At 73.1% G+C, this 56,776-nt stretch carries 45 protein-coding genes (2 of these 45 cut by a window edge); 25 read left to right on the top strand and 20 right to left on the bottom strand.

Features of this window, described 5'->3' with window-relative positions:
• Together ACBJ32_RS43565 and ACBJ32_RS43560 are read left to right on the top strand one after the other, a co-directional pair.
• Positions 1-288: the end of a polysaccharide lyase 8 family protein gene (locus tag ACBJ32_RS43565; protein ID WP_375131809.1), read on the top strand. Its footprint begins 2,106 nt before the window's first position; 288 of the gene's 2,394 nt are visible here — the last part of the coding sequence; the start codon falls outside the window, past its left edge; it ends in the stop codon at positions 286-288.
• Between the two features lie 2 nt (positions 289-290).
• Entirely contained in the window at positions 291-2,129 is a 1,839-nt protein-coding gene (locus tag ACBJ32_RS43560; protein ID WP_375131808.1) for a DUF2264 domain-containing protein, read from the top strand.
• 90 nt (positions 2,130-2,219) lie between these two features.
• Here ACBJ32_RS43560 and lexA read toward each other — a convergent pair whose 3' ends face one another.
• Entirely contained in the window at positions 2,220-2,879 is a 660-nt protein-coding gene (gene lexA / locus ACBJ32_RS43555; RefSeq protein WP_375131807.1) for a transcriptional repressor LexA, read from the bottom strand.
• Positions 2,880-3,031: 152 nt separating this feature from the next.
• On the opposite strand from lexA, the gene ACBJ32_RS43550 reads away from it, so the two are divergent.
• Complete coding sequence (locus ACBJ32_RS43550) at positions 3,032-4,678, top strand: flavin-containing monooxygenase (protein WP_375131806.1); 1,647 nt, start codon at positions 3,032-3,034, stop codon at positions 4,676-4,678.
• 154 nt (positions 4,679-4,832) lie between these two features.
• Positions 4,833-7,166, top strand: a complete 2,334-nt coding sequence (locus ACBJ32_RS43545) for an ExeM/NucH family extracellular endonuclease (protein ID WP_375131805.1) — start codon at positions 4,833-4,835, stop codon at positions 7,164-7,166.
• A gap of 52 nt (positions 7,167-7,218) precedes the next feature.
• Here the strand turns inward: ACBJ32_RS43545 and ACBJ32_RS43540 are convergent, their stop codons facing one another.
• On the bottom strand, positions 7,219-7,644 hold the full coding sequence (locus ACBJ32_RS43540) for an organic hydroperoxide resistance protein (protein ID WP_375131804.1): 426 nt from the start codon (positions 7,642-7,644) through the stop codon (positions 7,219-7,221).
• A 92-nt stretch (positions 7,645-7,736) separates the two neighbouring features.
• Positions 7,737-9,359: an ABC-F family ATP-binding cassette domain-containing protein gene (locus tag ACBJ32_RS43535; RefSeq protein ID WP_375131803.1), complete on the bottom strand. Its 1,623-nt coding sequence runs from the start codon at positions 9,357-9,359 to the stop codon at positions 7,737-7,739.
• 282 nt (positions 9,360-9,641) lie between these two features.
• On the opposite strand from ACBJ32_RS43535, the gene ACBJ32_RS43530 reads away from it, so the two are divergent.
• On the top strand, positions 9,642-10,367 hold the full coding sequence (locus tag ACBJ32_RS43530; RefSeq protein WP_375131802.1) for a GMC oxidoreductase: 726 nt from the start codon (positions 9,642-9,644) through the stop codon (positions 10,365-10,367).
• Here the strand turns inward: ACBJ32_RS43530 and ACBJ32_RS43525 are convergent.
• From ACBJ32_RS43525 to ACBJ32_RS43515, 3 genes are all read right to left on the bottom strand, one after another.
• Positions 10,357-11,034, bottom strand: coding sequence for a cytochrome b/b6 domain-containing protein (locus ACBJ32_RS43525; protein WP_375131801.1), 678 nt, complete (start codon positions 11,032-11,034; stop codon positions 10,357-10,359). The genes ACBJ32_RS43530 and ACBJ32_RS43525 overlap by 11 nt on opposite strands.
• Positions 11,000-11,683 carry a molybdopterin-dependent oxidoreductase gene (locus tag ACBJ32_RS43520; RefSeq protein ID WP_357878071.1) on the bottom strand — a complete coding sequence of 228 codons (684 nt, stop codon included), beginning with the start codon at positions 11,681-11,683 and terminating at the stop codon, positions 11,000-11,002. Before ACBJ32_RS43520 ends, ACBJ32_RS43525 begins: the two co-directional genes overlap by 35 nt.
• Positions 11,684-11,747: 64 nt before the next feature.
• Positions 11,748-14,330, bottom strand: coding sequence for a BTAD domain-containing putative transcriptional regulator (locus ACBJ32_RS43515; protein WP_375131800.1), 2,583 nt, complete (start codon positions 14,328-14,330; stop codon positions 11,748-11,750).
• Positions 14,331-14,558: 228 nt separating this feature from the next.
• Between ACBJ32_RS43515 and ACBJ32_RS43510 the strand changes: the two genes are divergently transcribed.
• Positions 14,559-15,335, top strand: coding sequence for a BTAD domain-containing putative transcriptional regulator (locus tag ACBJ32_RS43510; protein ID WP_375131799.1), 777 nt, complete (start codon positions 14,559-14,561; stop codon positions 15,333-15,335).
• 36 nt (positions 15,336-15,371) lie between these two features.
• Here ACBJ32_RS43510 and ACBJ32_RS43505 read toward each other — a convergent pair whose 3' ends face one another.
• A complete protein-coding gene (locus tag ACBJ32_RS43505; protein ID WP_375131798.1) occupies positions 15,372-18,524 on the bottom strand; it encodes a LuxR C-terminal-related transcriptional regulator in 3,153 nt (1,050 codons plus the stop codon).
• A 163-nt stretch (positions 18,525-18,687) separates the two neighbouring features.
• Here ACBJ32_RS43505 and ACBJ32_RS43500 point away from each other — a divergent pair, with 163 nt between their 5' ends.
• From ACBJ32_RS43500 to ACBJ32_RS43490, 3 genes are all read left to right on the top strand, one after another.
• Positions 18,688-19,359, top strand: coding sequence for a hemerythrin domain-containing protein (locus ACBJ32_RS43500; RefSeq protein WP_375131797.1), 672 nt, complete (start codon positions 18,688-18,690; stop codon positions 19,357-19,359).
• Positions 19,360-19,366: 7 nt separating this feature from the next.
• Positions 19,367-20,218, top strand: coding sequence for an LLM class flavin-dependent oxidoreductase (locus ACBJ32_RS43495; protein WP_375131796.1), 852 nt, complete (start codon positions 19,367-19,369; stop codon positions 20,216-20,218).
• A gap of 79 nt (positions 20,219-20,297) precedes the next feature.
• A complete protein-coding gene (locus tag ACBJ32_RS43490) occupies positions 20,298-23,039 on the top strand; it encodes an AAA family ATPase (protein WP_375131795.1) in 2,742 nt (913 codons plus the stop codon).
• Between the two features lie 7 nt (positions 23,040-23,046).
• Here the strand turns inward: ACBJ32_RS43490 and ACBJ32_RS43485 are convergent, their stop codons facing one another.
• Complete coding sequence (locus ACBJ32_RS43485) at positions 23,047-23,787, bottom strand: alpha/beta hydrolase (RefSeq protein WP_375131794.1); 741 nt, start codon at positions 23,785-23,787, stop codon at positions 23,047-23,049.
• Between the two features lie 144 nt (positions 23,788-23,931).
• Entirely contained in the window at positions 23,932-25,551 is a 1,620-nt protein-coding gene (locus tag ACBJ32_RS43480; protein ID WP_375131793.1) for a DUF6351 family protein, read from the bottom strand.
• A gap of 294 nt (positions 25,552-25,845) precedes the next feature.
• On the opposite strand from ACBJ32_RS43480, the gene ACBJ32_RS43475 reads away from it, so the two are divergent.
• Both ACBJ32_RS43475 and ACBJ32_RS43470 read left to right on the top strand, forming a co-directional pair.
• Entirely contained in the window at positions 25,846-26,664 is an 819-nt protein-coding gene (locus ACBJ32_RS43475) for an alpha/beta fold hydrolase (protein ID WP_375131792.1), read from the top strand.
• Positions 26,665-26,756: 92 nt separating this feature from the next.
• Positions 26,757-27,329, top strand: a complete 573-nt coding sequence (locus ACBJ32_RS43470; protein WP_375131791.1) for a dihydrofolate reductase family protein — start codon at positions 26,757-26,759, stop codon at positions 27,327-27,329.
• On the opposite strand, the gene ACBJ32_RS43465 is transcribed toward ACBJ32_RS43470, so the two are convergent.
• The 4 genes from ACBJ32_RS43465 to ACBJ32_RS43450 are packed head-to-tail and all read right to left on the bottom strand — an operon-like array spanning position 27,326 to position 32,931.
• Positions 27,326-29,344 (bottom strand): dipeptide ABC transporter ATP-binding protein, encoded by a 2,019-nt coding sequence (locus ACBJ32_RS43465; protein ID WP_375131790.1) that lies wholly within the window; start codon positions 29,342-29,344, stop codon positions 27,326-27,328. The two genes, ACBJ32_RS43470 and ACBJ32_RS43465, sit on opposite strands and share 4 nt — an antisense overlap.
• Positions 29,345-29,359: 15 nt before the next feature.
• On the bottom strand, positions 29,360-30,238 hold the full coding sequence (locus ACBJ32_RS43460) for an ABC transporter permease (RefSeq protein WP_357878107.1): 879 nt from the start codon (positions 30,236-30,238) through the stop codon (positions 29,360-29,362).
• Complete coding sequence (locus tag ACBJ32_RS43455; protein WP_375131789.1) at positions 30,235-31,194, bottom strand: ABC transporter permease; 960 nt, start codon at positions 31,192-31,194, stop codon at positions 30,235-30,237. Before ACBJ32_RS43455 ends, ACBJ32_RS43460 begins: the two co-directional genes overlap by 4 nt.
• 3 nt (positions 31,195-31,197) lie before the next feature.
• The gene (locus tag ACBJ32_RS43450) at positions 31,198-32,931 is read right to left on the bottom strand and encodes a peptide ABC transporter substrate-binding protein (RefSeq protein ID WP_375131788.1); all 1,734 of its coding nucleotides are present in this window, start codon (positions 32,929-32,931) and stop codon (positions 31,198-31,200) included.
• A gap of 199 nt (positions 32,932-33,130) precedes the next feature.
• On the opposite strand from ACBJ32_RS43450, the gene ACBJ32_RS43445 reads away from it, so the two are divergent.
• Together ACBJ32_RS43445 and ACBJ32_RS43440 are read left to right on the top strand one after the other, a co-directional pair.
• Positions 33,131-34,270 carry an ROK family protein gene (locus tag ACBJ32_RS43445; RefSeq protein WP_375131787.1) on the top strand — a complete coding sequence of 380 codons (1,140 nt, stop codon included), beginning with the start codon at positions 33,131-33,133 and terminating at the stop codon, positions 34,268-34,270.
• Positions 34,271-34,287: 17 nt separating this feature from the next.
• Positions 34,288-35,712, top strand: coding sequence for a M81 family metallopeptidase (locus tag ACBJ32_RS43440; RefSeq protein ID WP_375131786.1), 1,425 nt, complete (start codon positions 34,288-34,290; stop codon positions 35,710-35,712).
• Positions 35,713-35,804: 92 nt separating this feature from the next.
• On the opposite strand, the gene ACBJ32_RS43435 is transcribed toward ACBJ32_RS43440, so the two are convergent.
• Together ACBJ32_RS43435 and ACBJ32_RS43430 are read right to left on the bottom strand one after the other, a co-directional pair.
• The gene (locus ACBJ32_RS43435; protein ID WP_375131785.1) at positions 35,805-37,049 is read right to left on the bottom strand and encodes a DUF3500 domain-containing protein; all 1,245 of its coding nucleotides are present in this window, start codon (positions 37,047-37,049) and stop codon (positions 35,805-35,807) included.
• A gap of 13 nt (positions 37,050-37,062) precedes the next feature.
• On the bottom strand, positions 37,063-37,776 hold the full coding sequence (locus ACBJ32_RS43430) for a FadR/GntR family transcriptional regulator (protein ID WP_375131784.1): 714 nt from the start codon (positions 37,774-37,776) through the stop codon (positions 37,063-37,065).
• A 72-nt stretch (positions 37,777-37,848) separates the two neighbouring features.
• Here ACBJ32_RS43430 and ACBJ32_RS43425 point away from each other — a divergent pair, with 72 nt between their 5' ends.
• Positions 37,849-38,703, top strand: coding sequence for a fumarylacetoacetate hydrolase family protein (locus ACBJ32_RS43425; protein WP_375131783.1), 855 nt, complete (start codon positions 37,849-37,851; stop codon positions 38,701-38,703).
• Entirely contained in the window at positions 38,700-40,184 is a 1,485-nt protein-coding gene (locus ACBJ32_RS43420) for a carboxyl transferase domain-containing protein (RefSeq protein ID WP_375131782.1), read from the top strand. The genes ACBJ32_RS43425 and ACBJ32_RS43420 overlap by 4 nt, the downstream gene beginning before the upstream one ends.
• A 67-nt stretch (positions 40,185-40,251) precedes the next feature.
• Here the strand turns inward: ACBJ32_RS43420 and ACBJ32_RS43415 are convergent, their stop codons facing one another.
• Positions 40,252-41,235: an aldo/keto reductase gene (locus tag ACBJ32_RS43415; protein ID WP_375131781.1), complete on the bottom strand. Its 984-nt coding sequence runs from the start codon at positions 41,233-41,235 to the stop codon at positions 40,252-40,254.
• 112 nt (positions 41,236-41,347) lie between these two features.
• Here ACBJ32_RS43415 and ACBJ32_RS43410 point away from each other — a divergent pair, with 112 nt between their 5' ends.
• A complete protein-coding gene (locus ACBJ32_RS43410; protein WP_375131780.1) occupies positions 41,348-42,601 on the top strand; it encodes a cytochrome P450 in 1,254 nt (417 codons plus the stop codon).
• Positions 42,602-42,693: 92 nt separating this feature from the next.
• Complete coding sequence (locus ACBJ32_RS43405; protein ID WP_375131779.1) at positions 42,694-43,467, top strand: serine hydrolase; 774 nt, start codon at positions 42,694-42,696, stop codon at positions 43,465-43,467.
• A gap of 143 nt (positions 43,468-43,610) precedes the next feature.
• On the opposite strand, the gene ACBJ32_RS43400 is transcribed toward ACBJ32_RS43405, so the two are convergent.
• A complete protein-coding gene (locus tag ACBJ32_RS43400; RefSeq protein WP_375131778.1) occupies positions 43,611-44,564 on the bottom strand; it encodes an ABC transporter substrate-binding protein in 954 nt (317 codons plus the stop codon).
• A 209-nt stretch (positions 44,565-44,773) separates the two neighbouring features.
• On the opposite strand from ACBJ32_RS43400, the gene ACBJ32_RS43395 reads away from it, so the two are divergent.
• Complete coding sequence (locus ACBJ32_RS43395) at positions 44,774-45,169, top strand: hypothetical protein (RefSeq protein WP_375131777.1); 396 nt, start codon at positions 44,774-44,776, stop codon at positions 45,167-45,169.
• 75 nt (positions 45,170-45,244) lie between these two features.
• Here the strand turns inward: ACBJ32_RS43395 and ACBJ32_RS43390 are convergent, their stop codons facing one another.
• The gene (locus ACBJ32_RS43390; protein WP_375131776.1) at positions 45,245-46,225 is read right to left on the bottom strand and encodes a LacI family DNA-binding transcriptional regulator; all 981 of its coding nucleotides are present in this window, start codon (positions 46,223-46,225) and stop codon (positions 45,245-45,247) included.
• Between the two features lie 72 nt (positions 46,226-46,297).
• On the opposite strand from ACBJ32_RS43390, the gene ACBJ32_RS43385 reads away from it, so the two are divergent.
• Both ACBJ32_RS43385 and add read left to right on the top strand, forming a co-directional pair.
• On the top strand, positions 46,298-47,302 hold the full coding sequence (locus ACBJ32_RS43385) for a nucleoside hydrolase (RefSeq protein WP_375131774.1): 1,005 nt from the start codon (positions 46,298-46,300) through the stop codon (positions 47,300-47,302).
• Complete coding sequence (gene add, locus ACBJ32_RS43380) at positions 47,299-48,228, top strand: adenosine deaminase (protein WP_375131773.1); 930 nt, start codon at positions 47,299-47,301, stop codon at positions 48,226-48,228. The genes ACBJ32_RS43385 and add overlap by 4 nt, the downstream gene beginning before the upstream one ends.
• 72 nt (positions 48,229-48,300) lie before the next feature.
• On the opposite strand, the gene ACBJ32_RS43375 is transcribed toward add, so the two are convergent.
• Positions 48,301-48,669: a hypothetical protein gene (locus ACBJ32_RS43375; RefSeq protein WP_375131772.1), complete on the bottom strand. Its 369-nt coding sequence runs from the start codon at positions 48,667-48,669 to the stop codon at positions 48,301-48,303.
• A gap of 84 nt (positions 48,670-48,753) precedes the next feature.
• Entirely contained in the window at positions 48,754-51,090 is a 2,337-nt protein-coding gene (locus tag ACBJ32_RS43370; protein WP_375131771.1) for a fibronectin type III domain-containing protein, read from the bottom strand.
• A gap of 216 nt (positions 51,091-51,306) precedes the next feature.
• Here ACBJ32_RS43370 and ACBJ32_RS43365 point away from each other — a divergent pair, with 216 nt between their 5' ends.
• The 5 genes in view from ACBJ32_RS43365 to ACBJ32_RS43345 are tightly spaced (at most 58 nt apart) and all read left to right on the top strand, a layout consistent with a single transcriptional unit that may run on beyond the window.
• Positions 51,307-52,251, top strand: coding sequence for a carbohydrate ABC transporter permease (locus tag ACBJ32_RS43365; protein WP_375131770.1), 945 nt, complete (start codon positions 51,307-51,309; stop codon positions 52,249-52,251).
• Between the two features lie 12 nt (positions 52,252-52,263).
• On the top strand, positions 52,264-53,145 hold the full coding sequence (locus ACBJ32_RS43360; protein WP_357878182.1) for a carbohydrate ABC transporter permease: 882 nt from the start codon (positions 52,264-52,266) through the stop codon (positions 53,143-53,145).
• Positions 53,146-53,163: 18 nt separating this feature from the next.
• On the top strand, positions 53,164-54,531 hold the full coding sequence (locus ACBJ32_RS43355; protein ID WP_375131769.1) for an ABC transporter substrate-binding protein: 1,368 nt from the start codon (positions 53,164-53,166) through the stop codon (positions 54,529-54,531).
• Between the two features lie 32 nt (positions 54,532-54,563).
• Complete coding sequence (locus ACBJ32_RS43350) at positions 54,564-56,060, top strand: glycoside hydrolase family 36 protein (protein ID WP_375131768.1); 1,497 nt, start codon at positions 54,564-54,566, stop codon at positions 56,058-56,060.
• A 58-nt stretch (positions 56,061-56,118) separates the two neighbouring features.
• Positions 56,119-56,776, top strand: the 5' portion of a protein-coding gene (locus ACBJ32_RS43345) for an ROK family transcriptional regulator (RefSeq protein WP_375131767.1). Its footprint extends 509 nt past the window's final position; the window shows 658 of its 1,167 coding nt (coding positions 1-658); the start codon lies at positions 56,119-56,121; the stop codon falls past the right edge of the window.

Genomic DNA, 56,776 nt, shown 5'->3' with positions numbered 1-56,776 from the left:
TTTTCGGCTGAGGCGGGCGGCGTGCCGGAGGCGGGCGGTGTTTCGGCGTCGGCGCCCTGCGCGGTCCTGATCCGGCGTGCGGCCGGGCGGATCACGGTGGCGGTCTCCGACCCGAGCCGCACGGTCGCCACCACCACGATCACGCTCCCGCACCCGGCGCACCGCCTGATCGAGGCCGACGATACGGTCTCCGTGACGACGGGCGACCGGCCCCAGGTCACGGTGAACCTGGCCGGCTCGGCCGGCCGCACGCACACCGCCGTACTCTCGACGGGCCGGAAAGGCTGAACATGATCCCTCCTTACCTTCCGCTCCCGCCGTCCGACCGCGTGCTCTCCCCGCGCACCGGCTGGACCCGCGCCCACTGGGAGGCCCTGGCCGACCACCTGCTGGAGGCCGTCACGCCGTACGCCTCGCCGGGGCAGGCGCAGTTCCGGCTGCCCGGCAGGGCGAGCTGGTCGGGCGTGGTGCTGGACGGTCTGGAGGGGTTCGCGCGCACGTTCCTGGCGGCGGCGTTCCGGATCGCGGGCGCGGGAGGGGACGTGCCGCACCTGGTCGAGCGGTACGCCAGAGGGCTCGCCGCCGGCACCGACCCGTCGAGCGGCGAGTCCTGGCCGGTGCTGACCGACTGCTCGCAGCAGATGGTGGAGGCCGCCTCGATCGCGATCGGCCTCCACGAGACCCGGCCGTGGTTGTGGGACCGGCTCGACGACGGCGTGCGGGAGCGGGTGGTCGAGTGGCTCGGCGGCTTCGTCGGCAAGCGGACCTGGGACAACAACTGGATGTTGTTCCAGACCGTGACGGAGGAGTTCCTGAAGTCCGTCGGCGGGCCGTACGAGCAGGGGGAGATCGAGCGAGGGCTGGAGCGGATCGAGGACTGGTACGTCGGCGACGGCTGGTACACCGACGGCGGGTCCAGGAACTTCGACTACTACTGCGGGTGGGCGCTGCACCTGTACCCGCTGCTGTGGACCCGCATGTCGGGGGACGCCGAGCGGGCCGCGCTGTACGCGGGGCGGCTGCGCGAGTTCCTGGGAACGTACCAGCACTTCTTCGGCTCCGACGGCGCGCCGGTCCACCAGGGCCGCTCGCTCACCTACCGCTTCGCCGCCGTCGCGCCCGTCTGGCTGGGCGCGCTCACCGGCGCCACCCCGCTCACCCCCGGCCAGACCCGCAAGCTGGCCTCCTCCGTCGTGCGTCACTTCGCCGAGCGCGGCGTGCCCTCGCCCGACGGGCTGCTCTCCCTCGGCTGGTACGAGCCGTTCCTGCCCACGACGCAGGCCTACTCGGGGCCCGCGTCGCCGTACTGGGCCTCGAAGGCCTTCATCGGGCTGCTGCTGCCGCCGGATCACCCGGCGTGGACCGAGCGCGAGCAGTCGCTGCCCATCGACGAGCACGACGTGACCGCCGCCGTCCCGGCCACCGGGCTGCTCCTGCACGGCACCCGCCACGACGGGATCGTCCGGCTGCTCAACCACGGCAGCGACCACGGCGCCCCGCCCGACGACCCGCACTACGCCAAGCTCGCCTACTCCACGCGCACCGGGCCCGAGGCCGCCGAGCACGCCTGGTCCCGCGACCTCGACAACCACCTCGCCCTGGTCGCGCCGGACGGGGTCCCGTCGCGCCGGGCCGCCATCCGGCCGCTGTCCTGCCACGACGCCACCGCCTCCTCCTCGTACGAGACCGGGACGGGGGCCGTGATCACGACCACCTCCGCCGTGTGCGGCCCCTGGGAGGTGCGCGTTCACGAGATCGCGGGCGGGGCGGGCAGCGCGGTGCGCGAAGGCGGGTACGCCCTCTCCGACGCCGGCCCGCCCGCCTCGGTCACCGGCGACGGCTGGGCGCTGGCGCGCCGCGCCGACGGCCTGACCTCCGCGGTGATCGGGCTGTACGGGTGGGCGCGGGCGAGCGTGTCGCGGGAGGTCGAGTCGAACGCCTTCGGCCCGCACTCGGCCGTCCCCTGCCTGCACTCCGACGCGTCCGGCCTGCACGTCTCCCTGGTGGTGCTGTCGGGCGACGAGGTGCACCCCGGCGCGCTGCGCGACGCCGTCACGGTGGACGTCTCCGGCGAGGCGGTCGTCGTCACCTTCCCCAGCGGCACGTCCACGACGGTAGCTCGCGCCTGAACCCGTAGCCCCTCCTCGCTCGCCGTCCTTGCCCGCCGCCGCGCGCGGCCAACGGTCACGCGCCCCCGGGCGCCGCACGCGCGCCCGGCCTCAGACACTGCGCAGGACCGAGACCACGATGCCCAGCACCGCGGCCTCGTCGCCGTCGATGACGTCGTAGGCGGGGTTGCGCGGTTCGAGGAAGACGTGCCCGCCGCGCCGGCGGTACACCTTCACGGTGGCCTCGCCGTCGATCATCGCGGCGACGATCTGGCCGGAGTGCGCCTCGGGCTGCTGCCGGACCACGACGATGTCGCCGTCGCAGATCGCGGCGTCGATCATCGAGTCGCCCCGCACCCGGAGGGCGAACACGGTGCCCCGCCCGGTCAGGTCGCGGGGCAGGGTCAGCGCCTCGTCCAGATGCTCGTCCGCGAGGATCGGGGTGCCCGCGGCGATGTCGCCGACCACGGGCACGCTCACCAGGTCACCGGCCGGCTCCGGCGCCGCGGCCCGCAGGAACGGGCGCACGTCGATCGACCTGGTCACGGCGGTGCTCCGGCGCAGGAGGCCTCTCTCCTCCAGGCTCTTCAGGTGCTTCGACACCGACGAGGCCGACCTCAGCCCGACCGCGCGGCCGAGCTCGCGGGTGCTCGGCGGGTACCCGTACCGGGCCACCCAGTCCCGGATCGTGGCCAGGATCCGCTGCTGGCGCTGCGGCAGGGCCGAGAAGTCCACGTACTCGAACGCGTCATGATCGTCGTAGCTGGTCACCAGCGAAATGGTAGGCCCATCGCGGCACTTCGGGGTGGCGGGCGGTGCTCACCGCTCTCCCCCGGCGGCGGCGCACGCGCACGCGCTCTTGGCCGCCGGGCGCGGTCATGTCAGCGTTACGGTCACGGACCGCGCCGACAGGAGAGATCGCCATGGCCGAGGCCTCCATCGCCCCCGTGACCGCATCCGGCCCCGCGCCCGAGACCGGCGCGTCCTTCGACGCCGTCGTGATCGGCGCCGGGTTCTCCGGCATGTACATGCTGCACCGGCTGCGCGGCCTGGGCCTGACCGCCCGGGTGTACGAGGCCGGCGACGGCGTCGGCGGCACCTGGTACTGGAACAGGTATCCGGGCGCCCGCTGCGACGTGGAGAGCGTGGAGTACTGCTACTCCTTCTCCGAGGAGCTGCGGCAGGAGTGGGACTGGACCGAGCGGTACCCGTCCCAGCCCGAGATCCTGCGCTACGCCGAGCACGTCGCCGACCGGTTCGACCTGCGCCGCGACATGCGGTTCCGGACGCGGGTCACCCGCGCCGCCTACGACGAGGCCGCGTCGCGCTGGCGGGTGGAGACCGACCGCGGTGACCGGGTGACGGGCCGCTTCCTCATCACGGCCGTGGGCTGCCTCTCGGACGCCCGCGTCCCCGGCATCCCCGGCGCCGGCTCCTTCCGCGGCGACAGTCACCACACCGGGCGCTGGCCGCACGAGGAGGTGGACCTCGCGGGCAGGCGGGTCGCGGTCATCGGCACGGGTTCGTCCGGCATCCAGATCATCCCGGTCCTCGCCGAGCGGGCCGCGCAGGTGACGGTCTTCCAGCGGACGCCCAACTTCACCATCCCGGCGTGGAACCGGCCGCTCGATCCCGGGTACGCCCGCTGGGTGAAGGACAACCACGCCGAGATCCGCCGTTCGATGCGCGACTCCCTGTTCGGCATCGCGGCGCCGTTCAACACCGGCTCGGCGCTGGCGGCGTCGGAGCAGGAGCGGCTGGCGGAGCTGGAGGCGCGCTGGGCCCACGGCGGGCCGGGCTTCCTCGGCGCCTTCGGTGACACGGCGGTGGACCCGCGGGCGAACGAGCTTGTGGCCGAGTTCGTCCGGGAGAAGATCCGCCAGACCGTCGAGGACCCGCGGGTGGCCGAGCTGCTGTCGCCCCGCGACCACCCGATCGGCACCAAGCGCCCGTGCTTCGACACCGACTACTACGCCACCTTCAACCGGCCGAACGTGCGGCTCGTGGACGTCCGGACGACCCCGATCGAGGAGATCACGCAGACCGGGCTGCGCACCGCCGAGGCGACGTACGAGGTGGACACCATCGTCTACGCCACCGGCTACGACGCGCTGACCGGCCCGCTGCTCGCCATCGACATCACGGGGAGGGGCGGCACGGCGCTGCGCGAGAAGTGGGCGGCCGGGCCCCGCACGTACCTGGGCCTGATGACCGCCGGCTTCCCCAACCTGTTCACCATCACGGGGCCGGGCAGCCCGTCGGTGCTCAGCAACATGTTCGTCTCCATCGAGCAGCACGTGGACTGGATCGCCGGCTGCCTGCGGCACCTGGCCGGGACGGGCGCGACCGTCATCGAGGCCGATCCCGGCGCCGAGGACGCCTGGACGCGGCACGTCGGCGAGGTGGCGGCGCAGACGCTCTTCCCGCGGGCCGACTCCTGGTACCTGGGCGCGAACATCCCCGGCAAGCCCCGGGTCTTCCTGCCCTATCCCGGCGGCGTCGGCGCCTACCGCGTCATCTGCGACGAGGTCGCGGCCAAGGGGTACGAGGGCTTCGTGCTGTCACCCTGACAGCCCTGGGGGGAGGCTCGCGTCGGCTTCGCATCGTGCGAAGCCGACACATCCGCGCCCCTGAATGGACACGAAGTGTCAATGTTCAAGATTTCACGGCACGTCCACGCCTAATACAGGGTTTTTCACCGTATGTCGGTTTACGCTCCCCGGCATGCGTGTTAAGTCCCGGGTCCCGGCGATCCTCGTCGCGGCCGGCGTCGCCGCCGGCTCGATCGCCGCCCTGTCCTCACCCTCCGTGGCCGCCGCGGCGCCAGGCACCGTGGTCATCAGCCAGGTCTACGGCGGGGGCGGCAACTCCGGCGCCCCCTTCTCCAACGACTTCGTCGAGCTGTTCAACCGCAGCGCCGCCCCCGTGTCGCTGGACGGCTGGTCCGTGCAGTACACCAGCGCCGGCGGCACCGGGAACTTCGCCGCCAACAGGGCCGCCCTGTCCGGCACCCTGGCGCCGGGCCAGTACCACCTCGTCCAGCTCGCCGCGGGCACCACGCCCAGCGGAGCGCTGCCCCAGCCCGACAGCGCCGGCTCGATCAACATGAGCGGCACCGCGGGCAAGGTGGCGCTGGTCCGCTCGGCCGAGGGCCTGGCCTGCAACGGCTCCTCCACCCCCTGCTCCGAGGACCAGCTCGGGCAGCTCGCCGACCTCGTCGGGTACGGCACCGCGAACTTCTCCGAGGGCACCGCCGCCCCCGCGCTCACCAACGCCACCGGCGGGTTCCGCAAGAGCGGCGGCTGCGCCGACACCGACGACAACGGCGCCGACTTCGAGACCGCGGCCCCGGCGCCGCGCAACAGCGCCACCACCCCGGCCCCCTGCGGCGACGGCGAGCCGACCCCCACGCCCACGCCGACCCCGACCGAGAGCTGCGACACCCCGGCCACGCACCAGATCCCCCAGGTGCAGGGCAGCGGCGACGCCAGCCCGGTCGCCGGCCAGAACGTCCGGGTCGAGGGCGTCGTGACCGGCTCCTTCCAGGGCGCCGGCGGCCTCGGCGGCTTCTACCTCCAGTCCGCCCGGCCGGACGCCGACCCGGCGACCTCCGAGGGCCTGTTCGTGTACTCCTCCTCGCCGGTCAAGGCCGGTGACCGGGTGCTCGTCTCCGGCAAGGCGATCGAGTACAACGGCCTGACCGAGATCTCGCCGGCCACCACGGTGAACGTCTGCGGCACCGGCACGGTCAGGCGCACCGAGCTCGACCTGCCGCTCAGGAAGGGCCTCACCTTCGAGCGTTACGAGGGCATGCTCGTCACCTTCGACGACGACCTCGCGATCTCCGAGACCTACAACCTGGCCCGGTTCGGCGAGCTCCTCCTCGCCGAGGACGAGCGGCTGTACCAGCCGACCGACCGCGACGGCGTGGACCCCGGCAGGGACGCTCGGCGCAGGATCCTGCTCGACGACGGCTCGAACGCGCAGAACCCGGCCACGCTGCCGTACCACACCCAGGGCTGGAACACCGTCCGCCTCGGTGACGAGGTGCGGGACCTGACCGGCATCCTCACCTACGGCTTCGACGTCTACCGCGTCCAGCCGACCGAGCCCGTGGTCTTCCGCGCGAAGAACCCGCGCCCCGCCCGCCCCGAGCGGGTCGGCGGCGACGTCCGGGTGGCCGGCCTCAACACGCTCAACTGGTTCACCACGCTCGGCTCGCGCGGCGCCACCACCGCCGAGGAGCGGGACCGCCAGCTCGCCAAGCTGGTCGCCAACATCACCACGCTCGACCCCGCCGTGGCCGGGCTGATGGAGGTCGAGCGCAACGGCGACGTGGCGCTCAACGCCCTGGTGGACGCGCTCAACGCCAAGGCCGGCGCGGGCACGTACCAGGCGATCTCGCACCCCAACCCGGGCACCGACCTCATCCAGACCGCGCTGATCTACCAGCCGGCCAAGGTCACCCCGATCGGCCCGGCGCGCTCCTCCGCCGACCCGATCTTCAACCGGCCGCCGCTGGTGCAGACGTTCGGCAAGGCCAGGGGGCACGGCAGGACGTTCACCGTGCTGGTGAACCACTTCAAGTCCAAGGGCTGCACCGACGCGGACGGCCCGGCCACCGGCGCGGACGCCGACCAGGGTGACGGGCAGAGCTGCTACAACGCCAAGCGCGTCAAGCAGGCCCAGGCCGTGCTGTCCCTGATCGGCGAGCTGAAGCTGAAGAACGCGCTCGTCCTCGGCGACATCAACGCCTACGGCGAGGAGGACCCGATCCACACCTTCGAGAACGCCGGGCTGACCAGCCTGAGCAAGAAGTACGTGGAGGAGGACGAGCGTTACAGCTACGTCTTCGAGGGCCTGTCCGGCGAGCTCGACCACGTGCTGGCCGACAAGGGCGCCCGCAAGCTGGTGACGGGCGCGACCATCTGGCACGTCAACTCCGACGAGGGCCGGTTCATGGACTACAACACCGAGTACAACCCGCCCTACCTGTACGCGCCCGACCCCTTCCGCTCCTCCGACCACGACCCGCTGCTGGTGGGTCTGCGGCTCTGAGAACACGCACACCGGCCGCGGCGGAGCTTCACTCCGCCGCGGCCGGCGCGTGTCAGACGGCCTTCGCGTCGATGGTGACCGGGATGTTGCCGCGGGTCGCCTTGGAGTACGGGCAGAGCTGGTGGGCCGCCGCGCCCAGCTCCTCGGCCGTCTGCTGGTCCACGCCGCCGAGCTCCAGGTTGAGCACGGCGCTGAGGCCGAACTCGCCGTCGTCGCCGTGGTTCAGGGTCGCCTCGACCGTGATGGCGGTGCTCTTCAGCGTGACCTTGCGCTGGGCCGCCGCCCTCCTGACCGCACCGAGGAAGCAGGCGCCCCAGCCCGCGGCGAAGAGCTGCTCGGGATTGGTGGCCCCGCCCGCGCCCCCGAACTCCTTCGGGATGGCGAGCGTGGTGTCGAGCATGCCGTCATCGGCCTGGACGCGCCCGCCGTTCCTGCCCTCTCCCGTGACGGTGACGACCCCGGTGTAGCTGACAGCCATGGCTGTATCCCTTCTGAGCGGGTACGCCGGGAAGCACCTTTCGCGTCACCGGCTTAACTGGTGACGATATTGGCAACCCGAGGCGTCACCTGTCAAGCCGGTGACGGACCGGTCTCCAGCAGGCGGCCGTCCGACAGCTCCAGCCACCGCTCGACCCCGATCTCCGCCAGGAACCGTTCGTCGTGGCTGACCACCACGAACGCCCCCTCGTACGCCGCCAGCGCGCTCTCCAGCTGGGCCACGCTGACCAGGTCGAGGTTGTTGGTCGGCTCGTCCAGCAGCAGCAACTGGGGCGCGGGCTCGGCGCACAACACGCACGCCAGCGTCGCCCGCAGGCGCTCCCCGCCGGACAGCACGCCCACGGGCAGGTGCGCCCGCGGGCCCCGGAACAGGAAGCGGGCCAGCAGGTTCATCCGCTCGGCCGAGGCCATGCCGGGAGCCGCCTGCGCCAGGTTCTCGGCCACGGTGCGGTCCAGGTCGAGCAGGTCCAGCCGCTGCGACAGGTAGGCCACCCGGCCGTCGGCCCGGCGGGTGGTGCCGCCGTCCAGCTCCAGGTCGCCGCTGATCAGCCGCAGCAGGGTGGACTTGCCGGCGCCGTTGGGGCCGGTCAGCGCGATGCGCTCGGGCCCGCGCACGGTCAGGTCCACGCCCGGCCCGGCGAACAGGCCGCGCGCCTGCAGGCGCTCGCCGTGGAAGACCGTGCGCCCGGCCGGCACGTGCGTGCCGGGCAGCTCCAGCGCGATCTTCTGATCGTCGCGCAGCGCCCGCCCGGCCTCGTCGAGCCGCGCCTTGGCGTCGCTGACCCGGGAGGCGTGCAGCTGCCCGGCCCGGCCGGCCGACTCCTGCGCGCCGCGCTTCATGTTGCCGGCGAAGATGCGCGGCAGCCCGGCGTTCTTCAGGTTGCGGGCCGCGTTGCTCGCCCGGCGATCGGCCCGCTCGCGGGCCTGCTGCATCTCCCGCTTCTCGCGCTTGAGCTCCTGCTCGGCGCTGCGCACGTCACGTTCTGCGGCCTCCTGCTCGACGCGCACGGCCTCCTCGTAGGCGGTGTAGCCGCCGCCGTAGAAGCGCAGCTCGCCGCGGTCGAGCTCGGCGATGCGGTCCATCCGGTCGAGCAGGGCGCGGTCGTGGCTGACCACCAGCAGGCAACCGTTCCAGTCGCCGAGCAGGTCGTGCAGGCGGCGCCGGGCCGCCAGGTCGAGGTTGTTGGTCGGCTCGTCCAGCACCAGCACGTCGGGCCGCTTGAGCAGCTGCGCGGCCAGGCCGAGCGAGACGACCTGGCCGCCGCTCAGCGTACCGAGCGTGCGGTCGAAGGCGAGCCCTGCCAGGCCGAGCCGGTCGAGCTGGGCGCGGGTGCGCTCCTCGATGTCCCAGTCGGTGCCGATGGTGGTGAAGTGCTCCTCGGCGGCGTCGCCGGACTCGATGGCGTCCAGCGCGGCGATCACCGGGGCGATGCCCAGCACCTCGGCCACGGTCAGGTCCTGGGCGAGGGGCAGGCTCTGCGGCAGGTAGCCGAGCACGCCCTTGACCGACACGTCGCCGCTCGACGGCCGCAGCTCGCCGGCGATCAGCTTGAGCAGCGTGCTCTTGCCGGCGCCGTTCGGCGCGACCAGACCGGTACGGCCGCCGCCCACGCTGAAGGACAGGCCGGTGAAGACGGGAGTGTCGTCGGGCCAGGAGAAGGAGAGCCCGGAGCAGATGACGAATGCGTCAGACATGTGACATACCTCTGAAAGGTGACCCGGGCATGCGAGAAGAAGGCCCGGCGGGGAAACAGGAACGAGGGAACGACGACCTGGGCCACACCGGCGACGGTCTTCACGCGTCGGCCGGGGCCGGGGTCAACCTCCGGTATCACCCGGAGATGTCGTCGTCGCCTGCCATGTCTGGTCTCCTAGCTGTCACGAATGTGCGCCTTTCACCCTAGCACCCGCCGAAAACTGGTCATTCCGCATCACCCGTTTGACAGGTGACGCATCTTCTCGTCACCATCTGAACAGGTGACGCATGGAAGGCGGGCGGCTGTGGAGTACGACTACGTGGTGGTGGGCGCGGGCGTCGCCGTCGCGCACGACCTGCCCGGGGTCGGCTCGGACCTGCAGGACCACGTCACGGCCGGGCTGGTCTACACCCCCGCCCGCTCCCTGCTCGCCCCCAGGAACGGCCACGGGCAGGCGCTCGGCCTGCTGCGCGGCCCGCACGCGCAGGACGGGCCCGACCTGCAGATCACCTTCCTGGACGTGCCGCGCCACTCCCCCGCGCACGGCGGCCCGCGCCAGGGTTACACGATCCGCGTGTCCCTGGTGCGCCCGCGCAGCCGCGGCACCGTACGCCTGGCCTCCTGCTCGCCCGCCGGCCCGCCCGCCGTCGACCCCCGCCCCTACTCCGACCCGCGCGACCTAGCCACGATGGTCGCCGGCCTGCGGGGCGCCAGGGAGATCGGCGGGGCACGCGCCCTGGACGGCTGGCGCGGCGGCGAGGTGCTGCCCGGCGCCGACGTGCGCGACACCAGGGCCCTGCGGGCGTACCTGCGCGCGGGCCCCGACGCCTCCGGTCACCACGCCGGCACCTGCGCGATCGGCACCGTGGTGGACGAGGAGCTGCGCGTCCTCGGCCTCGACGGCCTGCGCGTGGCCGACGCCTCGGTCATGCCGTCGATCGTGTCCGGCGACCCCGCCGCCGCCGTATACGGCATCGCGGAGCGCGCCGCCGAGCTCATCGCCTGACACGCGCCGCCTCCTCCTCGGCCCACTGGGGATGGTGCTTCCTGGCCCATCCCCACGTCACCGACCCCGAGCGCATCCCGCGCCGCGCCTCCGGATCCCGGTAGGCCAGCCGGATGTGACCGAGCACGACGACGGCGATGGCCAGCGCCGTCACGTCGTGCACGAAGATCGCGCTCGTCCGCGAGATCCACGGCAGCGCCCCGGTGAACCACATCAGCAGCCCCGTGAACGCCATCACCGGCACGGCCCCGGCGATCCAGCCCGCCCAGATCTTCTGCCCGGCGTTGAACTTGCCGGCCGGGCGCGGACCCGGCGTGCCCCTGCGGGCCGCGCGCAGCCACTGCCGGTCGTACGGGGCCAGCCGGTTGAGCCGGCGCAGGTCCGCGCGGAACGACCGGGCGGCCAGCCCGAGCAGGAACGGCGCGGGCAGCAGCAGCCCCGACCACTCGTGCACGACGACCAGCAGGTGGCGGCGGCCGACGAGCTGGGCCAGCGGCGCGAAGTAGAGGAACGCCGCCGACCCCGCGCACAGCAGCATGAGCGCGGCCGTGGCACGGTGGACCAGGCGCTCGGCGCGGGTGAAGCGCCGCAGCCGCCCGGACGCTCCGGCCGAGCCGGAACGCCGCGGCCTGTCAGGCGCTCCGGTCGAGCCAGCCGTCGACGTCATAGCCGTACTCCTCCCAATATCCCGGGACGACCTTCTCGGTGACGGAGATGCCGGACAGCCACTTGGCGGACTTGTAGAAGTACATCGGGGCGACGTACAGCCGCACCGGGCCGCCGCGCTCGTGGGTGAGCGGCTTGTCCTGCATGTCCAGGGCCACCACCACGTCGGAGCGGCGCGCCTGGTCGAGCGTGAGGCTCTCGGTGTAGACGCCGTCGAAGCAGGTGAAGCGGAGCGCCGTGCCTTCCGGGCGCACGCCCGCCAGGTCGAGCAGGTGCGCGAGCGACACGCCGGTGAACGGGGTGCGCGGCACCCGCCAGCCGTCCGTGCACTCGACGTCGCCGACGACCCGGGTCTGCGGCATGGCGCGCAGCTCGTCCAGCGTGTACGTGATGGGCCGCTCGACGAGGCCGCCGATCCGCAGCCGGTAGTCGGCCGCGGTCTTCTCCGGCACCGAGCCCGCCACGCTGAAGTAGCGGAAGCCGCCCGGGCCGGGCAGCAGCCCGGTCGGGTCGGTCGCGGCGAGCCGTTCCCAGCCGTTCTGCACGAGAGGGGCGGCGGCGAGGGCGGCGGCGCCCGCGCCGAGCATCGAGAGCATCGTCCGGCGCGCGATCGGCGGGCCGCTCTCCTTCGGGTGTCGTTGATCGGTCACGCCTGCGATTCGAGCAGCCGCGGCCTGCTCCCGTGAGGAAGGACCGGTTCCGGTAATACTTCCGTCAGCCTTGCTCCGCACGGGACACCTCCTGGCGCAGGAACAGGCCTCGCTCCGCCCACAGCTCCTCGTCCAGATGGTGGTCACGCCACACCTCCGGCGGATCGGCCAGCCAGTCGTGGCCGAAGATCGCGTACGGGTGGCCCGCGCCCGCGTGCGTCAGCTCGTACTGGCCCAGGTACTCCATCAACGGCCGCCACAGCGGCCCGTTGGCGACGATCAGGTACGAGGCCGCCAGCCCCGGCTCGTGCAGCCAGCGGCGCAGCATCCACGCCTGGAACACGTCCGTGATGGGGGACGGCTTGGCCTCGTAGGCGGGGCAGATCAGATGCCGGGCGATCCCGACGTGCCCGTCCGGGGGCAACGCCGTGCGCCGGCTCACGTCGTGCCAGATCTCCCCGACGACGGGGTCGGCGTCCAGCTCCTCCTGCTCGGGGCGGCGCAGCGTCAGCCAGCTCATGAAGGCCCGCAGCCGGCCGCTCCCACGGGAGCGGAGCAGGGTGAACGCCTCCGGCCTGCGGTCCAGCCAGAACCGGACGGACGCGGCCGTGACCTCGCCCTGCGACTCGCGCGCCATGGCGACGACCTCGTCGTGGTCGTCCGGGGTCACCGCGCACGCGCGCACGTCCTCCTCGCCCACCTGCGACACGTACCGGCCCAGGACTCCGCCGCGCCGGCGCAGCCGGCTGATCGTGCGCATCACCGCCACGCTCGCGTGCGGGTCGCGGGCGCCGCGCAGCAGCTCGTCCATGACGTGGTGGCGGATCGCGCGGTGCATCCGCTCGTAGCCGGCGGGGTCGCGCCAGCGCAGGTGGTGGTCGAGGGCCTCGCGCAGCACGCCGCCCACCTCCAGGCCGCGGGCCGCGGTCTCGACGTACGGCTGGGCCCTGAGCCAGTCGAACAGCTCCGCCGCCCGGCCGCCCGGCAGCACCGCGGCGAGCAGGTCCTCCGTGGTGTGGCGGGCGTGCGCGCACACGTGCAGCGCCCACCGGTGCGGGTCCGACGGCACGTCGCCGGCCAGCAGCGCGAGCACGCCGTCGACCACGTGCCGGGCCGCCTCGCGGCGCGACGGCTGTCCCGTGGCCGACATGCTCCTGCCGACCTCGGCGGCCAGTGACAGGGCGAAGGGGTGGCCGGCGGCGAAGTCCGCGATGGACCCGCGCAGGCCGGGCTCGACGCCGCGGGCTTCGAGCAGCGCGGCCGACTCCGCGGCGGTGAGGGCTTCGAGATGCCTGATCACGATCGCTCCCGACCAGGCCGGATCCGTGAGCCAGGCGGCGCTCGGCCCGCTCCTGCCCGCCACCACGACGGCCGTGTCCGCGGGCAGGCGCCTGAGGTAGTCGTCGCGCAGCCACGCCTCGAGCCCGGCCAGCTCCTCGAAGGCGTCGACGAGCAGGACCGGGCCCGCCGCCCCGGCCAGCTCCTCCGCGAACCGTTCGAGGCGCTCGCGGGGTCCGGCGGACGGGCCCGGGGGACGTGCCGGCCGGCCCTCGGCGGAGGCGTTCAGGCCTACCGGCCGGCCCTCGGCGCTCGCGTGCAGGTGCCGTACCTGGCGGCCCTCGGCGGTGGCGTCCTCGGCCAGCTGCTGCAGCAGCGCCGACTTGCCGATGCCCGCCGGCCCGCGGACGAAGAGCACCCCGGGGCGGCCCTGCGCCAGCAGGTCCAGGAAGGCGGCGCGTTCGGTGGCACGGCCGACGAACCGCGCCGCGGCGGGCCCCGCGGACGGCCCCCGCGGGCCGGGCCGCCCCACCCACAGCACGGGTGGCGCGGGTGACACGGACGCCGTCGGGGAGGGGAACGGCGCGGGCGCGGGCGCGGGCTCGTCGCCCGGGTCCGCCTCGGCGCGCAGGATCCTGTCGTGGACGGCACGCAGCCGGGGCCCCGGGCTGACGCCCAGCTCCTTGCCCAGCAGGTCGTAGACCATCCGGTAGACCTCGAGCGCCTCCGCCCGGCGACCGCCGCGGTACAGGGCGAGCAGGTAGATCTCGTACAGCGGCTCTTCGAGCCGGTTCCGCTCGATGAGCAGTGGCACCTCGGCCGCCACCTCGGCGTGCTCGCCGCGCTCCAGCCGCAGCCGCAGCAGTTCCTGGACGGCGACCAGCCGCAGCCGCTCCAGCCGGAACCGCTCGCGTTCGGCCGCGTCACCGGGAACCCCGGCCAGCGCCGTGCCCGTCCAGAGGGCCAGCGCCTGCTCCAGCAGCTTCACGGCCGCCGGGACCTGCCCGCCCTCGCGCTCCAGCCTGGCCGCTTCGAGCATGTCGGCGAACTCGATGGCGTCCACCGCGAACAGCTCGGGGTCGAGCATGTAACCGCCGGACCTGGAGCTGATCACCGCGTCCAGCCCGTGCGCGGACAGCAGCCGCCTGATGCGGGAGATATACGTCCTGACGACGGCCTCGCCGGTGGCCGGCGCGTGCTCGCCCCACAGGCCGTCGATCACCTCGCCGATCCGTACGAAGCTGCCGCTGTTGGCCAGCAGCAGCATCAGGACGGCCTGCTGCTGGGGCGTGCCGAGGTCCAGGCGGGTGTCACCGCAGGCGAGGCCGGGAGGTCCGAGGATGGTGAACCTGCAGGGAGGCGGAAGCATGTCCCCGAAGGTAGGTTCGGCCGGATCCGCGCCGCGAGCGTCAGATGACTGCGTCTGTGTACGTCACGTGTACGTCCCGCAGGGCCCGGCCCGCGACCGAGACCTTACAGACTGCGGACAAGCCCGGCAATACGCCAAAACCACGACGCGGCGTCAGTAGGGTCTGTCAGAGATGCCCTCCGGGGCATCGACGACGAAGCACGCGAGGCAAGAGGTGGGGGAACCTCGATGGGCGGGGTGAGTTTCGGGCTGCTGGGCCCGATCAGCGTCTGGAGCGGCGGGGAGGAACTGGACGCGGGGTCCCCGCAACAGCGCGGGGTGCTCGCCCTGCTGCTGCTCGGCGAGGGGCGCCAGGTCTCGATCGACGAGATCGTCAGCGCGTTGTGGGGTGGCCGGGCGCCGCGCAGCGCCGTCGTGAGCACCCGCACGTACGTCTCGCGCCTGCGCCGGGTGCTGGCCGACGGCGGGGGCGCCGGGCTGGGCACCGAGGCGGAGATCAGGTCGGCGGGCGGCGGCTACCAGCTCGTCGTGGACCCCGGCGCGGTGGACGTGACGGTGTTCCGCCAGACCACCGCCGCCGCGCGCCGGGCCCGGGAGCGGGGCAACGTCGCGGAGGCCGCCCGGCTGCTGCGCGGCGCGCTGGCGCTGTGGCGCGGACCGGCGTTCGACGGGCTGGGCGGGGCCTTCTTCGAGGGCCGGCGTACCTGGCTGGAGCAGTTGCGCGCCTCCGCCATGGAGGAGCGCTGGGCGCTCGACATCGAGCGGGGCGACGGCGGCTCGGCGATCGCCGAGCTGACGCTCGCCACGGCGGCGGAGCCCTACCGCGAGCGGTTGTGGGAGCTGCTGATGTGGGCGCTCGACCGCGACGGCCGCCCGGCGGACGCGCTGGCGGCCTACCGCCGCATCGCCCGGTTGCTGGCCGACGACCTCGGCCTTGATCCTGGTCCCGGACTGCGCAGGATGTCCGCCCGCATCAGCATGTCGGCCGGCGCCTCACTGGTCTGACCGGCGAACCCCCGCCCCCCTGCTTCTTACTGCGCTTCACTCGTCCGGCCGGTAGGTCGTGAGCATCCGCGCGAGATCGGCCCGGGAGCTCACCCCGAGCTTGGGGAAGATCCGGTGCAGGTGGGTGCCGACGGTGCGGTGGGACAGGTAGAGCCGCTGCCCGATCTCCCGGTTCGTCAGCCCCTCGGCGGCCAGCTGGGCGATGCTCAGCTCGTGCGGGGTGAGCCGGTCCCACGCGTCCGGGTCCCGGGTCGGGCTGGACTCGCCCGCGCCGCGCAGCTCCCGCCGTGCCCGCTCGCCCCAGGCGGCCATGCCGAGCGCGTCGAAGGCCTCCCTGGCCGTACGCAGGTGCATGCGGGACTCCACGGCCCGGCGCCGGCGGCGCAGCCACTCGCCGAACGCCAGGTGCAGCCGCGCCCGCTCGGCGGGCCACCCGGACAGGTCCGCCCGCAACGCGGCCGCGTACAGCTCCTCCGCCTCCTCGTTCGGGGCGAGCACGGCGCGCGCGTACCGCAAGCCGATGTGCAGCGCGGGTGACGGCGCCGACGCGGCCAGCGGCTCCAGGCCGCGCAGCACGTCCCGCATGGCGGCGGCCCGCCCGGCCCGCAGCGCGGCCTCGGTGAGCTCGGCGAGGAAGTAGGCGCGCAGGGCGAACTGGTAGGCGGGGTCGGTGGGGTCGAGGATCCGGCTCAGGTCGGCGAACGCGTCGTCGAAGCGCCCCTCGCTCATGGCCGCGAGGCCGCGGGCGAGCTGCACGGTGGCCAGCACCGGCCGGGCGCCGGCGGGCAGCGCGACCCGCTCGGCCTCGTCGGCCAGGGCCCGGGCCTGCTCGTTCTCGCCCCGCAGCGCGGCGATCTCGGCTTGGACGGCCGTCGCCAGCCCGTACATGAACGGCTGGCCGGTCTCGTCGGCGAGCCTGGCGGCCTCCTCCGCGGCGGGGACGGCCGTGGCCAGGTCGCCGAGCCTGGTCAGGCTCCACGCCTGGACGGCCAGCGCCCTGGGGAGCAGCCCCAGCCTGCCCTGGGCGCGCAGTCCTGGCGCGGCCACCGAGGAAAGGCGGCCTGCCAGGTCGAACGCCCCGATCTGGAGGGCCGCGCTGCCGAGGTAACGGTCCACCTCGGGGTCGGCGCCGGCGGCTCCGGCCAGCTCGCGCAGCCCGCCGAGCACGGTGGCGCCCCGCTCGAACGGCGCCGCGTACGCGGCGATCGCGACCATGCGCGGATCGCCGGCGGGCAGCGGCAGCCCGTCGGCCACGCTCAGCACCAGGCGGCGGGCGTCCTGACCCGGCTCCGACCAGAAGCAGCGCATGGCGGCGCCCCACAGGATCCGGACGGCCGGCTCGACGTGCCCTTCCGCGGCGATCGACGCGGCCAGCCCGGCCAGCTCGGACACCCGGGAGACGTCCTCGCGCACCCCGTCCTCGAAGCCGCTGAGCAGCCAGGCGGCGGTGGCGCGCCGGCGCGGGGACAGGTCCAGCTCTCGCGCGTCGCGCACCAGGCGCTCGGCCGTGGCGCGGCTGCCGGACTCGACCGCGAGCTCGGCCGCGCGCAGCAGCCTGAGCGCCTTGCCCTCGCGCTCCTCGCTCAGCCGGGCCGCCTGATCCAGCGCCGCCACCGCGGCGGCCACCGCGCCCCGGCGCAGCGCCTGGGCGGCGGCCCGATCCAGCTCGGCCGCCACCTCCTCGTCGGGCCCGGCCGTCGCGGCGGCCCGGTGCCAGGCCCGCCGGTCGGGGTGCTCGCGCAGCGTCTCGGCCAGGGCCAGGTGGGCCCGCCCGCGCTCGGCGAGCGCCGCGGCCGCGGGGATGGCCGAGCGCATCAGCGGATGGCGGAACCTGACCGCGCCGGCGGCGACCTCGACCAGCCGGGCCTCGACGGCCGGCCCGAAGATCTCCAGCCCGGCCTCCTCCCCGGAGACCGGACCGGCCCCCGCCCCCGCCCCCGGCTGCGGCTGCGGCTGCGGCTGCGGCTGCGGCTGCGGCTGCGGCTGCGTGCCCACGATCGGGCCAGTGTCCTCGGTCGGGCCGGTGTCCCCGATCGGGCCGGTGTCCCCGATCGTTCCCGAGCGCAGGAGCAGGCGCGTGGCTGCGAGCGTCTCCGCTGCCGACTCGCTCTCGTTGAGCGCCGCGACCAGCAGGGCGGTACGCGTCGGCATCGGCAGGGCGGCGACCCGGGCGGTGAACGCGCGCTCGAGGCGCTCGCCCAGCGGCGCCGGCGAGTCGAGGCCGCCGCCCTGATCCGCCGTGGCCGCAGGCAGCTCGATCAGCGCCAGCGGGTTCCCGGCGGCCTGCTCCAGGATCCGCTCCCTGAGCGCCGGGGCGAGGCCGGGGGCGGTCGAGTCGAGCAGCTCGGCGGCGGCCTCTCCGGAGAGCCTGCCGATGGTCATCGCCGGCAGCCCCGCCTCCCGCAGGGGTGAGGGCTCACCCTCCCGCAGGGTCGCGACCATCACGATGGGCTCGGACCCGATCCGGCGCGCCACGAAGGCGAGGACGTCGGCGCTGGCGCGATCCAGCCAGTGCGCGTCCTCGGCGACGACCAGCAGCGGCCGGGCGGCGGCCACCTCGGCCAGCAGGGTCAGCGTGGCCAGCCCCACGAGGTAGACGCCGCCTCCGGCCGTACCGCCGAGGTGAGCACCCACTCCTGCACCGTCATCAGGGCCGGCACCGGGGCCGGCACCCTGCCCAGCGCCACCGCCAGGTCCCGCGCCCGATTCGGCCCCACCGCCGGGCTGGGGATTCAGTCCGGTCATGCCGCCGGGATGGGTACTGGGTTGGGCCGGACCGCCGGGATAGGTGTCGGATGCAGCCGGACCGCCGGGATAGGTGTCGGGGTCGGCCGGATCGCCGAGGCCCAGTGCGCTGCGCAGGGCGGCGCGCTGGCGGGCGGGCAGCGCGTCCACGCCCGCGCGGACCGGGTACAGCAACTGGTGCAACCCGGCGTAGGGGAGGTTCTGCTCGGCCGCCACGCCGGTCGTCGTGAGCACGCGCAGGCCGGCGGCCGACGCCGCCGACGCCGCGGCCGCCACCAAGGCGGACTTGCCGATGCCGGCCTCGCCCCGGATGAGGACGCCACTGCGCCCCCGGAGACCGCCGCGATCCGGCACGCCGTCACGGTCCTGGAGGCCACTGTCCCGGACGTCGTCGATGAGCCCGGCCAGGGCCTTCAGCTCGGCCTCCCGCCCGAAAAGCGGCATGGTGGTGCGACTCCTAACCTCGGCTGCGCGAGTCCTGGGGGACCATACCCGAACGGACGCGCCACGCTGCAACAGGACGTATACATCGCAGACAGCACACCCGCCCCGCACGCCGACCGTTCGTCAACGGAGTCTTCGCCCGCCGCTCCTACGCTGCCATGGCATGTCCACCAACACCGAGGCCGCGGCCGTCGTCGAGACCCGCCTCATCCACGCGTTCCACCGGCGCGCCACGACGCTGCTGTGCGAGGCCGCCGCCCGGCGCTCCGTCCCCCTCGCGGCGCTGGCCGAGCTGCGCGAGTTCCTCGTCAAGAACCTCCGGCACCACCACGAGACCGAGGACGACCTGCTCTGGCCGATGATCGCGGCGGTGGCGCCGGAGGTGGCGGCGCGCTTCGGCGTGCTGAGCGAGGAGCACGACGCGCTCGACGTCGCGCTCGACGCCCTCGCGGACGTGCCGATCGGCGAGGACGGCGACCGCCCCGGGTTCCAGCGGGCGGCCGAGGCCGTCCGGTTCCTGGTGCACCGGCATCTCGATCACGAGGAGCCGCTGTTGCTCCCCGCGCTGCGCACGCACGTCTCCCCGGAGGCGTGGACGGCGTTCTCGCGCGAGGTGGTGGCGACGTCGCCGACCGAGGCGGCGCATCTGGTCGTCGGGTTCCTCGACCAGGTCGGTACGCAGGAGGAGGTCGCGCTCGTCCTGGCCGGCCTGCCCGAGCCCGCGCGGCAGTTCGTGCCCGTGATGCGTGAGCAGGCGCACGCCGCCCTCGCGGTCCTGGAAGGCACAGCGAACACGGCGGGCACGACAGGCACAGCGAACACGGCGGAAGGCTGAGGTGGGCATGGCTCTCGGACTAGCGGTGCCCTTCACCGATCCGGCCGCCCTGGTGGCGTGGGCCCGGCGGGCGGACGCGGGCCCGTACGGCAGGATCGGCGTGCCGGACCGGATCGTGTACGACAATCCCGAGCCCATGGTGATGCTGGCCGCGATGGCGGCGGCGACCGAGCGGATCCGGGTGCAGTCGGAGGTGGTGCTCGCGCCGCTGCGCGACCCCGTGCTGCTGGCCAAGCAGAGCGCGACGCTCGACCGGTTGTCCGGCGGCCGGTTCTCCCTCGGCCTCGCGGTCGGCGCGCGGGAGGACGACTTCCTGGCCGTGGGCGCCGACCATGCCTCGCGGGGACGGCGGCTGGACGAGCAGCTCGCGACCATGCGCCGGGTCTGGGCGGGCGAGCCGGTCGCGCCCGGTCTCGGCCCCGTCGGCCCCGTCCCGCTGCGCGCGGGCGGCCCCGAGCTGCTCTTCGGCGGGTTCGCGCCGCGGGCGCTGGCCCGCGTCGCCCGCTGGGGTGGCGGCTACGTCTGCCCGGCCCCGCCTGAGCATGCGCGAGGGCTGTTCGAGCTGGTCAGGCGGCAGTGGAAGGACGCGGGACGGGCGGGCGAGCCGCTGCTGGTCGCCCAGGTGAACGTGGCGCTGGGGCCGGAGTCCACCGTGGCGGGGTCGCGGGAGGCGCTGCTGCGTTACTACGGGTTCGCGCCGGAGCTCGCCGCCCAGTCGGTACGGGCGATGGCGACCACGGCCGCCGAGATCCGGGACGCCGTGGCCGCGTACCGGGAGCTCGGCGCGCACGAGGTCATGCTGAGCTGCTGGTCCGACGACATCGCGCAGATCGACCGCCTGGCGGACCTGCTGTCATGACCGTTTCGGGGGGATCGGCGATGACGGCATCGGGGACGACGGGCTCCTGGACAACAGGCCCGCGATCACGGGGTCCGCGATGACGGGCTCCACCACAGCCGGGTCCGCGATGGCCGGGGCGGCGATCGTGGGGCGTGACGGCGAGCGGGAGGAGCTGGCCGCGTTCCTGGCGGCCGCCCAGGGGCAGGCGCTCGTCCTCAGGGGCGAGACCGGCGTCGGGAAGAGCGCCCTGCTCGACCACGCCGCCGCCCTCGCCGCCCCCGGGCACGACGTGATCAGGGCCGCCGGGGTCGAGGCGGAGTCGGAGCTGCCCTACGCCGGCCTCCACCAGCTGCTCTACCCCCTGCTCCCCCACCTGTCCGGGCTCGACGACGGGCACCGCGCCGCCTTCGACGTCGCCTTCGGGCTGCGCGAGGGCCGGACGCCGTCGGTCATGTCCCTCGGCATCGCCGTTCTCGACCTGCTGTCCCTGGCGGCGTCGGGCAGCCCGCTGCTGCTGTTGCTCGACGACGGCCAGTGGCTGGACGCCTCCAGCATCGAGGTGTGCGGGTTCGTGGGGCGGCGGCTCGCGGGCAGCTCGGTGAAGATGCTGATCGCCGTGCGGTCGGACGTCGGCTCGCGGTTCGACACGGCCGCGCTCCCCGAGCTCGCGCTGGCGCCCCTCCCCGACGAGGCCGCCGGGCGGCTGCTGGACCTGCGCCATCCCGGGCTCGGCCCGCGGACCAGGCGCCTGGTCCTGGAGCACGCCATGGGCAACCCGCTGGCCCTCGTGGAGCTCCCGCCGCACGTGGGGGGCGAGGAACTGCTCGAATTCGGCGCCGTCCCCCTGTCACGCCGCCTCCAGCACGTGTACGGCATGCGCATCGAGCGCCTCGCCGATCCCGTACGCGAGGAGCTGCTGCGCGGCGCCCTCGACGGCGTCGGCGCGGGCCAGGGCGGGAACCGCGCCCCCGGCAGGCGCTACCGCATGCGCGACACCGGCGAGGCGGTGGCGGCCGGCCTGCTGGACACCGACCCCGCCACCGGCGAGCTCGTCTTCCGCCACCCGCTGGTCCGCTCCACCGTCGTCCAGCTAGCGACGCCGAACCAGCGCCGCGCGGCGCACGCGGACCTCGCCCGGCTGCACGAGGGCGACGTCGAGCGGCGCGCCCGCCACCTGGCGGCCGCGATCGTGGACCCCGACGAGGAGGTGGCCGCCGCGCTGGAGGCCGCGGCCGAGTCGGCGACCCGGCGCGGCGGCGCGGTCGCGGCCGTGGCCTGGCTGACCCGCGCGGCCGAGCTGAGCCAGACCCCGGCCGACCGGTCCAGGCGGCTCGGCGACGCCGCGTTCATCGCCGGGCACGCCGCGCTCCTGGACCAGGCGCAGCGGCTGGTCCGCGCGGACCCGGCGCCAGGCCCGGCCGGGTCCCCCGCCACCGCCATCACCGCGGCGTACGTGGCCCTGTACGAGGACGGCGACGTACGCTCCGCGCACCACCGCGTCGCGGCGGCCATCGAGAACCTGCGGGACGACAGCCCGGAGGTGCTCACCCGGCTCGTGGACCTGTTACTCGCCACCAGCCTGTACGCCGGCGACGCCGTCTCGTGGCACCGCACCGAGCGACTGCTGCGCTCGCTGGGCGACCGCGTCCACCCGCGCTCGGCCGTCTACCGCGACGCGTGGAGCGACGTCGTCCGCCACGGCAGGGGCGTGCCCGAGCGGGTCGAGCGGGCGTTCGCCGACGTGTCGGCCCTGGAGCCGTGGGACGTCTCCCGCCTGGCCGTGGCCGCCTACCACGTCGACACGCTGGACAGGTACCGCCCCCACCTGCGGCGCGCGGTGGACCGCGAGGTGGAGACCGGCGCCGTGGCCAACGGCATGACCATGCTGCACCTGATCATGCTCGACCAGCTCGCCACCGGCGAATGGGACGACGCCGAGCGGACGGGCCGGCGCGCACTGCGGCTGACCACCTCGCACGGGAACACGCTGTTCACCCACCACACCCACGCCTACCTGGGGCTTCTCGCCGCCGTGCGCGGCCGGACCGAGCAGGCCCGCGAGTCGCAGGCGGTCGTGGACGCCTGGGCCCGCCCGCGCGGCATCGGGTTCCTGACGCAGATCGCCGACGCCATCGGCACGGCAGCGGCCCTCAGCGAGGGCGACTACGAGGCCGCCTACCTGCACGCCATCGGCATCACGCCGCCCGGATCCTTCGAACCCTACGCGCACCAGGCCTCGCGCACGCTGCTCGACCTGGTCGAAGCCGCCGTGCACACGGGACGGCTGGAGCAGGCCCACCGGCACGCCCGGGCCGCGCTGGACGCCGGCCTGCCCGCCCTCTCCCCCCGGCTGGCCATGATCACCTACGGCGCGATGTCGATGACGACCGGCGACGAGAAGGAGGCGGCGGACATGTACGCACGCGCCGAGGCCGAGCCGGGAGCCACCGCCTTCCCGTTCGAGCTGGCCCGCATCCGCCTTGGCCACGCCATCCGGCTCAGGCACACCCAGGGGCCCAAGGCCGCACGGCCGCTGCTGGTTCGCGCCGCCGAGTCGTTCGACCGGCTCGGCGCCGCCGGCTGGGCGGAGCGGGCGCAGGCCGAGCTGCGGGCCTCGGGGGCGCCCGCCGGCGCCGCGCCGTCGCACCTGGTCGAGCTGACCTGGCAGGAACGCCGGATCGCGGAGCTGGCCGCCGGCGGGCTGACGAACAAGGAGATCGGCGAGCGCATGCACCTGTCGCCGCGCACCGTCAGCTCGCATCTCTACCGGGTCTTCCCGAAGCTGGGGATCACGTCCCGGGCCGCGCTGCGCGACGCCCTGGGCAAGCTCCCCCGGTGACGGCCCGTCAGGCACGGATGCCCCGTTCGGCGAGCCAGAGGAGGACGTAGTCCGCGACCGCCCGCCATCCGCTGTCGAGGACCAGCGAGTGGCCGCGGTCGGGGAACTGCTTGAGGCCGGTCACCGCCGTCGAGTCGCCGTACAGCTTGTACACCGCGCGGGTGGCGGAGTCGGGCACCAGCCGGTCCTCCTGCCCGGAGATCAGTAGCAACGGGCCGCGGGCGGTGTTGCCGGTGTCCACGTCGGCGCGGGGATGCGTGCCGTCGCCGCCCAGCTCGGCCAGCAGCCGGGGCGGCGCGGGGACGGCGTGCCGCTCGAAGAGGCGTGCCGATTCCTCCCGCGTGACCGCGTTGGCGAACAGCTGGCGGAACAGCGCCGCGTCGAGTGACGCCGGCCACGGCTCGCGGGCGACCTGGTTCACGGGGACGGGGGCGATGGCGACCGCGGCGCGGCCGAGGTTCGTGCCGAGGAGGTGCTGCGCGATCAGCCCGCCCACCGAGTGGCCGACGATCACGGGCGGGGTGTCGAAGGAGCGTACGATGCCCGCGTAGTGCTCGGTGAGGGCGTCGAGCCCCAGCTCGCGGCAGCTTTCCGGCTGCCGGCGGGCCTCCGCCACCGTGGCGGGCTCCCCCGGCCGGAGCGGCGCGGAGACGGCGAAGCCGAGGCTGGAGAAGCGCTCGCCCCACGGCTTCCAGGACAGCGCGTGCAGCCACGCGCCGTGGATGAAGACGACGGGAGTGGGGTTCACGGAGCCTCCGGGACGTGGCTCAAGAATCATGCGGACGGGCCTCCTGCGCGGGCAGCGCCCGCGGCCTTCGCGGACGTGGACCGCTGCTGTGACGGGAGGGCCACGTCCCGGGGCCGCGCCTGGGCGCCCCGGGACGTGGACCGGTCAGTGCCGGGGCTTCGCGCACCGGTAGCTCGCCGCGTCGGCCGGGTCACCGTGGCCGGTGTAGCGGGAGACGGACGGGTAGAGGCACAGCTCGCGCGTGACCGTCTTGCCGGAGGCGTCCTTGATGGCGGCGCTCAGCATCTGCGGGGCCTTGCCCTGCTCGACCCAGGCCGTCAGGGCGCCCAGGGCGTCGGTGGGCACGGGGCCGGTGCTGGTGACGTTGCCGCAGTGGTCGACGCCCGGCGCGAGGAACAGCCGGTAGAAGCCGTCGACGCGGTGCGAGCCGCCCATGGCGCGCTCCACCCGCTCGCGGTAGTTCACGGTGCCCTGGGTCGGGATGAGCTGGTCGGCCTGGCCGTGCCAGGTGAGGAGCTTGCCGCCGGCCTTGCGGAACGCCGACAGGTCGGGGTCGTCGGTGCCGATGACCTGGTCGTACTCGGCCTGGGACTGCGCGAACAGCTTGGCGAAACCGGCGTAGGTGATCGTCGACAGGTCGAAGGCCGGCTGGCGCTTCAGCCAGGTCGCGACCCAGGCGGCCGGGACGGGGAACGGCGCGCCCACCCGGTCGCCGTCCGGGCCGAGCCGGGTGCCGGCGAGGTCGAAGCCGGCGCCGACCGGGATGCCGGCCCACAACTTCTTGCCCGACGGCGTGCGCGGGCCGTCCCAGATCTTGCGGACCACGGTGGCGTCGGCGGCGGTGATGGTCTCCTGCTTCCCCTCGCACTCGACCGTCTCGCCGACGAGCTTGCGCGGGTCGAAGTCGCACGTGGCGGGCTCGCCGATGACCCCGTCACGGACGCCGTCGAGCGGGTCGCACGCCTTGACGGCGGCCTGGTTGAAGGCGGCGAGCTCGCAGGGGGCGGGGAAGGCGTTCTCCTCGTTCATCACCACCTGCGGCCACAGGGTGGCGACCTCGAACTCGTCCCAGTTGATGGCCGGAGCGGTGGCGAGGATGCCGTCGTAGTCGCCGGGGTGGCGCTGGGCCTCCATGTAGCCCTGGCGGCCTCCGGTCGAGCAGCCGTTCCAGTACGAGTAGGAGGCCGGCTTGCCGTACACCTCGGCGACGACCTGCTTGGCGACGACCGTCATCTCGTGCTGGGAGCGGTCGGCGAAGTTCTTCAGCAGCTCCTTGTTCACCTCGCCCGCGCTGTTCAGGGCCCAGGCGGTGTCGATGTAGGTGCTGACGCCCGCGTCGGTGGTGGCGGCGGCGTACCCGGTCTTGACCGCGCCGGCCAGCGCGGCGCCGTGGTCGCCGGCGGCGAAGGCGCTCCCGCCCACTGCCTGGAACCGGCCGGTCCAGCCCGTCTCGGGCAGCCAGACCTGCACCTTGGCGTGGTCGCCCACGCCCGGGTGGGCGAGCGTGACCGTGACCGCGCAGTGGGCCGGCACGCCAGGGACCTCGGTGCCGGGCAGCGGCGTCACCGGCGGGACGGTCACGGTGCCCGCCTCGCGGCGCTGCGCCGTCACCGATTCCACCGTGGTGCCCGCCGGCGCCTTCACGGAGATGGACGGCGAGCAGCTGAACGCCGCGGCGGTCGTGGCCGCCGCGGCGCTGGTCGGCAGGCAGATCGCCGCCGCCAGCGGCACACCGGCCGCCAGGACGGCCAGGAGTCTTTTCATGAGTTTCCCATCGCTGATTTACGCGTGTCGCTGAGCAGCAGGTCCGGCCGGTCCCTGGTGCGGTGCCTACTCTCGTCCGCCCGGCGGGGGCGGCACATCAGTCACATGACGGCCAGAACCGGCGATCCGGTCGCGTGCGCCACGCCGCGCGAGGGCGCCTCAGGGCCGCCCCGGACGCGCCTCCCGCCGCCGGACGGCCACCGAATGACCGTCAAGTGACTGATGTGGCCGAACCCGTCCGCGGCCCAGAGTGAGGACGCCCCCCTTGCATCCACCTCTTCGGAAGGAAGTCTCATGGTCAGCATCAAGCGGCGGCTCCTGCTGGGCGCCCTGTCGGCGGGTGTCGCGATCGGCGCGCTGGCGGTCACCGGGCCCGCGGGCGCCACCACGGCCGGGCGGGCCAAGCCGACCGTCGTGCTGGAGCACGGCGCCTTCGCCGACGCCTCCAGCTGGAACGGGGTGATCGAGGAGCTGCGCCGCGACGGCTACCCCGTCGTCGCCGCGGCCAACCCGCTGCGCGGCCCGGCGAACGACGCGGCCGCGCTGCGCAGCCTCCTCGACCACGTCAAGGGCCCCAAGATCCTCGTCGGGCACTCCTACGGCGGCTCGGTCATCAGCATCGCCGGCGCGAACGACCCCGAGGTCAAGGCCCTGGTGTACGTCGCCGCCTTCCTGCCCGCCCCGGGCGAGACGGCGCTGGAGCTGACGAACAAGTTCCCCGGCTCCACGCTCCCCGACGCCCTCGACCCCGCGCCGTTCGCCCTGCCCGGCGGCGGCACCGGCACCGACCTCTACATCAAGGCCGACAAGTTCCGCCACCAGTTCGCCGCCGACGTGCCGGCCGGCCCGGCCGCGCTCATGGCCGCCACCCAGCGGCCCATCGCGCAGTCGGCCCTGGAGGAGAAGGCCGAGGTCGCCGCCTGGCAGGACAAGCCGAGCTGGGACATCGTCACCACCCAGGACCTCAACATCCCGGCCGCCGCGCAGCGGTTCATGGCCGAGCGCGCCGGCGCCCGCGTCACCGAGGTGCGCGCCTCCCACTCCGTGGCCGTCTCCCACCCGAAGATCGTGGCCAGGGTCATCGAGAACGCCGCGCGCGCCACGGCCCGGTAGCGGCGGGAAGAATTCTCCGGGGCGATGTCGATTCCGGCGGCGCGCGGTCGACGCATGGGTGAACCCACCTTCGCCAACGCTCTGGAGATGCGATGAGCACCGTGATCATGCACAACGTCGTTTCGGTCGACGGCTTCATCGCCGACGCGCACGACCAGGTCGGCCCGCTGTTCGACTGGTACGGCAACGGCACCGCCGACCTCGGCGGCATCGGCAAGGTCTCGCAGGTCTCGGCCGACTACGTCAACCCGGTCTGGGCCCGGATCGGATCGATGGTCATCGGGCGGCACCTGTTCGACATGACCAACGGGTGGGAGGGCCGGCCGCCCACCGGCGACCACGTGGTCGTGCTCTCGCACCGGCCCAAGCCCGAGGGGTGGCACCCCGAGGCGTCGTACCACTTCGTGGACGACGTGACGCGGGCGGTCGCGCTGGCCAGGGAGCTGGCGGGCGAGCGTGACGTCGCCGTCGCGGCGGGCGAGGCCGGCGGCCAGGCGTTCGCCCTCGGGCTGGTGGACGAGGTGGCGATGGACGTCGTGCCGGTGGTCTTCGGCTCGGGCAAGCGCTACTTCGGCTCGGTCGGCGCCCAGCACCTGCTGGAGGACCCGCACGTGGTCATCCAGGGCGACCGGGTCCTCCACCTGCTCTACCGCGTCCGGCGCTAGCCCTGCGGCGCTCCGGTGCCGTCCGCTTCGAGGCGGAGCGGGAAGTGGCAGGCGACCTGGTGGGCGCCGCCCTCCAGGACGGGCTCGGTGGCGCAGACGTCCTGCGCCAGCGGGCAGCGGGTGCGGAAGCGGCAGCCGGTCGGCGGGTTGAGCGCGCTCGGCAGCTCGCCCCGGATGGTCGTGTCCGGGCTGGGCGCGTGGCCGGGGTCGGGCGAGGGCACGGCGTCCAGCAGCGCCTGCGTGTACGGGTGGCGCGGCGCGCGCACCACCTGGTGGGCGGGGCCCACCTCCACCAGCTTGCCGAGGTACATCACGCCGATGCGGTCGGCCATGTAGTCCACCACGGACAGGTCGTGGCTGATGAACACGTACGACAGGCCGAGCTCGCCCTGCAGGTCCCGCATGAGGTTGAGCACCTGCGCCTGCACCGACACGTCCAGCGCGCTGACCGGCTCGTCGGCCACGATCAGCCGGGGCCGCAGCGCCAGCGACCTGGCCAGCCCGATGCGCTGCAACTGCCCGCCGGAGAACTCGTGCGGGTAGCGCTCCAGCGCCCGCCGTGGCAGCCCGACCTGGTCGAGCAGCTCGCTCACCCGGGCGCGGCGGGCGGCGGCGTCGCCCACCTGCTGGATCTCCAGCGGCTCGGTGAGGATGGAGTCGATGCGCATGCGCGGGTTCATGGCCGCGTAGCTGTCCTGGAACATGAGCTGCACCTTGCGGTGCATGCGGTGGCGGGCGCGCCGGTCCAGGGTGGCGATGTCGGTGCCGTCCACGACGATCCGGCCGCCCGTGGGGGCTTCGAGGCCGGCGACGAGGCGGCCGACGGTGGACTTGCCGCATCCGGACTCGCCCACGATGCCGAGCGTCTCGCCGGGCTTGACCTCGAAGGACACCCCGGCCACGGCGCTGACGCGCCCGGCGGTCCTGCGCAGGCCCGCGCCGCCGGCGTCGTACTCCTTGACCAGGTCCCGCACGGTCAGGATCGGCTCGGCGGCGGCGCCGGAGGCGGCCCGGTCGTGGCCGGCCGACGCCGTGATGGCGACGGGCTCGGTGACCGGGTGCAGGCAGGCGAACGCGTGCCCGTCCCCGGTGAGGGTGACGTCGGTGGTGCGGCACTCGTCGGTGGCGAAGTGGCAGCGGGGCGCGAAGCGGCAGCCGGTCAGCGGCCGTGACAGGTCCGGCGGCAGGCCGGGGATGCTGTAGAGGCGGCCGTCGGCGGCGGACTCGGGCAGGGCGCGCATCAGCGCCTCGGTGTAGCGGTGGCGGGGCGCGCGGAACAGCTCGGCGGTCGTGGCGGTCTCGACCACGCGTCCGGCGTACATGACGGCGACCCTGTCGGCGCGGCCGGCGATCACCCCGAGGTCGTGGGTGACCAGGATGACCGCCATCCTGAACTCCTCGCGCAGGTCGTCGATGAGTTCGAGGATCTGGCGCTGGGTGGTGACGTCCAGGGCCGTGGTGGGCTCGTCGGCGATGAGCAGGCGCGGGGAGCGGATGAGCGCCATGGCGATGACGACGCGCTGGCGCATGCCGCCGGAGAGCTGGTGCGGGTAGTCGTCGACGATCTTGTCGGGGCGGGGCATGCCGACCCGGCGCAGGATCTCGACGGCCCGCTCGCGGGCCTCCGCCTTGCTCATCCCCTGGTGCACGCGCAGGGGCTCGGCGACCTGGGCGCCGATGCGCATGGTGGGGTTGAGCGAGGTGAGCGGGTCCTGGAAGACCATGCCCATCTCGACGCCGCGCACCCGGCGCAGCTCGGCCGCTTCCATCTTGCGCAGGTCGCGGCCGTCGAAGAGGATCTCCCCGCCGACCACGCCGCCGCCGGAGGGCAGCAGCCCCATGACCGACAGCACGGTCATGGTCTTGCCGCTGCCCGACTCCCCCACGATGCCGAGCGTCTCGCCCTGGTTGACCTCGAGGTTGACCTGGTCGAGCGCGTGCACCGTGCCGCGCCGCAGCGCGATGTCGGTGCTGAGGTCGCGCAGCCGCAGCAGCGGCTCGCTGGGAACCTCCATGTACGAAACCTCCTGCTAGCGCCGCCGGAGGCGGACCTCGAAGACGTCCCTCAGCCCGTCGCCGATGAAGTTGAAGGCGAGCACGATGAGGATGATGGCGATGCCCGGCGGGTACAGCAGCCACCAGTTGCCGCTGAAGGTGTCCGACAGGCCGTCGGACAGCATGCCGCCCCAGTTCGCCGCGGGTGGCGGCACTCCCAGGCCGAGGAACGACAGGTAGGCCACGTACAGGATCGCGTCGGCGACCTGGAACGTGGCGTTGACGATCACGGTGCCGATGGCGTTGGGGATGATGTGCCGGCGCACCGCGCGCCCGCCGGTGCCGCCCATGCCGCGCATCGCCATGACGTACTCGCGGGTGCGCAGCGTCAGGGCCTCGCCGCGGACCAGCCGGGCGGGGCCGAGCCAGGCGAAGGCGCCGATGATGACGATCAGCATCGGCACCGTGGGCGTCACGATGGAGGCCATGAGCATGAACAGGAACAGCGCCGGGATCGACATCATCGCGTCGACCACCCGCATCATGACCGCGTCGACCCAGCTCCCCGCGAACCCGGCGATGGCGCCCCAGACGGTGCCCACGACCGTGGCCAGCAGGCCGGCGGCCAGGCCCACCACGATGGACGTCTGCCCGCCGAGCATCAGCCGCCCGAGCTGGTCGTAGCCGACGCCGTCGGTGCCGAGCGGGTGCCCGTCCGTGCCCGGGGGCAGGTAGACCTTGGTCAGGTCGGTGTGCACCTGGTCGGTCTGGTAGAACAGCGGCCCGAGGAAGGAGAAGGCCGCCAGCAGCACGAACAGGCCCACGCCCACCAGGGCGAGCCGGTTCTCGCAGAAGACCTCCACGCCCTGGCGCCACATCCCGCGGACGGGCTGTGCCTCTTCCTGAGTGGTCATGAGCGGCCTGCCTTGAGTCGTACGCGTGGATCGACCGCGGCGTAGAGCACGTCGGCGACCAGCGCGCCGAGCACGGTGGCCACCGAGATCAGCAGCGTGACGCCGAGCAGGATCGGGTAGTCCCGCTTGAGCGCCGCCTGCCAGAACAGCAGCCCCATGCCCGGGTAGTTGAACAGCCGCTCGACCACCAGGGCGCCGCTGAACAGCGCGGGCAGGTACATGCCGAGCAGGGTGATGACGGGGAACAGGCCGTTGCGCAGCGTGTGCCCGACGATCACCCGGCCCTCCGACAGGCCCTTGCTGCGTGCCGTGCGGACGTAGTTCTCGTTCAGGTTGTCGACCATGGACGAGCGGATGTAGCGGGAGTAGACCGCGACGGTGAGGATCGTCAGCGTGAGCGTGGGCAGCACCAGCCCGGCCGGGTCGGCCAGCACCTCCGCCAGCGTGAAGCCCTGCGGGGCCTCGGGCGGCAGCACCGGCCACACCTGCGAGAACAGAATGATCATCATGAGACCCATGAAGAAGATGGGCGTGGCGTACGCCAGCAGCGACAGCCCGTTGATGGTGTAGTCGGGCCAGCGGTTACGCCGCACCGCCTGCACCACGCCCAGCGGGACGGCCACCACGACCGCCAGCAGCGTCGAGGCCAGCGACAGCAGCATGGTCTTGGGCACCCGCTGGCTGATGGCCTCGGCCACCGACTGGTTGAGCTGGAAGGAGTAGCCGAGGTCGCCCTGGACCAGCCGCTGCAGGTACATCGCGTACTGCTGCCACAGCGGCCGGTCGTACCCCATCTCGTGGTTGAAGGCGGCGATCTGCTGCAGCGTCGCTTCCTTGCCCAGGATGGCCCTGGCCGCGCCTCCCGGCAGCAGGTGCAGGATCACGAACGTGATCAGCGTCACCAGGATCACGATGACCAGGGCCTGGCCGAGGCGCGTGAGGAGGTACCGGGTCAACGGTCAGCTCTTCCAGGACCAGTCTTGGAAGTACATCAGGTTCATCGGGTCCTGCGGCTCGACGCCCTGCAGCCCCGACTTGTACGCCGAGATCTGGTAGACGGGGTTCGGCATCCACAGCACCGGCAGGTCCTTGGCCAGGAAGTCGTTGTACTCCTGCAGGGCGCCGGCGTCGGCGGAGAACTGCGCCTTCTCGATCAGCTCGTCGGCCTCGGGGTTGCTGTAGCTGCCGAGGTTGACGGGGGCGTCGGTCTGGAACAGGCGCTCACCGGAGGCGAACGCCGGGTAGTACCAGCTGCCCTGCGAGCCGAAGAACGACATGTCCCAGTCGCACTTGGACTCCTCCGGCTTGCAGGCGGGGGTGACCGCGACCGAGTCGGGCACCTCCTTGATGGTGAGCTGCACGCCGACCTTGGCCATCGTCGACTTGATCTCGGCGAACATCTTGGTGGTCGCGGCGAAGCCGGACTGGCTGGTGACGGTGAAGCTCAGCGGGGTGTCCTTGGCGATGCCCTCGCCGCACAGGGCGGGGTCGGCACAGGTGGTCTGCCCGTCGGGCGTGACCTTCCAGCCGTGGCTCTCCAGCAGCTGCTTGGCCTTGGCCGGGTCGAACGGGTAGGCGCAGCCCTGGCCGGCGGGCGAGCCCTGCTTGGCGGGAACCGGGCCGCAGGTGGGCGCGGCCATGCCGGACCAGATGACCTTGCTGATCGTGGGCTGGTCGATGAGCATCTGCAGTGCCTGGCGCAGGTACGGCTGCTTGAACAGCACCCCGGTCTTCGGGTTGTTGAAGTTGAGCTGGAGGTAGGTGATCGACCACCCGTACCAGGGGGCGACCTTGTAACCCTTCGACTCCAGGTAGGCCTTCTGCGACAGGTTGGCCGGCGGGATGTAGCCGTAGTCGATCTGCCCGGCGCGCAGCACGTTGAACTCGGCGTCGTCGCCGGTGAACGGCCGCAGCACGATCTTGTTCAGCTTCGGCTTGTCGGTGCCGGAGTAGGTGTCCTGCTTGGCCAGGACGACCTCGCCGCTGGGCACGTAGCTCTGCAGCTTCCACGGGCCGCTGCTGGTCTTCCACAGCGGGTTGGTCGCGTACGACTTGGGGTCCTTCGAGGCGGCGGTCAGCTCCTCGAAGGTCTTCTTGGCGTCACCCTTGTCCCAGGCGTGCTGGGGCAGCGGGACGATCCGGTTGAGCTGGTTGCCGACGAACCAGGCCGTGTTGTACGCCTTCTTCGTGGTCAGGGAGAAGGTCTTGTCGTCCTTGACCTTGAAGCTGTCGATGTTGTCGGGGAAGCCGCCGGGCTTGTAGGACGCCCACTTGTCCTTGTTCGCGGTGACGAGGTCCCACCAGAACTGCACGTCCTTGGTGGTGATCGGCTTGCCGTCGGACCAGGTGTTGTCCTTGAGCGTGATGGTCAGCGTCTTGCCGCCGTCGCTGACGGCGGGCGGCTCGGCGAGCGAGCGCTCGGGGTCGACGTTGTCGGGGCTGGATCCGTCGAGCTTGTAGCTGTACAGCTTGCGGTACAGGGCGGTGGAGAAGATCTCGTTCTCGCCCTGGGTGAAGCCCGGTGCCGAGATCGGCAGGATCCAGTTGGGCGTGCGGAAGGCCACGGTCACGGTGTCCGTGCCCTGCGCGCCGCCGCCGCTCTGCTGCGCACTGCCGCCGGCGCCTGCGCTGCAGGCGGTCAGAGCCAGCCCGATGGCCACCACGCCGCACACGATGCGGGTTCTCGTCCCCATGATTCTCCTCGTCGAGACGTGGGCGTGCCCTCGGAGGGGCCGTTCAGCGGGAGAATGTATAGAGGTACAAGTAGTAAGTCAATGCGAAAAATCTACTTTGTTCACGACACTTAATTCGATGTAGAGTCCGCGGCGAAGGCATCTATCGGTGATCGTCTTCTTGCTCGATGATGGTCTTCCTTCCAGGGAGAGGAGAGGCATGCCGGAGGAGCCCGCCAATCTGCGTGAGCAGGCCTTGAGCCTGCTGGCCAGCGGTAAGGCCGTCTCACGCGCGGATCTGGTGGAGATCCTGCAGGTGGCTCCCTCCACGGTCTCCAGCGTGGTGCGGCGCCTGCTGGAGGACGGCACGATCCTGGAGGAGGGCGTGGGCGCCTCCACCGGCGGGCGCCGGCCCAGGATCCTGCGCCTGCGCGAGGACGGCGGCGTCTTCGCCGTCGCCGAGCTGGGCGCCCGCCACGCCCGCGTCGGCCTGTGCTCGCCCTCCGGAGCGCTGCTGACGGCCGAGGAGTTCCCCGTCGACATAGGAGCGGGCCCCGAGGCGATCTTCGAGCAGATCGCGGGAGCCTTCGACGGCATCAGGACCGCCCACGCGCCCGGACGGCGGCTGCTGGCCGTCGGCATGGCGCTGCCGGGCCCGGTGGACTTCCCGCACGGGCGGCTCGTCGGCCCCGCCCGCATGCCGGGCTGGAGCGGCTACGACGTCCAGAGCGACCTGCGTGACCGCTTCCAGGTGACCGCCGTCGTCGACAACGACGCCAAGGCCGCCGCGATCGGCGAGTACGTCACCCGCCGCGACACCGGCGACATGATCTACGTCAAGGCCGGCAGCGGCATCGGCGGCTGCCTGGTCAGCGGCGCCCGGATCTACCGGGGCGGGCGCGGCCTGAGCGGCGACCTGACCCACGTGCGGGTGGCCGACAGCGGCGAGCGCGAGTGCTCCTGCGGCGGCAGCGGCTGCCTGGAGACCGTCGCCAGCGGCGCCGCGCTGGCCCGCGAGCTGGCCGGGCGCGGCCTGCCCGTGGCCGACATCCGCGACGTCATCGCCGCCACCATCAACGCCGACCCGGCCGTGGTGACCCTGGTACGCCAGGGCGGCAGGCTGCTCGGCGTCGCGCTGTCGGGGCTGGTCAACTTCCTCAACCCCGACAGCGTCGTCATCGGCGGCGCGCTGTCGAGCCTCGACGTCTACGTGGCGGCCGTCAAAGGCATGCTCTACGAGCGGTGCCTGCCGCCGCTGACCCAGTCGTTGTCCATCGAGGCGAGCATCGCCGGCCCCGACGCGGCCCTCATCGGGCTGGGCCAGCTCCTGCGGGAGACGGCCGACATCCGTCCCTCCTAGAAAGCACAGCGGTAAACGTGTCCTTGCGCATCGCCATCTGCGGCATCCACATCGAGTCCAGCACCTTCTCGCCGCACCTCAGCGGCACCGCCGACTTCGAGGTCACCCGCGGCCAGGCCCTGCTCGGCCGGTACGGCTGGCTCGGCGAGCCGTGGGCGGCCGAGGTGGAATGGGTGCCGATCGTGCACGCCCGCGCCCTGCCCGGCGGGGCGGTCGAGGCCGCCGCGTACGACGCCTGGCGGGCCGAGATCGTCCAGGGCCTGTCCGACGGCGCCTTCGACGGCGTGCTGCTGGACATCCACGGCGCGATGAGCGTCGTCGGCCGCCAGGACGCCGAGGGCGACCTGATCACCGCCGTCCGCTCCGTGATCGGCCCCGAGCCGCTGGTGTCGGCGGCGATGGACCTGCACGGCAACGTCTCGCACACCCTGTTCGCCGGCTGCGACCTGCTGACCTGCTACCGCACCGCACCCCACGTGGACGTCTGGGAGACCCGCGAGCGCGCCGCCCGCAACCTCGTCGAGGCGCTCCGCCGAGGCGGACGCCCCCACAAGGCGCTGGTGCACGTGCCGATCCTGCTGCCCGGCGAGATGACCAGCACCCGCGTCGAGCCCGCCCGCGGCCTGTACGCCCGCATCCCGGACATCGAGGCCAGGCCCGGCGTGATCGACGCGGCCGTCTGGATCGGCTTCGCCTGGGCCGACGAGCCGCGCTGCACCGGCGCGGTCGTCGCCACCGGCACCGACGCCGCCGCCACCGAGCGGGCGGCCCGCGAGCTGGGACAGGCGTTCTGGGACGCCCGCGACGACTTCGCCTTCGTCGCCCCCACGGGCTCCATGGACGAGTGCCTGGACGCGGCGCTCAAGGAGGGCTCGGCCCGGCCGTACTTCATCAGCGACTCCGGCGACAACCCGGGCGCGGGCGGCGCCGACGACGTCACCTACGCCCTGGAGCGGATGCTGGCCAGGCCCGAGATCCGCGACGGCTCGGTGCGCGCCGTCTACGCCTCCCTGTTCGACCCGGAGGCGGTGGCGGCCATCGCGCACCTCCCGGCCGGCTCGCCCGTCAGCGTACGCGCCGGTGGCCGCGTGGACACCCGCCCGCCGGGGCCGCTGCCGCTGGAGGGCACGCTGGAGGCCGTGGCCGACGACCCCGACGGCGGGCGGGTGGTCAGCGTGCGCATCGGCGGGCTGAGCGTCTTCCTGACCTCGCGCCGGATGCAGTACCGGCTGCTGGAGTCGTACCGGCGGCTCGGGGTGGACGTGGCTGGTGTGGACGTGGTCGCGGTCAAGATCGGGTACCTGGAGCCGGAGCTGTTCGAGGCGGCGGCCGACTGGATGCTGGCGCTCACGCCGGGGGGTGTGGACCAGGACCTGCACCGGCTGCCGTACCGCAACCTGAAGCGGCCGATCTTCCCGCTGGATCGCGACGCCGCGCTCTGACCCGGGGGTCACGACGAGGTCGGAGACGTCGTGCCGGTGCGGCAGCGGCGAGGGCAGCACGTTGGCGATGTGGTGCCTCGCCTCCGCGCTCATCAGGCCCGCTCCTGCCACTGCCGGACCCACGCGCGGCCGTAGTCGTTGCCGTGCGGGGTGCGCAGCACGGTGTGCACGTGGAACGGCTTGGGCGTGTCGTAGTCGAGGAACACCCCGCAGTGGTGGTCGAGCTCGGCGATGAGCACCGGCGACTGCAGCCGGTAGTAGAAGACGTCGCCGGGCTGGTGCCCGCCGATCCAGCAGAACCAGGTCTCGTCGAGGTGCTCGGCGATCTCCCGCATCCGGGCGGCTCGCGGCCCTTCCGGCAGCAGCCGGACGAACGACCCGGCGATGGCCAGCGCGTGCTCCCGCGCCTCGGCCGGCACGTCGGTGAGGCGCACACCCTCGACCGGGATGACCCGGTTGTCCTGGAACGCCCCGGCCAGGTGCCGCTCGTCGCCCGGATGCACCCGGCCCTCCGGCATCGCCGGATCGACCATCCGCTCGTACACGACGGCCTGCCGCCGCCGCTCCTCCGGCAGGGCGGCCATCAGCCGCAGCCCGAGCTCCACCCGGTCGGCGAACAGGTCGTGCAGGCCGGCGTGCGGGCCGGCGTCGATCTCGTCGGGCTCGGCGCCGAGGAACACCGGCGACAGCGCCATGCGCCCCTCGACGACCAGGCAGTTGAGCGCGCAGTGGTGGCCGTAGAGCTGCCAGCCCCACGGGGCCCGCAGGTCGGGGGTGCCGTAGAGGGCGAGGTTGTAGCTGTACTCGTTAAGTATGGTCTCCAGGCCGACGACCTCGCCGAGGAAGCCGTTGACCAGCATCATCGCGTGCGCCAGCCGGAAACCCTCCGGCGAGAGCGAGGCGCGCACCAGGGCCAGCGCCCGCTCGCGCACGGCCTCCGGCTGCAGGTCCAGCCGCAGGCCGGTGTCGAACTGCATGAACTCCGGGTTGGCCCAGGTCTGCCACTCCACGGCGTCCACGGCGTACGAGATCCGCTCGCGCCCCTCGCCGTCCAGGGCGGCGAGCAGGTCGTTCGCGGCGCTCACCATGGCCTCGACCGGCGCCTCCTCCCCCGGCTCCGCGGGCTTGAGCGGGTAGAGGCCCGCGCGCAGGACGCCGTCCTCGGTGACGCCATAAAAGTCGTTCCTGTAGAGCGGCGTCCAGCCCTCGACCAGGCCGCCGGTGAACGTGCCCGGTTTCCTGGCGAACTCGCGGTAGGCGTACGGATCGAGGCCCCGCACCTCGGCCAGCCTCGGGTGATCGTGCGGGAACAGGTACTGGCGGTACTCACCCGGCATGAGTGGCCCCTTCTTACGTGGTGGTGTTGTGCCGGGCGACGGCGGCGCGGACCGCGGCCTCGTCGCCGCGGGCGATCGCCTCGACCAGGTCGGCGTGGACCTGGTAACGCTCGGCGCGGTAGCCGGCGGCGGCGGCCGGGTCGTCGTCGAAGCGGGAGGAGGCGGCGCCCAGGTGGCCGAGGGTCCCGGTGTAGACCGCCCGCGCCATCGCGTTGGGGCTGATCGCGGCGATCCGCTCGTGCAGCGCCCAGTTGGCGCGCATGAAGCCGTTCCAGTCGGGCGCCGCACGGAGCTGCCTGAGCAGGCCGCGCAGGTCGGCGACGTCCTGGTCGGTGCGGTGCCGGGCGGCGCCGACGTCGATCAGCTCCTCCAGGTGGTCGCGCAGCTCGATGGCGTCGGCGACCGTGCCGGGCTCCTCCTCGACGCTCAGCAGCGTGTGCCGCAGCCGTACCACCGGCCCGCGCTCGGCGACGAACAGCCCGCCGCCGCGCCCCGGCCGGATCTCCAGCACGCCCCGATCGCGCAGCAGCCGGACGGCCTCGCTGACCGTGGCGTAGGCGAGGCCGGTCTCCGCGCGCAGCGACTCCAGCGTCCCGACCGGCTCTCCCGGTGCCAGCCCGCGCGTGCGGATCCGGTCGTCGAGCAGGGCGGCCAGTTGCTCGGCACGCGTGCGCGCGCCCTGTCCCAGGCCGGTCAGGGCTTGTCCGGGGGAGGAACTCTGCGGCATAGTCCTTATCCAAGCACAAACCTTCGAACCTTTAGAAGGGTTCGTACCTTCCGTCCCAGGAGAGGTGAACCGATGAGGATCGTGGGGATCCGCCGGAACGGCGGCCCGGTCGAGGTGGCGTCGTTGTCGGCCGACGGCACCGAGGTCGCGGTGCTGGCGCCGCTGGAGCGGTTCTGGGCCGACGCGCAGGGCTTCCTGTCCACGGAGCCGGCCGGTGACACGGTTCCGGCCCCGGAGGTCACGTTCGTACCGCCGGTGCTGCCCGGCGCCCGGGTGATCTGCATCGGGCTGAACTACCTCAAGCACGTCGCCGAGGGCTCCTTCGCCGGCAAGGACCTGCCGCCGCACCCGACGCTCTTCGCCCGGTGGACGCAGTCATTGACCGTGGACGGCGCCCCGGTGCCCGTCCCGGCGAACGAGGACGGCCTCGACTGGGAGGGCGAGGTCGTCGCGTACGTCGGCGCGCCGCTGGTGGACGCCGGCCCCGAGCAGGCGCTGGCCGCCGTCGTCGGCTACTCGGCCTTCAACGACCTCACCTCGCGCAGGGCGCAGAAGCTGACCAGCCAGTGGATCCTCGGCAAGAACGGCGACAGCTCCGGCCCGCTCGGCCCCATGGTGCCCGCGGCCGAGGTCGGCGACCTGCGCGACGGCCTGCGCGTGCGCACCCGGGTCAACGGCGAGGTCGTGCAGGACGGCAGCACAGACGAGATGGTCTACACCGTCGGCGACACGCTCTCGCTCATCTCGCGCACGTTCACGCTGCGCCCCGGCGACCTGCTCGCCACCGGCACGCCCGCCGGGGTCGGCTACGCCCGCACTCCCCCGTGGCTGCTGCAACCGGGCGACGTGGTCGAGGTCGAGGTCGAGCGCCTCGGCACGCTGCGCAACCCGATCGTCGGCAACGACGCCCGGCTGCGCCCCGCATGAGCAGGCCGTCCGCCCGCGCCCTGATCGAGGCCACGGTCGATCCCGGCAGCTTCCGCTCCTGGGACGAGCCGATCGAGCGGGCCGCGTACGAACCCGGCTATCTCGCCGTGCTCCGGCGCGCGGAGGAGCGGGCCGGCACCGACGAGGCGGTGCTCACCGGGCAGGCGTCGATCCGCGGGCACGCGGCGGCGCTCGTCGTCAGCGAGTTCGGCTTCCTCGGCGGCTCCATCGGCGTGGCCACGGCGGAGCGCATCGTCGCCGCCGTCCGGCGGGCCACGCGCGAGCGGCTGCCGCTGATCGCCGCGCCGGCCTCGGGCGGGACCCGCATGCAGGAGGGCACGCCGGCGTTCGTCCGGATGGTCGAGATCAGCCGGGCCGTCGTCGCGCACAAGTCCGCCGGGCTGCCGTACCTCGTCTACCTGCGCCATCCCACGACCGGCGGCGTGTTCGCCTCCTGGGGGTCGCTCGGGCACGTCGCGGTCGCCGAGCCGGGGGCGCTCATCGGCTTCCTCGGGCCGCTCGTCTACCGGACCCTGCGCGGCGAGCCGTTCCCGGAGGGGGTCCAGGTAGCCGAGAACCTGGTCGACAAGGGCATCCTGGACGCGGTGGTCCCGGCGGACGAGCTGGCCGACCTCGCCGCCCGCGCCCTCGCCCTCCTCTCCGGCACCCCCCGCCCGAACGCGCCTCTCCCCGACACTTCCCGCTCGGCCGTACCCCTCTCCGGAACTTCCCGCCCGGCCGCGCCCTCTCCGGATGGGGAGGCTCCGGTCGCCGGAGGTGACGCGTGGTCCTCGATCGCCCTCACGCGTCGCCCCGACCGGCCCGGCGTGCGGGAGCTGCTCCGGCACGCCGCCGACGACGTCCTGCCGCTGCACGGCACCCAGCTCGGCGAGACCGACGACGCGCTCCTGCTGGCGCTCACCTCGTTCTCCGGCACTTCCTGCGTCCTCGTCGGGCAGGACCGCCGCACCCAGTCCCAGCACCGCCCCCTGGGCCCGGCCGCGCTGCGCGGCGCCCGCCGCGGCATGCGCATCGCCCAGGAGCTGCGCCTGCCGCTGATCTGCGTCATCGACACCCCGGGGGCGGACCTCTCGGCGGCGGCCGAGGAGGGCGCGCTGGCCGGCGAGATCGCCCGCTGCCTGGCCGAGATGGTGGAGCTCACCGTCCCCACCGTCTCGGTGCTGCTGGGCGAGGGCACCGGCGGCGGCGCGCTGGCGCTGCTGCCGTCCCGCCGGGTGATCGCGGCGAGCAACGCGTGGTTGTCACCGCTCCCGCCGGAGGGCGCGAGCGCGATCCTGCACGGCGGCCCCGAGCAGGCGCCCGCGGTGGCCAGGCTGCAGCGGGTACGCGCGGCCGACCTGCTCGCCGAGGGCATCGTGCACGCCGTCGTGCCCGAGCACGTGCCCGCCCACGAGGACCCGGCCGGGTTCGCCCGCCGCATCGCCGACGAGTGCGTCCGCCAGATCGCCCTCCAACGCTGAAGCGGGTGCTCGCCCTCCACCGCTGAAGCGGGCGCACCCGTCCGCCGGCGTCGAGGGGGCCGCCGGTTCAGGCCGGTCGTTGCAGCAGCTCGCCGATCCGGGCCAGCTCCGCCGCGCTCAGCGGCCCGTGCCGGAGCGCGGCCGCGTTCTCCTCGGCCTGGGCCACCGTCCTGATCCCGGGGATCGGCACCGTACGGTCGCTGCGGCCCAGCAGCCAGCCCAGCGCGCCCTGCGCGAGGGTACGGCCGCCGGAGGTCAGGATGTCGCGGATCGCCTCCATCATGGCGAGGAACTCCGGGGCGGGCCGGCCGTCGCGGAAGAGCGTCATCCACGCCGGAGAGTCCCCGCGCACGTCGTTCATCGGCAGCCGGGACTGCGGGCCGTACTTGCCGGACAGCAGCCCCATCGCCAGCGGCCCTCGGTTGACTGACGCGAGCTCGTGCGTCTCGCACACGGCCAGCATCGCCGGGGCGTCACGCAGGACGCTGAGCTCGTGCTGCACCGCCGCGCAGTGCGGGCCCTTGGCGAAGGCCGCCGCCCGTTCGGGGTCGTCGGTGCTCCACCCGTAGGCGCGGATCAGCCCGTCGTCGACGAGCTCCTCCAGCGTGGCGACCAGGTCGTCCACCTGCTCCAGCGGCGCGTCGCCGATGTGCAGCTGGTAGAGGTCGATGCGGTCGGTGCCCAGCCGGTCCAGCGACGCCCGGCAGGCCTGACGGATGTAGCCGGGTGAGAGGTCGCGGCCGGTGACGGTGCGGGTGCCCGCGTCGAAGACGTTGCCGAACTTGGTGGCGATGACCACCTCGTCCCGCCGTCCCGCCAGCGCCCTGCTGAGGACGCGCTCGCTGTGGCCGGTGCCGTAGACGTCGGCGGTGTCGAAGAAGGTGATCCCGAGGTCGAGCGCGCGGCGCACCGCCGCGACGGACTCCTCGTCGTCCACCTCTCCCCATCCCGCGGGCTTGCCGCCGGACGTGAACGGCCCGCCGATGGCCCAGGCGCCGAACCCGATGGCGCTCACCTGGATGCCGCTCCGTCCAAGCTGCCGAAATGTCATGTCAGGCTCCCTCGTGCCATGGACGCTGCCGAGGACGACGTTGCCACCTGGAGCGGGGTCCAGGTCAAGACGCACTGGCGCCCGATATGTCATCGGGCGGAGCATTCAGGTCATGACCACCCGCGATGACGCCATCCTGGTCGGGACTCCCGACTTCAAGGCCGACGCCCACGCCCGCTACGCCGAGCTGCGGGAACGGGGCCCGATCCACCGCGTGCGCTCCGCCGACGGCTCGACCGTCTGGCTGGTCGTCGGGTACGAGCTGGGCCGGGAGGCGCTGGCTCACCCGAAGCTGAGCAAGGACCCCGAGCCGTTCGCCCAGCGGCTGCGCGCCGCCGGGCAGCACATCATGCTCGCCGGCTCCGGCCTCGGCGGGAACATGCTGACCGCCGATCCCCCCGAGCACACCAGGCTGCGCCGCCTGGCCTCCAAGGCGTTCACCGCGGGCGCCGCCGAACGGCTCGCCCCGCGCATCGAGCAGCTCTCCCATCAGCTCGTGGACGCCTTCGCCCCCGCCGGCCAGGCCGACCTGGTCGCCTCGTTCACCAGGCCGCTGCCCATGGCGGTCATCTGCGAGCTGCTCGGCGTCCCCGAGGAGCGCCGCGCCGACCTGCAACGCTGGACCCGCGAGGGCATGAGCAACCCCTCGGAGAGGCAGCGGGCCGCCCTGCTGGCCCTCAACTCCTACCTGCGCGGCCTCCTCGACGCCAAGCGCCGCACCCCCGCCGGGGACCTGCTCTCCCAGCTCATCCGCGTGCACGACGACGACCACGGCCGCCTGTCCGACACAGAGCTGCTCGGCACCGCCGTCCTGCTGGTCGTGGCGGGCCACGAGACCACCGTGAACCTGCTGGGCAACGCCCTGGCCGCCCTCCTCGACCACCCGGAGCAGGCCGCGCGGCTCAGGGCGCGGCCGGATCTCGTCCCGGCGGCGGTGGAGGAGTTCCTGCGCTACGACGCTCCCGTCGAGACCACGCCCGCCCGCTTCGCCACCGAGGACCTCACCCTCGGCGGGCACCACATCCGCGCCGGTCAGGCCGTCGCGGTCGCCCTCACCTCGGCCAGCCGCGACGCCCTCCCGCCGGACGAGGCCGCCCGCCTCGACGTGACCCGCCCCGAGCCGCGGCATCTGGCCTTCGGTCACGGCATCCACTACTGCCTGGGCGCCCCGCTGGCGCGCGTCGAGGCCGCCGTCGGGCTGCGCGTGCTGCTGGCCCGGCTGCCCGGGCTGGCCTGGGCCGGCCCGTCGGCCGGGGTGCGCTGGCTGCCCGCCGGCATCACCCGCGGCCCCGTCGCCCTGCCCGTGCGGTTCGCCGCCTCCGTCATCCGGAAGGCCGTACCGGACGAAGGAGGGACAAACGGCTGACGCCGCACACATATCAGGTGGTGGTCCCGGCGCGCGGGGTGGCCGGGACCCACCACCCGGGGGACGCGCCGGGGGCGGTGCGCGCAAGGGGGATGGATGAACGTCGCTACGAACCGGGGGAAAGCGCACGTGCTCGGCCCGAACCGAGGGAAGGCGCGCGTGCTCACCACGAAACGGGGAAGGCCACGTTCCTGGGGCTGGGGCCGGGCGTCGCCGCCCACCCGTCCGTCCTGCGCGGGACGTCCGTCCTGCGGGGGACCGTCGCCGGTCCGGCCGAGCCGCTGGGCCGCCCGAAGAGCTCCTCGTTCAGCAAGCCGCTGACCCGGGCGATCGGCCAGTACCTCGGCGCCGTCCCCGGCCAGGTGGCGGTGTCGGTGCGGGACCTGTCGACCGGCCTGTCCTACTCCTACAACCCCGGGCTCAGGACGGCCACGGCCAGCATCGTCAAGGTCGACATCGTGATGGCGCTGCTGCTCAAGGCCCAGCGCCAGCGGCGCGGCCTGGCCGCCGGGGAGCAGCGGGCCGCCGCGCGGGCCATCCGGGTCAGCGACAACGCCGCCGCCTCGGCGCTGTGGTCGGCGATCGGCGGCGCGTCCGGGCTGGCCGCCGCGAACCGGCGCTTCGGCCTGCGCGAGACGAGGCCCGACCCGAGCGGCGCGTGGGGCTCGACCACCACCAGCGCGGCCGACCAGGTCCGGCTGCTGGCCGCGCTCACCTCGCCGCGGAGCCCGCTGTCCGCGAAGAACCGCCGGTACGTGCTGGGTCTCATGGGCGGTGTGACACCCGGGCAGGCGTGGGGTGTGAGCGCGGCATCTCCCACCGGCACGGCTCGATGGGCGCGGGCGTGCAGGCGGTGGGCAAGGTGAGCCGGCTCGTCACCGACACCCTGTCCCAGCAGGGCTGAGGTGCCGTGAGACCGTCTCCGGCCCGGCGGAGCCGAGGCGCCGTGAGACCATCCCTGGCCCGGCGGAGCCGAGGCGCCGTGCGACCTGGAGCGGCAGTCTTCCGGTCAGCCGCCCGTCGGCGCGAAGATCTGCCCCACGTCCGGCCTGGCCTTGAGGAACCCGAAGCCGTGCATGAGATCGGCCAGCTTCTGCACGCCGGCCCTGTCGGCCTCCATCGTGAACTCGCCGACCCGCATGGCCGCCGCCACGTCCGCGGGGATCTGCGTGTACGTCGGCACGACCTCGTCGATGGCCTTGCGGTCGGCCCCGGCGATCTGCTGCCCCTTGGCCAGCGCCCGGTGCAGAGCGGCGGCCGTCTTCGGGTACCTGGCCAGCCACTGCTCCGTGACGCCCCACCCGTCGATCGGCACGCCCGCCGTGGGCCCGCCGATGGTGTCGACGATCTGGACGGCGCCGTCCTTCCTGGCCGCGCTCAGGAACGGCTCCGCTAGCCAGGCCGCCTCCACCTTCCCCGAGGACAGCGCGCCGAGCTGGTCGGCGAAGGGCACGGCGACGAACTTGACGTCGTCCGGCTTGAGCCCGGCCTGCTGCAGGTGGGCGTTGACCACCGTGTGCCCGAGCGTCTTGAGGACGTTGACCGCGATGGTCTTGCCCTTCAGGTCGGCCACGGTCCTGATCGGCGACCCCTCGGCCACGACCACCGCGCAGAATCCCGGAGCGCCTCCCATCGTGTGCTGGAACAGCTTGAGCTTGGCGGCACCCGAGTCGTTGATCGTCATGAGCGAGACGTAGCTCGTCAGGAACGCGTCCATGCTGCCGTTGACGATCTTCGGCATGACGGCGGTGGGCGCCTGGATGATCTCGGTCTTGACGGTCAGCCCCTCCTCCTCGAAGAAGCCGCGCTTCTCGGCGATGAACAGCGACGCGGCCGACGCGACCGGCACCACGCCGATCAGCAGCTCGCTCTTCTCCAGCCCGCCGGAGGACGCGCCCCTCTGTCCCTCGCCCCCGCCGCCGTCTCCGCCACCGCACGCGCCGAGCGCCAGCGCCACTGCCATACCCGCGACAACGATCCTGGTCAGTCGCATCGCCACTGCCTTTCCGAGTCCGGTGGTGCAAGTGGAACGCGCCTGCCGAAGGCCCTGCCCAGCAGGCGGTTTGCACAGGATCTTGACTGCCTTGACAGCGTACGCCGGGGTTGTTTCACCCCGCATTCACCCGCGAAAAGGCGATGTATGACTCGTATTTCTTCTGTACGCTTGGCGGCGTGACGATCGAGAGCACACGCGCGGCGGTGACCTGGCCGCGAAGGCTCGCCTGGGGAGCGCTCGCGCTGTTCCTGGCCGCCTTCGCGGTCTTCGAGAGCGCCAAGTACGGGCTGCCCACCACGGCGGCCGCGCTGGCCTTCTTCGTCCTTCCCGACGCGGCCCGGCTCGCCGGAGCCCGCCTGCCGGGCCCGCTCCACCAAGCCGTGCACCGGGTGTGGATCCCGCTGGTGGTGCTGGTCGGCTACTCCTTCGGCCCGATCGTGTGGCCTCCGCTCTTCACCGCCGGCCTGAGCTGGCTCACCCGCATCGCCATCGATCGCACCTTCGGACGCAGGCCCCCTTCGTCCCGACCTGGCCGGGAGGCTTCTCACGACCTGGGCGGAACCGTCTCATGAACGTGGGCGGGCAGCTTATCATGAGGGCCCAAGCGGGCGGCTTCTCGTGAAGGACACGGACGGGAAGCTCGCCGATCAGCCGTCCTCACAACCGCAGCTACGCCTCCTGACCAGGGCCGCGCTCGGCGAGTACGGCGGAGACGCGCTGTCGAGCAACAGGTCGACGGCCTGCCGCGCCATCGCCGCGAGAGGCTGCCCGGTGGCGGTCAGCGACGGAGCGGTGTAGGCGCTGTCGGGGGTGCCGTCCAGGCCGATGACGGCCATCCCTCCCGGGACGGGCAGGCCGGTGGCGCAGGCCCCGGACAGCAGCCCGATGGCCTGCTCGTCCGTGGCCGCGATCACCGCTCTCGGCACGGCGCCCGTCGCCGCCAGCCGCCGGATCAGCGTGTCCGCCTCGGCACGGGCGTAGCCGGAGCGCAGCAGCACGCCCCGCCCTCCGGTGGCCGCCTGCCAGATCTCCCGCCGCCGGCCCACCGGGCCGGTGTCCTGCGGGCCCGCCAGGAAGGCGATCTCTTGGTGACCGTGTTCACGCAGGTGGGCGACCGCTTCCCGGACCGCTTGCCCATTGTCGGCCGTGACCAGCGGCGTGTCACCCGTGGCCGGCCCGTTGTGCAGGTAGACGGCGGGCACGCCGGCCGCCCGGGCGTGCGCGGCCACGTCGTCGCCCGCGTCGGCGGAGGCGATCACCAGGCCGTCGACCCGGGCGTCGAGGAAACGTTCGACGAGATGCCGCTGGCGCTCGGCCGAGTAGCCCGCGTTGCCGATGAGCATGAGCCGGCCGTGCCCCGCGAGCGCCTGCTCGACGTGCCCGGCCAGCGCGCCGAAGTACGGGTTGAGCGCGTCCGCCAGCACCAGGCCCACCACGCCGGTGGTGCGTGAGCGCAGCGCGCGGGCGATGCGGTTGGGGCGGTAGCCGAGCTCTTCGGCCGCGGCCAGCACGCGTTCGCGGGTCGCGGCGGCGACCGGGCGGGGGCCGTTGTTCATGACGTAGCTGACGACCGCCGTCGAGGTGCCGGCCCGGCGGGCCACGTCGGCCACGGTGATCTGCCTGCTCATGGGCTTTACATTCTCGCATCTAATCGATTAGATGTTGCATCCGTGGATCTAATCGATTAGACGAGGTAGCGCGTGCCGGGACTTCCCCTCCTCATCGACACCGACACCGGCTCGGACGACGCGGTGGCCCTGCTGCTGGCGGTCGCCGGCGACGACAACGCGTCCGCGGCCGGTGGTGATGTCCGCGCTGTGACCACCGTGGCGGGCAACGTGCCCCTGGCCACGGCCACCCGCAACGCCCTGATCACGCTGGGGCTGGCCGGGCGCGCCGACGTCCCCGTCCACCCCGGCTGCGACCGGCCGTTGACGCGCCCGCCGTCCACCGCCCAGCACGTTCACGGGCTCGACGGCATGGGCGACATCGGCCTGCCCGATCCGGCGCGCGGCCCCGCGGACGGCCATGCGGTGGACGTCCTGCTGTCCCTCCCCCGCCGCCACCCGGGCGAGCTGACGCTCGTCACCCTGGGCCCGCTCACCAACCTCGCCGCCGCCCTGCTCCGCGACCGCGACCTGCTGACCCGGTTCCGCCACGTCTACTGCATGGCGGGCGCGGCGGACCTGCGCGGCAACATCTCCCCCACCGCGGAGTTCAACGTCTGGGCCGACCCCGAGGCCGCCCGCATAGTGCTGCAGGCGGCCACGCCCGAACGGGTCACCTGGATCGGCTGGGACGTCTCGCGCAAGTACGCCGTCATGACCCCTGACGACCAGCGCCGCCTGGAAGGCCTCGGCACTCCCCTGGCCACCTTCACCCACCGGATCAACCGGACGGTCGCCGACTGGGCCCGTGACGTCACGGGTCTGGCCGGCTACGACCTCCCCGACCCCGTCGCGATGGCGGTGGCCCTGCGTCCCGAGCTGGTCCTCGGCAGCGAGCAGGCCCACGTGGACGTGGCGGTCGGCGACGAGGCCCGCGGCCAGCTCGTCATCGACCGCCGGCGCGCGGCGCCCCCGCCCAACCTGACCCTGATCCGCCGGGTCGACGAGCCGGGCTTCAAACGGCTGCTCTTCGACACCCTCACCACCACACCCCTGGACGCCTGCACCCCCGCGCCGCTGACGGAAGGACCCGCATGACCGGCCGCCACGACCTACACTGCCACCTCGACGGCTCCGTACGCCCCGCCACGATCGCCGAGCTGGCCCGCGAGCAGGGCATCGCCGTGGACCGTCCGGTGGCGGAGCTGGTCACCGCGCCTCCCGTCTGCGGCAGCCTGACCCGGTACCTCACCTACTTCGACCTGCCGCTGCGAGTCCTGCAGACCCCCGAGGCGCTGCGCCGGGCGGCGCGCGAGCTGGTCGAGGACTGGGGCGCCGACGGCGTCGTCCACGGCGAGGCGAGGTTCGCGCCGCAGCAGCACGGGCGGCTGGGCATGACGCCGGACGAAGCGGTGTCGGCGGTCGCCGCGGGGCTGGCGGAGGGACGCGCCGCGACGGGCGTGCGGACGGCGCTGCTGCTGTGCTGCCTGCGCCACCAGAGCCCGGAGGAGAGCCTCGCCGTCGCCGACCTCGCCGTACGGCGCCGCGACGTGGTCGGCGGACTCGACCTGGCCGGCGACGAGCGGCTGTATCCCGGCGCGCCGCACCGGCCCGCCTTCGACCTGGCGCACCGGGCGGGGCTGCCGTGCACCGTGCACGCGGGCGAGGCGGCGGGGGCCGAGAGCGTGTGGGAGGCGATCGAGGTGCTCGGCGCCCGCCGGATCGGCCACGGCGTGCGCTGTGCCGAGGACGGCGCGCTGCTCGAACGCCTGCGCCGTGACCGGATCACGCTGGAGACGTGCCCGGTCAGCAACGTGCAGACCGGCGCCGTCCCCAGCCTGGCCGTCCATCCCGCCACCCGGCTGCTGGCGGCGGGCCTCGCCGTCACCGTCGGTACGGACGCGCGCACCACGTCCGCCACCTCGCTGACGCGGGAGTTCGCCGCCCTGCGCGAGGCGGCCGGCTGGACCGGGGAGCAGGAGCGGTTGGTACAGGAGCACGCCGCCGCCGGCGCCTTCAGCTGACGGCCGACCCGATGACTGCGAGCCCGATGGCTGCGAGCCCGATGGCTGCGAGCCCGATGACTGCCGGCCCGGTCACCGTCCCAGGTCCGCGCGGCGGCGGTAGACGCCGTAGAGCCCGCCGGCCAGGGAGATGCCCATGATGGCGAGCAGCCGGACCCCGTCGGAACCCCCGGTCACGTTGAGCTCGCCGACAGGATGGGTGAGGAAGCCGGTGGCCAGCGTCCAGGTCAGGACCCCCGTCACCACTGCGGCCCACAGGTCGGCCGCGACCACCGCGTACAGGCACGCGGCCACCCCCATGACGGCGAACCGCGCCTCGACCTGGGTGTCGGGAACCAGCAGGGCGGTGATCGCGCACGCGGCGACCGCCACGAAGAACCCGATACCGATCAGGAGTTCGGTGGGGCGCCGGCCGAAGGGCTTGGGGCTGCGGAGGAACATAAGTCCCCATTCAAGGGGGGCACGGGGGTTCGAGCAACCTGCCTACCGGTGAGGGGGCCGGGTTGCGCCCCGGCCCCCGGGGTGTCACTGGAACGAGATGGAGTCGATGGTGATGGTGCTGTTGCCGCCGTGCCAGAAGCTCATCGCGAGCTGGCCGGGTGACGAGCGGTTGATGCCGTTGGCCGCCATCGGGAGCTTGATGTCCTGGTACGCGGTGGTGATGGCCGGGTGGCCGCCACCGTCGAGGGTGAAGTCGCCGAAGGCCTTGGTCACGCCACCGAGGCCGAGGTGGAAGTGGCTCTGCTCGCCTCCTGCCGCTCCCTTGATCCGGATGACGAGATGGGTGTACGCGGACAGGCCGGTGTTGACGTCGCTGCCAAACCAGCCGCAGTTGTCGTAGCGCAGGCCGAGCGCCCCGCCGGACACGGCGCCCGAGCCGCCGCCGTTGAGGAAGCAGTTGCCGCCGGTCCACTTGCCCAGGTCGTTGCGCGCGGCCGACGGGTAGGCCGGGTTGCCGTCGAAGTCGTCGAGCACCAGGCCCGCGGTCGACGACGGGAGGGTGGTGACGGTGACGGGCGCCGACGCGGCCGAGGTGTTGCCCGCCGCGTCGTACGCCTTGACGGTGTAGGTGTAGGAGGTCGCGGGGCTCAGCCCGGTGTCGGTGAACGAGGTCGTCGCCGAGGTGCCGACCTCGGTGGAGCCGCGGTAGACGCGGTATCCGGCCACGCCGACGTTGTCCGTGGACGCCGTCCAGGACAGGGCGACCGAGCCGGCGGTGCGGGACGGGGAGGTCAGACCGGCGGGCGCGGTGGGCGCGGTGGTGTCGGTGCCGCCGCCGGAGCCGACGGTGACCGGGCCGAGGCCGAGCCAGCCGTCCGCGCCCTGGGTGGCGTTGGCGAAGCGGAGCTTCTTGGCGTTCGCCGAGACGGCTTCCAGCGGGTTCTTCACCCGCAGGACCCACTGGTAGCTCCCGCTGGGCACGCCGGAGAGGTTCACGCCGGTCTGGAAGTACTGCGGGTAGCCGTGGTCCAGGTAGGCCGGGTCGGAGCCGACGCCCCAGTCGGGGAACGCGCGGATCTTGAGCGGCATGACCGTGCGCAGGTCCCACGGCGTGTCGAACGTCTTGACCACGGTCCCGGCGCTGTTCTTCAGCCCGAGGGTGAGCGTCCACGGGTAGTAGAACGGGGCCACGCCGTTGTTGCTGATCCGCACGCCGACGTTCGTGGTGCCGCTCGCGGTGTTCTTGAAGTAGGCGTTGTCGACGGTGAGGTTGTAGCCCATGAGCCGGACGGCGGCCGCGACGTTCGGATCGCCGGCCGGGTAGTTCACGCTCTGCTCGTTGATCTTCCAGGTGGTGTGCTCCAGCTCGATGCACGCCTTCATGTTGTCGACCTGGCCGGAGCCGCCGGGCCAGGACGCGAACGCCGACGTCTGGATCTCGGGCCTGACCTCGCCGCCCATCGACGCGGTGATCCACTTGTTCTCGGCGCCCACGTTGAGCGCCCGCTGGAGCTGGGCCCAGCCGGCGCCGCCGAGCGACTGCGGCAGCGTGACGCCGGCGAGCGGCGAGCCTTCCCGGTAGCAGAAGGAGTCGTCGTGGTAGCCGATGTCGAGGTTCGTCGCCGCGCCCGCCGCCGAGTCGGGGTAGCGCAGCTCCAGCTTGGTCTTGTCGAAGGCGTCGTCGTAGGCCCGCAGGATCTGCGCGGCGTGCGCGTCGGTCGGCATGAAGTTCGGGTACGAGTCGCCGCCGGTGTCGGTGTCGTACGGCCAGGTGTGCCACTCGCCCCAGAGCCCGATGAGGCCCAGGTGGATGAACCCGATGCGCGGGTCGCCGTCGTAGCGGGCGCCGAAGGCCGCGATGAAGTCGCCGAGCGCGTCGAGCAGGTACGGGTTGTCGTAGTCGGGGCTGGTGGTGCTCCAGTAGGTGTTGGTCCGGTACGTGACGTGGCCGTCGAAGCAGCGCGGGATGGCGTTGGCCGGGTGGGTGCCGCTGCCGCCGGGATACTCCAGGTAGAAGCGCACGGCGGCCTGGTTGCCGTACGAGGCGATCTCGTTCAGCGCGCTGTCGAGCAAAGACCAGTTGATCTTCGAGCAGTCGGCCGGGTCGGTCATCACCTCTGACAGGCCGAAGTAGCTCCACGTGAGGGAGTGCGGGTAGCCGGTGTTCTGGTCGCTGCCCGGCCAGTAGAAGCGGGCGAAGCCCTTGAGCGGGTTGTCCAGCGGCGCGGGCGCGGCCGTCAGCGGGTGTGCCTGGAGCGACGGGTCGGGCGACGCGGGGGCCTGCGGCCGGGGCGGGACCCCGCCGGGGACCGGCGCGAGCGCCCACGCCTGGGCGGCCGGGAACAGGGCCAGCGCGACGGCGGCCAGGGCGGCTAACAGGGCCTGGCGAAGCCGCCGCGACGGCCGTACGGGGACAGGCATGGGTGAGAAACCTCCGGGATACGTGGCTGCAGGCGGGTCGCCGCGGACCCGCCACGTGGGGGTTGACGTGGGACGGAAGGAACTCGGAGACGTTGCCGCAGCTCACCAAGATATGAGGAGCTATTGACAAACTTCCGATGCCCCACATCATTATTCGGGAGTCACTCCGTGACAAGAGGGCAATTTCACCAAGCGCCGAGGACGATGATGAGAACGATGCGGACCGAGGAACGGTCGCAGGCCGCCGAGCCGCCGGACGACACCGGCGCCCCCCGGCGAAGACGGCCCCGGCCGCGTGACGACCGCCGGGCGGCCTGGCTCTTCCTGATCCCCGCCCTCGCCGGCTTCGTGATCTTCTACGGCTACCCGACCGTGCGCGGCGTCTGGTACTCGCTGACGGACTACAACCTGCTCAACGACCCCGCGTTCGTCGGCGGCGAGAACTACGCCCAGCTCGTGCGCGACCCCCAGTTCTGGCACTCGCTCGGGGTCACCGTCTACTACGTCGTGATCAACATCGGCTCGCAGATCCTGCTCGGGCTGCTCCTGGCCGCGCTCATGCACCGCCTCACCCGGTCGGTGGCGCTGCGCGCGATGTTGCTGCTGCCGTGGCTGGTGCCGAACGTCACCGTCGCCCTGCTGTGGATCTGGCTGCTCGACGCCGACCTCGGCTTCGTCAACCACCTGCTCAAGGCGCTCGGCTTCGACACCATCGGCTTCTTCGTCTCGCCCGACTGGGCCATGCCGACGATCGGCATGGTCAACACCTGGGCCTACACCGGCTACACCGCGCTGCTGCTCTACGCCGGCATGCTGCAGATCCCGCCGCACCTGTACGAGAGCGCCGCCCTCGACGGCGCCGGCGAGCTGCGCATGTTCCGCTCGGTCACGCTGCCGATGTTGCGGCCCGTCCTCGCCCTGGTGCTGGTGGTCTCGCTGATCGGATCGTTCCAGATCTTCGACACGGTCGCCGTGGCCGCGGGCGGCCGCGGGGCGACCAGCGCGATCAGGGTCATCTACTACTTCATCTACCAGCAGGCCTTCCAGTACTTCCACATGGGTTACGCCTCTGCGGCGGCGCTGCTGCTCGCGCTCATCCTCGGCGTGCTCACGGTCGTGCAGTTGCGGCTGCTGCGGGCGTCCCGCTCGGACCTGGCCTGAGGAGGCAACACGATGCGGCGCATCTCCACTCTCGGCCGGCTGCCCGCCTGGGCCGTCCTGGTCGTGGCCCTGGTGCTCACGATCTTCCCCTTCTACTGGATGGTCCGCACGGCGCTCACCCCCGCCGCCGACCTCTACGCCGACAGCGGCGCCCTGTTCCCCAGCAACCCGACCCTGGTGAACTTCCAGCGCATCCTCGGGCTCACCAGCCAGGAGGAGGCGCGCGCGGCGGGCGGCTCCGGCGCGCAGATCGACTTCGCCCGCTACCTGCTCAACTCCGTCGTCTACAGCGGCCTGATCGCGACGCTGCAGACGTTCTTCTGCGCGATGGCCGGGTACGCGTTCGCCCGGCTCCGCTTCCCCGGCCGCGAGCTGGTCTTCGGCGTCATGATCGCGGCGCTCATGGTGCCGCCGATCTTCACGCTGCTGCCCAACTTCGTGCTGGTGAAGAACCTCGACTGGGTGAACACGTTCGCCGGCATGGTGGCGCCGTCGATCCTGATGACCCCGTTCGCGGTCTTCTTCCTGCGGCAGTTCTTCCTGTCCATCCCGCGCGACGTGGAGGAGGCGGCCCGGCTCGACGGCAACGGCGCGTGGGGCATCTTCTGGCGCATCGTGCTGCCGATGAGCCGCGGGCCGCTGATCACCATCGGGCTCACCACCACGGTGTGGGCGTGGAAGGACTACCTGTGGCCGCTGCTGGTCGGGCGTGAGGAGGAGACCCGCGTCCTGACCGTCGCGCTCGGCGTCTTCCTGCAGCAGTCGCCCAACACCCGGCCCGACTGGACCGGTCTCATGGCCGGCTCGACCCTCTCGGTGCTGCCGGTCCTGATCCTGCTGATTCTCCTCGGCCGGCGGCTGGTCCAGTCGCTCAACTTCTCCGGAATCAAGTAACCCCCCGAAAGAGGCATCATGAACACCACCAAGCGGGCAGGCATGGCGCTGCTGTCGCTGGCACTGGCCGGCACGCTCGCCGCCTGCGGCTCCGGCGGCGACGGCGACCCGCAGAGCGGCGCGGCCGGCGGCAAGGTCACGATCGACTACTGGCTCTGGGACGACAAGCAGCTCCCGGCGTACCAGGCCTGCGCCGACGCCTTCCAGAAGGCCAACCCCAACATCTCCGTCAAGATCACCCAGACGGCGTGGGCGCAGTACTGGCAGAACCTCACCACCCAGCTCGCCGCCGGCCAGGCCCCGGACGTGTGGACCGACCACGGCTCCTACTACCCGCAGTTCGTCAGCAGCGGCCAGATCCTGGACATCCAGCCGTTCGTGACCCGCGACAAGGTGGACCTGGCCCAGTACCAGGAGGGCCTGGCCGACCTGTGGGTGAAGGACGGCAAGCGGTACGGCCTGCCCAAGGACTGGGACACCGTCGCGCTCGTCTACAACAGCACGATGCTGGAGGAGCAGAAGGTCAAGCCGGACGAGATGGCCGAGCTCACCTGGAACCCCACCGACGGTGGCACGCTCCAGCAGGTCATCGCCAAGCTCACGGTGGACGAGAGCGGCCGCAACGGCCTCGACCCGGCCTTCGACAAGGCCAAGGTCAAGGTGTACGGCTTCCTGCCCGAGTGGGGCGACGGCTCCCAGGGCCAGAACGGCTGGGGCGACCTGGCCGTGGCCAACGGCTGGACCTACCTCGACAAGAACCCCTGGGGCACGCAGTACAAGTACGACGACCCCAAGCTCGCCCAGGTCATCGACTGGTACAAGCAGCTCATCGACAAGGGGTACGCGCCGAAGTTCGACAAGCAGTCCACCCTGGGCAGGGACGCGGTGCTCAACGCCGGCAAGGGCGCGATGTCCTTCGCCGGGTCGTGGACGATCAACACCTTCCTCGGCTCCGACGCCGAGCAGAAGTTCGCCCTCGCGCCGATGCCCCTCGGCCCGGCCGGCGTGCGCAAGACCGCCATCAACGGCCTGTCCGACGCGATCTTCGCCGGCACGGAGCACAAGGAGGAGGCGTGGAAGTGGGTGAAGTTCCTCGGCTCGGCCGACTGCCAGAACATCGTCGCGGACAACGCCGTCGTCTTCCCCGCGGTCAAGGCGGCCAGCGAGAAGGCCGCGGCCGCCCACGAGGCCAAGGGGCGTGACGTGAAGGCGTACCTCGACCCGACCAAGACGCAGGGCGGCACGTTCCTGCTGCCCATCACCGACCACGGCAACGAGATCAGCCAGATCGTGCAGGACGCCATCCAGTCGATCGTCCTCGGCCAGATCGGCACCGCCGAGGGGCTGAAGAAGGCCAACGACCAGGTCAACGCGCTGTTCACCTGATCGAAGCGACGTACACCGAGAAAAGGAGCATCATGCCGCTGCTCGTCGAGCTGGCAGGCCGTACCGTAGCCCTTGAGCCGACCGGCTCCGAGCCACTGGAGAAGATCGACGGCGGGCTCGTGCTGCCGCCGGGCCGGGTGGCCGTGCTGCACGGCCTCGGCGACGCGCTGTTCTACCGGCACGGACAGAACTCGTGGAGCCCGTGCGGGTGGCGGCGGCTGTCCGAGCCGCCGCTGCGCATCGCCGACCCGCGGCGCCGCACCACCGCCGACGACCCCGTCTGGGACGACCCGGCCCGCCACCACTCCTCTGCCGTCGCCGCCCTGCAGGGCGACGACGGGCGGGTCCTGCTGCTCGGCGCGCTCGGCATCGGCACCCCGCGCCTGACGGCCGACCGCGACACGCTCGCCGGCTGGTACGAGGAGGACGGGGCGCCGTGGTTCCTCGCCTACGGCGAAGAGGAGGAGGTCTTCGGCGCCTACACCCGCGCGCTGGCCGCCCGCCTGGGCACCGGCGGGCACCGCGCGGGCAACGTCTGGTGCAGCTGGTACGCCTACTACGAGGGCATCACCGAGTCGATCCTGGCCAAGGACATCGACGCGCTGAACGGGCTGCCGTTCGACGTGCTGCAGGTCGACGACGGCTGGGAGGAGATGGTCGGCGACTGGGAGCCGAACTCCGGGTTCCCGTCCGGGATGCGCGCCCTGGCCGGCCGGATCGCCGGCGCCGGGATGACGCCGGGGCTGTGGCTGGCCCCGTTCATCGTGCTGCCGGGCTCGCGCACCGCGCGCGAGCGGCCCGAGCTGCTGCTGCGCGACGAGCGGGGCGAGCCCGTGATCGCCGGATACAACTGGGGCACCGGCTACTGGGCGCTGGACCTGTCCAAGCCCGAGGCGCTCGAGCACGTGGAGCGGCTCATCCGGCGGGTCGTGCACGAGTGGGGTTTCCGCTACCTCAAGCTCGACTTCATCAACGCGGGCGCCGCCCCCGGCGTGCGGCAGGGCAGGCTCGGCCGCGAGCGCGCCTACCGGGAGGCGCTGGAGCTGATCAGGCGGACGGCGGGACCGGAGGTGTACCTGCTGGGCAGCGGCGCGATCCTGCTGCCCTCGCTCGGCCTGCTCGACGGGTTGCGCAGCGGCCCCGACGTGGCGCCGATGTGGCAGAACTACGCCAGCGACGACCCGTCCGACGCGATGGCGCGCAACGCCGTGGTCAACACGCTGCACCGGCTGTGGCACGCGCCGCTGGCCGAGGTGGACCCGGACGTGGTGTACTTCCGCAGCCGCCTCAACCTGCTCAGCGAGCAGCAGCTCGGCTGGCTGCGCGACCTGGCCACGGTGTGCGGCTTCCGGGCGGTGTCGGACCCGCCCGCGTGGCTGCGGGAGGAGGAGCTGGCGGACATGACGGCGTACCTGTCGGCCAGCCCGGCCGTCGTGCGCAAGGGCCGGTACGTGTTCGCCGTCGACGGCAGGGAGGTGGACTTCGGCCCGGCCGTCGCCCCTGACGGGCAGTGGTATCCGATCTCCTGAGGTCGCATTACCCTTTTGTCAAGAGCGCATCGTTAGTCAGGGGATCTAGGGGGCGACGGTGACCGAGCAGGTCACGACCGGGACGGACGTGAACCGGATGCGAGAGCTCAACGCGCTCAGCATCGTCAGGGCGCTGCGGGGCAACCCGCCGGCCACCGTCACGGAGCTGGCCGCCCGCACCGGGCTGTCCCGGCCGGGCACGGACGTCATCGTGCAGGGCCTGGTCGCCGACGGGTGGCTCACCGTCGTCGAGCCCGACGGCAGCAGCATCGTCGGGCGCCCCGCCCGCCGCTACCGGTTCAACGCCGGCACCGGTCACGTGGTCGGCGTGGACGTCGGCGCCCACAAGGTGCTGGCGATGCTCGCCGACCTCGACGGCACGGTCGCGGCGACCAGCCGGCTGCCGGTCGACCCCGACGCCGACCCGGCGGCGCGGCTGGCCGTCGTCGACGCGGCCGTCGACGAGTGCCTGGCCACGGCCGGCCTGCGCCCCGACGAGATCTGGGCGATCAGCGTCGGGGTGACGGGGCCGGTCGACGCCAGCGGCCGTACCGCCCTGTTCACGCCGCTGCCCGGGTGGGAGAGCGTGAGCCCGGCCGAGCATCTGGCCGCGCGCTTCTCCTGCCCCGTCCAGGTGGAGAACGACTGCAAGCTGGCCGCGCTCGCCGAGCGCTGGCAGGGGGCGGCCCGCGACGCCGACGACATCGTCTACCTGC

It is taken from the genome of Nonomuraea sp. GTA35 (assembly GCF_041950525.1).
Taxonomy (GTDB): Bacteria; Actinomycetota; Actinomycetes; order Streptosporangiales; family Streptosporangiaceae; genus Nonomuraea.
This window is presented reverse-complemented; position numbering and strand designations above follow the sequence as displayed.

What these genes read in the sequence shown, in the direction of transcription:
- ACBJ32_RS43370 (WP_375131771.1), bottom strand. Translation starts at nt 51,090, where the DNA reads ATGCCTGTCCCCGTACGGCCGTCGCGGCGGCTTCGCCAGGCCCTGTTA.
- ACBJ32_RS43470 (WP_375131791.1), top strand. Translation starts at nt 26,757, where the DNA reads ATGAGCACCGTGATCATGCACAACGTCGTTTCGGTCGACGGCTTCATC.
- ACBJ32_RS43375 (WP_375131772.1), bottom strand. Translation starts at nt 48,669, where the DNA reads ATGTTCCTCCGCAGCCCCAAGCCCTTCGGCCGGCGCCCCACCGAACTC.
- ACBJ32_RS43505 (WP_375131798.1), bottom strand. Translation starts at nt 18,524, where the DNA reads ATGCCGCTTTTCGGGCGGGAGGCCGAGCTGAAGGCCCTGGCCGGGCTC.
- ACBJ32_RS43450 (WP_375131788.1), bottom strand. Translation starts at nt 32,931, where the DNA reads ATGGGGACGAGAACCCGCATCGTGTGCGGCGTGGTGGCCATCGGGCTG.
- ACBJ32_RS43425 (WP_375131783.1), top strand. Translation starts at nt 37,849, where the DNA reads ATGAGGATCGTGGGGATCCGCCGGAACGGCGGCCCGGTCGAGGTGGCG.
- ACBJ32_RS43350 (WP_375131768.1), top strand. Translation starts at nt 54,564, where the DNA reads ATGCCGCTGCTCGTCGAGCTGGCAGGCCGTACCGTAGCCCTTGAGCCG.
- ACBJ32_RS43475 (WP_375131792.1), top strand. Translation starts at nt 25,846, where the DNA reads ATGGTCAGCATCAAGCGGCGGCTCCTGCTGGGCGCCCTGTCGGCGGGT.
- ACBJ32_RS43545 (WP_375131805.1), top strand. Translation starts at nt 4,833, where the DNA reads ATGCGTGTTAAGTCCCGGGTCCCGGCGATCCTCGTCGCGGCCGGCGTC.
- add (WP_375131773.1), top strand. Translation starts at nt 47,299, where the DNA reads ATGACCGGCCGCCACGACCTACACTGCCACCTCGACGGCTCCGTACGC.
- ACBJ32_RS43445 (WP_375131787.1), top strand. Translation starts at nt 33,131, where the DNA reads ATGCCGGAGGAGCCCGCCAATCTGCGTGAGCAGGCCTTGAGCCTGCTG.
- ACBJ32_RS43550 (WP_375131806.1), top strand. Translation starts at nt 3,032, where the DNA reads ATGGCCGAGGCCTCCATCGCCCCCGTGACCGCATCCGGCCCCGCGCCC.
- ACBJ32_RS43400 (WP_375131778.1), bottom strand. Translation starts at nt 44,564, where the DNA reads ATGGCAGTGGCGCTGGCGCTCGGCGCGTGCGGTGGCGGAGACGGCGGC.
- ACBJ32_RS43415 (WP_375131781.1), bottom strand. Translation starts at nt 41,235, where the DNA reads ATGACATTTCGGCAGCTTGGACGGAGCGGCATCCAGGTGAGCGCCATC.
- ACBJ32_RS43495 (WP_375131796.1), top strand. Translation starts at nt 19,367, where the DNA reads ATGGCTCTCGGACTAGCGGTGCCCTTCACCGATCCGGCCGCCCTGGTG.
- ACBJ32_RS43410 (WP_375131780.1), top strand. Translation starts at nt 41,348, where the DNA reads ATGACCACCCGCGATGACGCCATCCTGGTCGGGACTCCCGACTTCAAG.
- ACBJ32_RS43360 (WP_357878182.1), top strand. Translation starts at nt 52,264, where the DNA reads ATGCGGCGCATCTCCACTCTCGGCCGGCTGCCCGCCTGGGCCGTCCTG.
- ACBJ32_RS43390 (WP_375131776.1), bottom strand. Translation starts at nt 46,225, where the DNA reads ATGAGCAGGCAGATCACCGTGGCCGACGTGGCCCGCCGGGCCGGCACC.
- ACBJ32_RS43465 (WP_375131790.1), bottom strand. Translation starts at nt 29,344, where the DNA reads ATGGAGGTTCCCAGCGAGCCGCTGCTGCGGCTGCGCGACCTCAGCACC.
- ACBJ32_RS43365 (WP_375131770.1), top strand. Translation starts at nt 51,307, where the DNA reads ATGCGGACCGAGGAACGGTCGCAGGCCGCCGAGCCGCCGGACGACACC.
- ACBJ32_RS43420 (WP_375131782.1), top strand. Translation starts at nt 38,700, where the DNA reads ATGAGCAGGCCGTCCGCCCGCGCCCTGATCGAGGCCACGGTCGATCCC.
- ACBJ32_RS43405 (WP_375131779.1), top strand. Translation starts at nt 42,694, where the DNA reads ATGGATGAACGTCGCTACGAACCGGGGGAAAGCGCACGTGCTCGGCCC.
- ACBJ32_RS43460 (WP_357878107.1), bottom strand. Translation starts at nt 30,238, where the DNA reads ATGACCACTCAGGAAGAGGCACAGCCCGTCCGCGGGATGTGGCGCCAG.
- ACBJ32_RS43500 (WP_375131797.1), top strand. Translation starts at nt 18,688, where the DNA reads ATGTCCACCAACACCGAGGCCGCGGCCGTCGTCGAGACCCGCCTCATC.
- ACBJ32_RS43435 (WP_375131785.1), bottom strand. Translation starts at nt 37,049, where the DNA reads ATGCCGGGTGAGTACCGCCAGTACCTGTTCCCGCACGATCACCCGAGG.
- ACBJ32_RS43480 (WP_375131793.1), bottom strand. Translation starts at nt 25,551, where the DNA reads ATGAAAAGACTCCTGGCCGTCCTGGCGGCCGGTGTGCCGCTGGCGGCG.
- ACBJ32_RS43560 (WP_375131808.1), top strand. Translation starts at nt 291, where the DNA reads ATGATCCCTCCTTACCTTCCGCTCCCGCCGTCCGACCGCGTGCTCTCC.
- ACBJ32_RS43355 (WP_375131769.1), top strand. Translation starts at nt 53,164, where the DNA reads ATGAACACCACCAAGCGGGCAGGCATGGCGCTGCTGTCGCTGGCACTG.
- ACBJ32_RS43540 (WP_375131804.1), bottom strand. Translation starts at nt 7,644, where the DNA reads ATGGCTGTCAGCTACACCGGGGTCGTCACCGTCACGGGAGAGGGCAGG.
- ACBJ32_RS43535 (WP_375131803.1), bottom strand. Translation starts at nt 9,359, where the DNA reads ATGTCTGACGCATTCGTCATCTGCTCCGGGCTCTCCTTCTCCTGGCCC.
- ACBJ32_RS43515 (WP_375131800.1), bottom strand. Translation starts at nt 14,330, where the DNA reads ATGCTTCCGCCTCCCTGCAGGTTCACCATCCTCGGACCTCCCGGCCTC.
- ACBJ32_RS43430 (WP_375131784.1), bottom strand. Translation starts at nt 37,776, where the DNA reads ATGCCGCAGAGTTCCTCCCCCGGACAAGCCCTGACCGGCCTGGGACAG.
- ACBJ32_RS43490 (WP_375131795.1), top strand. Translation starts at nt 20,298, where the DNA reads ATGACGGGCTCCACCACAGCCGGGTCCGCGATGGCCGGGGCGGCGATC.
- ACBJ32_RS43510 (WP_375131799.1), top strand. Translation starts at nt 14,559, where the DNA reads ATGGGCGGGGTGAGTTTCGGGCTGCTGGGCCCGATCAGCGTCTGGAGC.
- ACBJ32_RS43525 (WP_375131801.1), bottom strand. Translation starts at nt 11,034, where the DNA reads ATGACGTCGACGGCTGGCTCGACCGGAGCGCCTGACAGGCCGCGGCGT.